General features: G+C 65.3%; 52 protein-coding genes (1 of these 52 only partly in view). 17 read left to right on the top strand and 35 right to left on the bottom strand.

The annotated features are described in order from the left end of the window. Positions 1–80 precede the first annotated feature (80 nt). Positions 81–1,088 carry an NAD(P)H-quinone oxidoreductase gene (locus ACI6S0_RS03285; protein WP_434404929.1) on the bottom strand — a complete coding sequence of 336 codons (1,008 nt, stop codon included), beginning with the start codon at positions 1,086–1,088 and terminating at the stop codon, positions 81–83. 102 nt (positions 1,089–1,190) lie between these two features. On the opposite strand from ACI6S0_RS03285, the gene ACI6S0_RS03280 reads away from it, so the two are divergent. The 8 genes from ACI6S0_RS03280 (at position 1,191) to ACI6S0_RS03245 (ending at position 10,393) form a co-directional block, all read left to right on the top strand. Continuing rightward, positions 1,191–1,388 carry a DUF1192 domain-containing protein gene (locus tag ACI6S0_RS03280; RefSeq protein ID WP_004211362.1) on the top strand — a complete coding sequence of 66 codons (198 nt, stop codon included), beginning with the start codon at positions 1,191–1,193 and terminating at the stop codon, positions 1,386–1,388. Positions 1,389–1,544: 156 nt separating this feature from the next. Next, a complete protein-coding gene (gene clpA / locus ACI6S0_RS03275; RefSeq protein WP_434404928.1) occupies positions 1,545–3,866 on the top strand; it encodes an ATP-dependent Clp protease ATP-binding subunit ClpA in 2,322 nt (773 codons plus the stop codon). 143 nt (positions 3,867–4,009) lie between these two features. Further along, on the top strand, positions 4,010–4,699 hold the full coding sequence (locus ACI6S0_RS03270; protein WP_434404927.1) for an immunity protein Imm33 domain-containing protein: 690 nt from the start codon (positions 4,010–4,012) through the stop codon (positions 4,697–4,699). Further along, positions 4,692–5,342, top strand: a complete 651-nt coding sequence (locus tag ACI6S0_RS03265) for an esterase/lipase family protein (protein WP_434404926.1) — start codon at positions 4,692–4,694, stop codon at positions 5,340–5,342. The genes ACI6S0_RS03270 and ACI6S0_RS03265 overlap by 8 nt, the downstream gene beginning before the upstream one ends. Before the next feature lie 99 nt (positions 5,343–5,441). Beyond that, on the top strand, positions 5,442–6,176 hold the full coding sequence (locus ACI6S0_RS03260) for a hypothetical protein (protein WP_434404925.1): 735 nt from the start codon (positions 5,442–5,444) through the stop codon (positions 6,174–6,176). Between the two features lie 116 nt (positions 6,177–6,292). Beyond that, on the top strand, positions 6,293–7,528 hold the full coding sequence (locus ACI6S0_RS03255) for a hypothetical protein (protein WP_434404924.1): 1,236 nt from the start codon (positions 6,293–6,295) through the stop codon (positions 7,526–7,528). Between the two features lie 109 nt (positions 7,529–7,637). Further along, positions 7,638–9,701, top strand: a complete 2,064-nt coding sequence (locus ACI6S0_RS03250; RefSeq protein WP_434404923.1) for a prolyl oligopeptidase family serine peptidase — start codon at positions 7,638–7,640, stop codon at positions 9,699–9,701. 62 nt (positions 9,702–9,763) lie between these two features. Beyond that, positions 9,764–10,393: a glutathione S-transferase family protein gene (locus ACI6S0_RS03245; RefSeq protein WP_434405896.1), complete on the top strand. Its 630-nt coding sequence runs from the start codon at positions 9,764–9,766 to the stop codon at positions 10,391–10,393. An 84-nt stretch (positions 10,394–10,477) separates the two neighbouring features. On the opposite strand, the gene ACI6S0_RS03240 is transcribed toward ACI6S0_RS03245, so the two are convergent. From ACI6S0_RS03240 to ACI6S0_RS03205, 8 genes are all read right to left on the bottom strand, one after another. Then, entirely contained in the window at positions 10,478–11,212 is a 735-nt protein-coding gene (locus tag ACI6S0_RS03240) for a Bax inhibitor-1/YccA family protein (RefSeq protein WP_434404922.1), read from the bottom strand. A 123-nt stretch (positions 11,213–11,335) separates the two neighbouring features. Further along, positions 11,336–12,007, bottom strand: coding sequence for a cyclase family protein (locus ACI6S0_RS03235; protein ID WP_434404921.1), 672 nt, complete (start codon positions 12,005–12,007; stop codon positions 11,336–11,338). Next, positions 12,004–12,261 carry a CBU_0592 family membrane protein gene (locus ACI6S0_RS03230; protein ID WP_037515777.1) on the bottom strand — a complete coding sequence of 86 codons (258 nt, stop codon included), beginning with the start codon at positions 12,259–12,261 and terminating at the stop codon, positions 12,004–12,006. The genes ACI6S0_RS03235 and ACI6S0_RS03230 overlap by 4 nt, the downstream gene beginning before the upstream one ends. 79 nt (positions 12,262–12,340) lie before the next feature. Next, positions 12,341–15,010 (bottom strand): aconitate hydratase AcnA, encoded by a 2,670-nt coding sequence (acnA, locus tag ACI6S0_RS03225; protein ID WP_004211346.1) that lies wholly within the window; start codon positions 15,008–15,010, stop codon positions 12,341–12,343. Between the two features lie 318 nt (positions 15,011–15,328). Next, a complete protein-coding gene (locus ACI6S0_RS03220; RefSeq protein WP_434404920.1) occupies positions 15,329–17,083 on the bottom strand; it encodes a DUF885 domain-containing protein in 1,755 nt (584 codons plus the stop codon). A gap of 54 nt (positions 17,084–17,137) precedes the next feature. Beyond that, a complete protein-coding gene (locus tag ACI6S0_RS03215; protein ID WP_004211342.1) occupies positions 17,138–17,341 on the bottom strand; it encodes a DUF5818 domain-containing protein in 204 nt (67 codons plus the stop codon). A gap of 3 nt (positions 17,342–17,344) precedes the next feature. After that, the gene (locus ACI6S0_RS03210) at positions 17,345–17,530 is read right to left on the bottom strand and encodes a DUF1328 domain-containing protein (protein ID WP_004211340.1); all 186 of its coding nucleotides are present in this window, start codon (positions 17,528–17,530) and stop codon (positions 17,345–17,347) included. A gap of 71 nt (positions 17,531–17,601) precedes the next feature. Continuing rightward, positions 17,602–18,600, bottom strand: coding sequence for a 2-hydroxyacid dehydrogenase (locus tag ACI6S0_RS03205; RefSeq protein WP_434404919.1), 999 nt, complete (start codon positions 18,598–18,600; stop codon positions 17,602–17,604). Positions 18,601–18,702: 102 nt separating this feature from the next. On the opposite strand from ACI6S0_RS03205, the gene ACI6S0_RS03200 reads away from it, so the two are divergent. After that, positions 18,703–19,200 carry an SH3 domain-containing protein gene (locus ACI6S0_RS03200; protein WP_004211336.1) on the top strand — a complete coding sequence of 166 codons (498 nt, stop codon included), beginning with the start codon at positions 18,703–18,705 and terminating at the stop codon, positions 19,198–19,200. Between the two features lie 580 nt (positions 19,201–19,780). On the opposite strand, the gene ACI6S0_RS03195 is transcribed toward ACI6S0_RS03200, so the two are convergent. From ACI6S0_RS03195 to ACI6S0_RS03180, 4 genes are all read right to left on the bottom strand, one after another. Further along, complete coding sequence (locus ACI6S0_RS03195) at positions 19,781–19,978, bottom strand: hypothetical protein (protein ID WP_004211334.1); 198 nt, start codon at positions 19,976–19,978, stop codon at positions 19,781–19,783. A gap of 127 nt (positions 19,979–20,105) precedes the next feature. Beyond that, positions 20,106–21,419 carry an amidohydrolase family protein gene (locus tag ACI6S0_RS03190; RefSeq protein WP_333701465.1) on the bottom strand — a complete coding sequence of 438 codons (1,314 nt, stop codon included), beginning with the start codon at positions 21,417–21,419 and terminating at the stop codon, positions 20,106–20,108. Then, positions 21,416–22,819 (bottom strand): amidohydrolase, encoded by a 1,404-nt coding sequence (locus ACI6S0_RS03185; RefSeq protein ID WP_099234393.1) that lies wholly within the window; start codon positions 22,817–22,819, stop codon positions 21,416–21,418. The genes ACI6S0_RS03190 and ACI6S0_RS03185 overlap by 4 nt, the downstream gene beginning before the upstream one ends. Then, a complete protein-coding gene (locus ACI6S0_RS03180; RefSeq protein WP_010337382.1) occupies positions 22,816–24,345 on the bottom strand; it encodes a peptide MFS transporter in 1,530 nt (509 codons plus the stop codon). Before ACI6S0_RS03180 ends, ACI6S0_RS03185 begins: the two co-directional genes overlap by 4 nt. 164 nt (positions 24,346–24,509) lie before the next feature. On the opposite strand from ACI6S0_RS03180, the gene ACI6S0_RS03175 reads away from it, so the two are divergent. Then, a complete protein-coding gene (locus ACI6S0_RS03175) occupies positions 24,510–25,088 on the top strand; it encodes a nitroreductase family protein (protein ID WP_037511276.1) in 579 nt (192 codons plus the stop codon). Between the two features lie 73 nt (positions 25,089–25,161). Further along, positions 25,162–25,506 carry a GntR family transcriptional regulator gene (locus ACI6S0_RS03170; RefSeq protein WP_004211328.1) on the top strand — a complete coding sequence of 115 codons (345 nt, stop codon included), beginning with the start codon at positions 25,162–25,164 and terminating at the stop codon, positions 25,504–25,506. A gap of 29 nt (positions 25,507–25,535) precedes the next feature. Here the strand turns inward: ACI6S0_RS03170 and ACI6S0_RS03165 are convergent, their stop codons facing one another. The 8 genes from ACI6S0_RS03165 to ACI6S0_RS03130 form a co-directional block, all read right to left on the bottom strand. Then, positions 25,536–27,551, bottom strand: a complete 2,016-nt coding sequence (locus tag ACI6S0_RS03165; protein ID WP_434404917.1) for a tetratricopeptide repeat protein — start codon at positions 27,549–27,551, stop codon at positions 25,536–25,538. 3 nt (positions 27,552–27,554) lie between these two features. Continuing rightward, positions 27,555–28,919, bottom strand: a complete 1,365-nt coding sequence (prsR, locus tag ACI6S0_RS03160; RefSeq protein WP_004211323.1) for a PEP-CTERM-box response regulator transcription factor — start codon at positions 28,917–28,919, stop codon at positions 27,555–27,557. Next, entirely contained in the window at positions 28,919–31,000 is a 2,082-nt protein-coding gene (prsK, locus tag ACI6S0_RS03155) for an XrtA/PEP-CTERM system histidine kinase PrsK (protein ID WP_434404916.1), read from the bottom strand. The genes prsR and prsK overlap by 1 nt, the downstream gene beginning before the upstream one ends. A gap of 10 nt (positions 31,001–31,010) precedes the next feature. Then, positions 31,011–32,399, bottom strand: a complete 1,389-nt coding sequence (locus tag ACI6S0_RS03150) for a TIGR03013 family XrtA/PEP-CTERM system glycosyltransferase (RefSeq protein WP_434404915.1) — start codon at positions 32,397–32,399, stop codon at positions 31,011–31,013. Between the two features lie 205 nt (positions 32,400–32,604). After that, positions 32,605–32,862, bottom strand: coding sequence for a hypothetical protein (locus ACI6S0_RS03145; RefSeq protein WP_434404914.1), 258 nt, complete (start codon positions 32,860–32,862; stop codon positions 32,605–32,607). An 82-nt stretch (positions 32,863–32,944) separates the two neighbouring features. Further along, positions 32,945–33,694 (bottom strand): sigma-70 family RNA polymerase sigma factor, encoded by a 750-nt coding sequence (locus ACI6S0_RS03140; RefSeq protein ID WP_434404913.1) that lies wholly within the window; start codon positions 33,692–33,694, stop codon positions 32,945–32,947. Positions 33,695–33,776: 82 nt separating this feature from the next. Continuing rightward, positions 33,777–33,908, bottom strand: a complete 132-nt coding sequence (locus tag ACI6S0_RS03135; RefSeq protein ID WP_004211316.1) for a hypothetical protein — start codon at positions 33,906–33,908, stop codon at positions 33,777–33,779. 92 nt (positions 33,909–34,000) lie between these two features. Further along, positions 34,001–34,795, bottom strand: a complete 795-nt coding sequence (locus ACI6S0_RS03130) for a response regulator (protein ID WP_004211315.1) — start codon at positions 34,793–34,795, stop codon at positions 34,001–34,003. A gap of 332 nt (positions 34,796–35,127) precedes the next feature. Here ACI6S0_RS03130 and ACI6S0_RS03125 point away from each other — a divergent pair, with 332 nt between their 5' ends. Beyond that, positions 35,128–35,322 carry a NepR family anti-sigma factor gene (locus tag ACI6S0_RS03125; protein WP_004211312.1) on the top strand — a complete coding sequence of 65 codons (195 nt, stop codon included), beginning with the start codon at positions 35,128–35,130 and terminating at the stop codon, positions 35,320–35,322. 59 nt (positions 35,323–35,381) lie between these two features. After that, positions 35,382–36,935 (top strand): sensor histidine kinase, encoded by a 1,554-nt coding sequence (locus tag ACI6S0_RS03120; RefSeq protein ID WP_434404912.1) that lies wholly within the window; start codon positions 35,382–35,384, stop codon positions 36,933–36,935. 7 nt (positions 36,936–36,942) lie between these two features. Here the strand turns inward: ACI6S0_RS03120 and tgt are convergent, their stop codons facing one another. Together tgt and ACI6S0_RS03110 are read right to left on the bottom strand one after the other, a co-directional pair. Further along, the gene (gene tgt / locus ACI6S0_RS03115) at positions 36,943–38,073 is read right to left on the bottom strand and encodes a tRNA guanosine(34) transglycosylase Tgt (RefSeq protein ID WP_434404911.1); all 1,131 of its coding nucleotides are present in this window, start codon (positions 38,071–38,073) and stop codon (positions 36,943–36,945) included. 59 nt (positions 38,074–38,132) lie between these two features. Further along, the gene (locus ACI6S0_RS03110; RefSeq protein WP_004211308.1) at positions 38,133–38,315 is read right to left on the bottom strand and encodes a hypothetical protein; all 183 of its coding nucleotides are present in this window, start codon (positions 38,313–38,315) and stop codon (positions 38,133–38,135) included. A 235-nt stretch (positions 38,316–38,550) separates the two neighbouring features. Between ACI6S0_RS03110 and ACI6S0_RS03105 the strand changes: the two genes are divergently transcribed. After that, positions 38,551–39,486 (top strand): crotonase/enoyl-CoA hydratase family protein, encoded by a 936-nt coding sequence (locus tag ACI6S0_RS03105; protein WP_004211306.1) that lies wholly within the window; start codon positions 38,551–38,553, stop codon positions 39,484–39,486. A gap of 3 nt (positions 39,487–39,489) precedes the next feature. On the opposite strand, the gene ACI6S0_RS03100 is transcribed toward ACI6S0_RS03105, so the two are convergent. From ACI6S0_RS03100 to groES, 3 genes are all read right to left on the bottom strand, one after another. Continuing rightward, entirely contained in the window at positions 39,490–41,481 is a 1,992-nt protein-coding gene (locus ACI6S0_RS03100) for a putative bifunctional diguanylate cyclase/phosphodiesterase (protein ID WP_434404910.1), read from the bottom strand. 277 nt (positions 41,482–41,758) lie between these two features. Then, positions 41,759–43,402: a chaperonin GroEL gene (groL, locus tag ACI6S0_RS03095; protein WP_004211302.1), complete on the bottom strand. Its 1,644-nt coding sequence runs from the start codon at positions 43,400–43,402 to the stop codon at positions 41,759–41,761. A 55-nt stretch (positions 43,403–43,457) separates the two neighbouring features. After that, a complete protein-coding gene (groES, locus tag ACI6S0_RS03090; protein ID WP_004211301.1) occupies positions 43,458–43,745 on the bottom strand; it encodes a co-chaperone GroES in 288 nt (95 codons plus the stop codon). Positions 43,746–44,927: 1,182 nt separating this feature from the next. Here groES and ACI6S0_RS03085 point away from each other — a divergent pair. Beyond that, positions 44,928–45,365 carry a universal stress protein gene (locus ACI6S0_RS03085; RefSeq protein WP_434404909.1) on the top strand — a complete coding sequence of 146 codons (438 nt, stop codon included), beginning with the start codon at positions 44,928–44,930 and terminating at the stop codon, positions 45,363–45,365. A 97-nt stretch (positions 45,366–45,462) separates the two neighbouring features. Next, entirely contained in the window at positions 45,463–46,332 is an 870-nt protein-coding gene (gene yghU, locus ACI6S0_RS03080; protein ID WP_434404908.1) for a glutathione-dependent disulfide-bond oxidoreductase, read from the top strand. Positions 46,333–46,477: 145 nt separating this feature from the next. On the opposite strand, the gene ACI6S0_RS03075 is transcribed toward yghU, so the two are convergent. Next, on the bottom strand, positions 46,478–47,089 hold the full coding sequence (locus tag ACI6S0_RS03075) for an NAD(P)-dependent oxidoreductase (RefSeq protein WP_434404907.1): 612 nt from the start codon (positions 47,087–47,089) through the stop codon (positions 46,478–46,480). 110 nt (positions 47,090–47,199) lie between these two features. On the opposite strand from ACI6S0_RS03075, the gene ACI6S0_RS03070 reads away from it, so the two are divergent. Beyond that, the gene (locus ACI6S0_RS03070; protein WP_434404906.1) at positions 47,200–47,592 is read left to right on the top strand and encodes a winged helix-turn-helix transcriptional regulator; all 393 of its coding nucleotides are present in this window, start codon (positions 47,200–47,202) and stop codon (positions 47,590–47,592) included. Here ACI6S0_RS03070 and ACI6S0_RS03065 read toward each other — a convergent pair. The 8 genes from ACI6S0_RS03065 to pnp form a co-directional block, all read right to left on the bottom strand. Next, positions 47,589–48,617, bottom strand: coding sequence for an acyltransferase family protein (locus ACI6S0_RS03065; protein ID WP_159365610.1), 1,029 nt, complete (start codon positions 48,615–48,617; stop codon positions 47,589–47,591). The two genes, ACI6S0_RS03070 and ACI6S0_RS03065, sit on opposite strands and share 4 nt — an antisense overlap. Before the next feature lie 77 nt (positions 48,618–48,694). After that, the gene (locus ACI6S0_RS03060) at positions 48,695–49,012 is read right to left on the bottom strand and encodes a hypothetical protein (RefSeq protein ID WP_004211293.1); all 318 of its coding nucleotides are present in this window, start codon (positions 49,010–49,012) and stop codon (positions 48,695–48,697) included. Positions 49,013–49,126: 114 nt separating this feature from the next. After that, positions 49,127–51,238 carry an NAD-dependent DNA ligase LigA gene (gene ligA / locus ACI6S0_RS03055; RefSeq protein WP_434404904.1) on the bottom strand — a complete coding sequence of 704 codons (2,112 nt, stop codon included), beginning with the start codon at positions 51,236–51,238 and terminating at the stop codon, positions 49,127–49,129. 243 nt (positions 51,239–51,481) lie between these two features. Further along, complete coding sequence (locus tag ACI6S0_RS03050; protein ID WP_434404903.1) at positions 51,482–51,856, bottom strand: putative quinol monooxygenase; 375 nt, start codon at positions 51,854–51,856, stop codon at positions 51,482–51,484. A gap of 53 nt (positions 51,857–51,909) precedes the next feature. Then, the gene (recN, locus tag ACI6S0_RS03045; protein WP_434404902.1) at positions 51,910–53,574 is read right to left on the bottom strand and encodes a DNA repair protein RecN; all 1,665 of its coding nucleotides are present in this window, start codon (positions 53,572–53,574) and stop codon (positions 51,910–51,912) included. 52 nt (positions 53,575–53,626) lie between these two features. After that, positions 53,627–54,415 (bottom strand): outer membrane protein assembly factor BamD, encoded by a 789-nt coding sequence (locus ACI6S0_RS03040; RefSeq protein WP_037492082.1) that lies wholly within the window; start codon positions 54,413–54,415, stop codon positions 53,627–53,629. A gap of 67 nt (positions 54,416–54,482) precedes the next feature. After that, a complete protein-coding gene (locus ACI6S0_RS03035) occupies positions 54,483–55,502 on the bottom strand; it encodes a sensor histidine kinase (protein WP_434404901.1) in 1,020 nt (339 codons plus the stop codon). A gap of 146 nt (positions 55,503–55,648) precedes the next feature. After that, positions 55,649–55,915, bottom strand: the 3' portion of a protein-coding gene (gene pnp / locus ACI6S0_RS03030) for a polyribonucleotide nucleotidyltransferase (protein ID WP_434404899.1). The gene runs 2,049 nt beyond the window's last position; only the last 267 of its 2,316 coding nucleotides appear in the window; the start codon falls outside the window, past its right edge; it ends in the stop codon at positions 55,649–55,651.

The following is a 55,915-nucleotide window of genomic DNA, read 5'->3' as shown; positions in this document are numbered from 1 at the left end:
AATCCCTAGCGCCGCTCTGTTACAACTCCGCACCGAATATGACGGAAATGCTACGGTTTGGCGGGTTTCTCCGCCGCCCCTCACACCGTCAGCACGATCTTCCCGAAATGTTCGCCGGCATCCATGCGGGCATGGGCCTTGGCCGCGTCGGCGAGGGCAAAGCGCTGGTCCATCGCCGGGCGCAGCCTGCCCTGTTCGACGAAGGGCCAGACGGTGCGCATGATCTCGTCCGCGACCAGGCTCTTGAAGCCCGAGGAGCGCGGCCGCAGGGTCGATCCGGTCAGGGTCAGGCGCCTGGACATCACCGTCGGCAGGAAGATGCTGGTCTTGGCCCCGCCCAGCACCGCGATCGACACATGGCGGCCATCTTCCGCCATGCATTCGATGTTGCGCGGGACATAGTCGCCGCCGACCATGTCGAGCACCGCCTGCACCCCCTGCCCGCCGGTGATGCGCTTCACCTCGGCGACATAGTCCTGGTTCTTGTAATTGATCGCATGGGAAGCGCCCCATTCGAGCGCCTGCGCGCATTTGTCGTCACTGCCGCAGGTGACGATGATCTCTATGTCGAACAGGCGGCAGAGCGAGATCGCCATCGTGCCGATGCCGCTGGTGCCGCCATGGACCAGCACCCGGTCGCCGCCGACCACATAGGCGCGCTCGAACAGGTTGGTCCACACGGTGAACAGGGTTTCGGGCAGCGCCGCTGCCTCGACCAGGTCATAATCCGCCGGCACCGGCAGGCACTGGCCGGCCGGGGCAATCGCATATTCGGCATAGCCCCCGCCCGGCAGCAGCGCGCAGACGCGCTGGCCGACCAGCATGTCGGCGGACCGGCCGGCGGCGACGATCGTGCCCGCCACTTCGAGTCCGGGAATGTCGGATGCGCCGGGCGGCGGCGGATATTTGCCCTGCCGCTGCAGCACGTCGGGCCGGTTGACGCCGGCGGCGGCGACGCGGATCAGCACCTCATCCTCGCCGGGCACCGGCACCGGCCGCTGTTCGGGCACCAGGGCGTCGGGACCGCCCGGCACCGGGATGCCGATGGCCGTCATCTGCGATGGAATCGTGAAACTGTCGAGGATCATATGTGCCCCCCCGGGCCAGAGATATTGCGCCGCACCCAAAATCGACGGACGGAGCTTCGCTTCTTATTGACAGACTAGCCTACAGGGTCAACATTACCCTTTATGGACATGGACAATGATCTGCCGAGAAAGGCCGATGATCCGCTGGCCCAACTGCTCCGACAGGATCTGGGTCCCCTGTCCGTTGCGGAACTGGAAGCGCGCATCAGGGCGCTGGAAACCGAAATCACCCGCACTCGAACAAAAATTGAAAGCGCCGTTAACCATAAGGCAACTGCCGAGGCGTTATTCAAGCGATGAACCCGCGCCTCGCCCCTGACGGCCCGACCAAGGGCTCCACCGGGCATGGGCAGTCTGGCAATTCCGGCGGTCAGGGCCTCTCCCTTGAACCGTCGTCGAGCAATGCCGACATAAGGTTCAAGTCAGCCCCGGGTCGGGGCCAGGAGTAGAAAAGACATGCCATCTTTCGCAGCCGCCCTTGAAACCACCCTGCACAACGCGCTGACCCATGCGTCGGAGCGCAAGCATGAATATGCGACGCTCGAGCATCTGCTGCTCGCGCTGATCGACGACGAACATGCGTCGAAGGTGATGCAGGCGTGCGGCGTGGAACTGGGCGAACTGGCTGATGCCGTCACCCAGTATCTCGACACCGAACTCGACAGCCTGAAGGTGGAGGGCGCCAGCGACCCCTCGCCCACCAGCGGCTTCCAGCGCGTCGTCCAGCGCGCCATCCTCCATGTCCAGTCGTCCGGCAAGGATGAGGTGACGGGCGCCAATGTCCTCGTCGCGCTCTTCTCCGAACGCGAATCCTATGCCGTCTATTTCCTGCAGCAGCAGGACATGAGCCGCCTCGATGCCGTCAGCTATATCAGCCACGGCGTCGGCAAGGGCACGCCCGCGCCCGAGCGTCAGGAGACCAAGGGCGCGCCGGAAGAGGAGAAGAAGGTGCAGGACGGCAAGGGCAAGAAGGACAGTGCCTTGGAGCAGTTCACCGTCAACCTCAACGAGAAGGCGGAACGCGGCAAGGTCGATCCGCTGATCGGCCGGTCGTCGGAAGTCGACCGCACCATCCAGATCCTGTGCCGCCGTTCGAAGAACAACCCGCTCTATGTCGGTGATCCGGGCGTCGGCAAGACCGCGATCGCGGAAGGCCTGGCGCGCAAGATCGTCGAGGGCGAAGTGCCCGACGTGCTCAAGGAAGCGGTCATCTATTCGCTCGACATGGGCGCGCTGCTGGCCGGCACCCGCTATCGCGGCGACTTCGAGGAACGGCTGAAGGCGGTCGTCACCGAACTGGAGAAGATGCCGCACGCCGTCCTCTTCATCGACGAGATCCACACCGTGATCGGTGCCGGCGCGACCTCAGGTGGCGCGATGGACGCCTCGAACCTGTTGAAGCCGGCCCTGTCGGGCGGGACGATCCGCTGCATCGGGTCGACCACCTACAAGGAATTCCGCAATCATTTCGAGAAGGACCGCGCGCTGCTGCGGCGCTTCCAGAAGATCGACGTGAACGAGCCTTCGGTCGAGGATACGATCAAGATCCTGACCGGCCTGCGCACCGCGTTCGAGGAACATCATCACGTCAAATATACGCCGGACGCGATCAAGGCGGCGGTCGAACTGTCGGCGCGCTACATCAACGACCGCAAGCTGCCCGACAAGGCGATCGACGTGATCGACGAAGTGGGCGCGATGCAGATGCTGGTAGTGCCGTCCAAGCGCAAGAAGACGATCACCCCCAAGGAGATCGAGGCGGTCATCGCCACCATGGCGCGCATCCCGCCCAAGACCGTGTCGTCGGACGACAAGAGCGTGCTGGAATCGCTGACCACCGATTTGAAGCGCGTCGTCTTCGGCCAGGATCAGGCGATCGAGGTGCTGTCGTCCGCGATCAAGCTGTCGCGCGCCGGCTTGCGCGATCCCGACAAGCCGATCGGCAACTATCTCTTCTCCGGCCCGACCGGCGTCGGCAAGACGGAGGTGGCGCGCCAGCTTGCGACCCTGCTCGGCATCCCGCTGCAGCGGTTCGACATGTCGGAATATATGGAACGCCATTCGGTCAGCCGCCTGATCGGCGCCCCTCCGGGCTATGTCGGCTATGACCAGGGTGGCCTCTTGACCGACGCCGTCGACCAGCAGCCGCACAGCGTGCTGCTGCTCGACGAGATCGAGAAGGCGCATCCCGACCTGTTCAACATCCTGCTGCAGGTGATGGACAATGGCCGCCTGACCGATCACCACGGCAAGACCGTCGATTTCCGCAACACCATCCTCATCATGACCACCAATGCCGGTGCGTCGGACATGGCGAAGGAGTCGATCGGCTTTGGCGAGCTGACCCGCGAGGATGTGCAGGAAGACGCGGTGAAGAAGCTCTTCACCCCCGAATTCCGCAACCGCCTCGATGCGATCGTGCCGTTCGGCTATCTGCCGCCGGAAATCGTCGCCCGCGTCATCGACAAGTTCGTGCTGCAACTGGAACTGCAACTGGCCGACCGCGACGTCCACATCACCCTGGACGAGGATGCCAAGGCCTGGCTCACCAAGAAGGGCTATGACAAGCTCTATGGTGCCCGCCCGATGGGCCGCCTGATGCAGGAAAAGATCAAGCAGCCGCTGGCCGAGGAACTGCTGTTCGGCAAGCTGGTCCATGGCGGCGAGGTCCATGTCCATATGAAGGACGAGGCGCTCGCCTTCCAGATCACCCCCGCCGCGCCCAAGAAGGGCGGCAAGAAGGGCGGCAAGGCCAAGACGCCGGAAGGCACGAAATAAGCGGCTTTGGAGCTTAAAACAAAAAGGGCGACCCGCTTGGGTCGCCCTTTTTGTTTGCGGGCGCCCCTCCTGTTCCCCCCTCCCTTTCAGGGAGGGGCCGGGGGTGGGTAGGCGCGCGCCGCGCGCCTCGCTATCAATCGATCATGCGCCTCAATGATCGTCTCCATAACCTCCGTCGTCGTCTCTTCGGCTCCTGGTCGATTGACGATCCACGCCCGATCCAGGCCGGCGCGCCCTACACCTATTTCCTGCCCTCGGCCGAACGGATCGACGCCTTGCGACCCGATGATCTGGTCAAGCTGGTGATCCGCAGCCATCCGCCCGGTCGCGAATGGGATGCCGAACGCATGTGGGTGGAAGTGAAAAACATCGCGCCGGACGGCTGGACCGGCATATTGGCGAATACGCCGTCCGACATGCCACAACTGCGCGAAGGTAGCATGCTCGCATTCCAGTCCTTCCACATCATCGACCTCATCTACGACGGCGACAGGCAAGGTCCGGCAGAACCGCCAAGGCGTGCCTATTGGGACCGCTGCATGGTCGACCGCTGCGTGCTCGATGATAATGTGCCGGTCTATTACCTCTATCGCGAACAACCCGACATGACGGAGGAAGGCGATTCCGATCCCGACAGCGGATGGCGGATCAGGGGTGATTATCGCGACCTCAGCGATGAACAGCTAGACGCCCGCAAGGCCGATTACATCGCGATCGGCAAGGTGCTGAACGCGGACGATAGCTGGCTGCACCTGATCGACAGCCCGATCGGGTCGGCATGGCTGCGCAACTTCGAGACCGGGGAATATGAGCCACTCGAAGAAAATGAATGAATCCATCCTCCTCCTCCACGGCTTTGGCGGCCATCAGGTGCAGACCGCGCTGCTTGCCCGGCGGCTGCGCGGGGCGGGGTATGACGTCGCCAATATCGGCTATCCCAGCTGGCGCTGGCCGCTGCCCCGCGTCATCGATCATCTCCACGCCCGCATCATCGCCAGCCCGGCCTACGCCGCCCAGACCGTCCACTGCGTCGGTCATTCGATGGGCGGCCTCATGCTGCGCGCCTGGCTCGCGCGCCATCGCCCCGATCATCTGGGCCGCGTGGTCATGCTCGGCACGCCCAATGGCGGCAGCGAGATTGCCGACCTTCTCTACCGCCTGCGCCTCCATCCGCTGATCCTGAACCAGGCCGGCGCGCTGCTGCGCACCCGCCGCGATGCGGCCACGCTGGCGGCGCTGGGCGCGGTCGACTATCCGCTTGGCATCATCGCGGGCGACCGGCCGATGAACGGCCTGCTTCCCAGCCGCATCTTCCGCGCGCCCAATGACGGCAAGGTCAGCGTCGCCGCCACCCATTGTCCGGGCGAAGGCGACCATATCACCCTGCCCGTCGCCCATACCGCAATGATCTACACCCGCCCCGTCGCCGATCAGGTCGCGCATTTTCTGCGCCATGGGCAGTTCGCGCGGACCTGATTCCCCCGCCCCACATGCGCGCGGCGGCCGTTGCGCAATTATTAGGGAATTGCGGTCAGATCGACAGGACGGATTGGGTCCGCAGGGATTGGGGAAAACATGGTCATGATCGGAAAATGGGCGGCAGCGGTCGGTGCAATGGTCGCGTTGGGCGGCGCTATGTTGCCGCATGTCGCCAACGCCAAGGCGCCCGGCCAGATCATCCTCACACCCCAATCCGAAGAGGCGCTGGTCATCATCAAGACCGACTGGTGGCAACCGGCGCCGTCGATGCACTCGGCGTTCAAGCTGCTGCTCTCCACCTATGTCGATGCGGAAGCCCGGCTTTCCAGTGGGCCTTTCAGCGGCACCGCGCTGTTCGAAGCCAAGCAGAAGAATTTCCTCGACGGCTATCTGATGGTTCCCGTCAAGCCGGGACGCTGGGTCGTGCGCAGCTATTCGCAGCAGGATAGCTGGGCGCTCTGTTTCAACGCCGCCTCGCTCCAGTTCGAGGCGAAGCCGGGCCAGGTCGTCTATCTCGGCCGGTTCGACGCGCTCACCCATCGGCAGCAATTGACCAGACAGGCGATCGCATCGGGCAACACCAGCATTCGCGGCGGCGGCTTCGTCGACTATTTCGACCTGCCGCAGGGACCGATCTTCGCGCCGGTGGACGCGCCCCAGATCGCCGCCGTGCAGACCATGCTGGCGCGCCGCGTGCCCGGCGTCAGCGTGCCGGTGCAGGCGGTCGCCTTCGCTCCCGCGACATTCGGCACCGGTTCCACTTTGTATGGCACACGGCGCTGCGGCGGCTATTTCCCGGCCAGCGGCAAGGGCAAAGCCGACAAAAGCTAAAAACGGGAAGGCAGTTCGCCTGCCATCGCGCCCCTCTCCCCGCCCCCCGCAAATTCTGCTAAGCCGACTCCAGAACAGAAAGGTCGCATGTCTTCCACGCTTTCATAGGGGAATGCATGTCCACTTCGCTTCATCTGCGGTCCGCCGCGCCACGCGCCGCGCTGCTCAGCTTCAGCTTCGTCCTTCTCGCCACGCCTGGCGCCAGCCAGCAGGCCGGCGGACCGATCGCCCGCTATTCGATGGATGCCGGCACCATGTCCGGCATGGCCGCAATGGCGGGCGGCGGTGGCATGGGCGGGGCCATGTCGATGATGATGGGCGGCGGCAACCAGCCGATCCATGAACTGGTGCTGCGCCTGGGATCGACCCAGGCCGCGAGCGGCTCGCCGGCGGCCGAACATTATATGCCCGCCGGCGCCCGGCTGGGCGCCTCCGTCCCGCTGGTCACGCCCAAGGTCACGCCGAGCGACGAGCCGGCGCTGCCCGGAGAGAAGCCCAAGGGGCGGCTGCTCATCTATTGGGGATGCGGCGCGACCGCAGGGCCGAACCAGCCGGTGGTGATCGATTTCGCCAAGGTCGCGCGCGGCCAGTTCCCGCCCGGCCTCTACATGACCGGCGCGGCGATCCCGCAGGAATGGCAGGTCCGCTTCACCAACAGCAAGACCTATGGCGAATGGCCCAATGGCCAGACGCGCAAGACGCTGTCGGGCAATTCCTCGCTGATCGGCGACCATCGCATCGCCGGCAATTATGCGCCGGAGATCAAGTTCGCGCTGAACCAGGACTTCATGCCGCCGATCACGGGCCGCGCCAGCCCGGCCGCGGGCGGCGCCACCCAGTTGAGCTGGAACGCGGTGCCCAATGCGACCGGCTATTATGCCTGGGTGTTCGCGGCCAAGCAGGGCGGCGACATGGTGTGGTGGGCCTCCTCGGCCAGTCAGGCCTTTGGCGGGCCGGTGTGGGACTGGCTATCCCCCGCCGCCGTGCGCAAGCTGATCGGCGACAAGATCGTGATGCCGCCCAGCCAGACCAGTTGCACCGTGCCGTCGCAGGTGGTGCAATCGGGCGGCGAGATGCTGATGGGCAGCCTCTATGCCTATGGCCCGGAAGCCAATTTCGCCTATCCGCCGCGCCCAGCCGATCCCAAGATCGCCTGGAAACCGGAATGGATCGCCCGCGTGCGCTATCGTTCCAACACCATGTGGATGCTCAATGGCCCGGACATGGGATCGATGATTAGCCATGGCGACGACAGCGCCGACGCCTCCGGCGACAATCCGCCGCCCAAGAAGAAGAAATGCAAGGGCGGCCTGGGCGGCATGCTGGCCGGCGCGATGGGCGCGGGCTGCTGAAGCTCCAGTCGGGGCGCGGCATCACCCGTCGCGCCCCGGCCACGAGTTGCACTTGAAACGAAAGGAAAATCCGGCAAGTCTCGCGCCATTCTTCCGTTTCGAGGTTTTCATGCGACACAAGCTACTGGCCGCGCTGCTGCTCGGCGCCGCCCTCTCCCCCCTGCCGCTCGCCGCCCAGTCGGCCGCCCCGTCGTCCAGGTTCGAGGGCCGCGACATCTTCGCGCTGCAGGTCGCGACCGATCCGCAGATCAGCCCCGACGGAAATAGCGTCGCCTATGTCCGCCGCCAGGGCGACATCATGACCGACCGGCAGAAGGGCGCGATCTGGCTGGTCGACACCGCCACCGGCGCGCAGCGCCCGCTGGTCGCCGACGCCAGCCAGCCGCGCTGGTCGCCCGATGGCAAGCGCATCGCCTATATCGCCGCCGATGCGGGCAAGCCGCAATTGTTCGTGCGCTGGCTGGACACCGGCGCCACCGTGCGCGTCACCACCCTGCCCGACGGCCCGCAGTCGGTCACCTGGTCGCCCGACGGCAAGAGCCTTGCCTATATCATGCGCGTACCCGCCGACCCGATGAAGCTGGGCAGGGCGCCCGACAAGCCGGAGGGAGCCGAATGGGCCAAGCCGCTGGAGGTGATCGACCGGGTTGATTATCGCAATGATGGCGGCGGCTATGTCCAGGCCGGCTATGACCATATCTTCCTGGTGTCGGCCGATGGCGGTCCGGCGCGGCAGCTGAGCTTTGGCGACTATCAGGATGGCGGCCCATTGAGCTGGACACCCGATGGCCGCGCCATATTGTTCAGCGCGGTGCGCAAGCCCGACTGGCAGCAGAAGGTGTTTGACCCGGAAATCTATACGCTCGACATCGCCTCGGGCGCGATCAGCCCACTGACCAGCCGCGAAGGCCCCGATGTGGCGCCGGTCGTCTCGCCCGACGGCAGCAAGGTCGCCTATCTCGGCTATGACGACAAGCGCCTCTCCTACCAGAACACCTATCTCTACGTCATGAACCGCGACGGCAGCGGCGCCCATGCGATCACCGCCAGTTTCGACCGCAGCATCGACCGCGCCTATTGGGCGGCCGACGGCAAGTCGCTCTACGCCCAATATGACGAGCGCGGCGTCAACCGCCTTGCCCGCATCAGCCTCGACGGCCATGTCACCGAACTGGCGAGCGGCCTTACCGGCACGGCGTTCGACCGGCCCTATAGCGGCGGCGATTTCAGCGTCGCGGCCAATGGCACTTTGGCCTTCACCAGCGGCTCGGCGCTGCGCCCGGCCGACCTGTCGGTCAGCAGCGGCGGAAAGAGCCGGCAGCTCACACGCCTCAACGAGGATTTCCTGGGCCACAAGGCGCTGGGACAGGTGAAGGAACTGGCCGTCACCGCGCCTGACGGCCGGACCGTGCCGGCCTGGCTCGTCACCCCGCCCGGCTATCAGCCCGGCACCCGCGTGCCGCTGCTGCTGGAAATCCATGGCGGCCCGCACACCGCCTATGGCCCGCATTTCTCGACCGACGACCAGCTTTATGCCGCCGCCGGCTATGCCGTGCTCTACACCAACCCGCGCGGCTCCACCTCCTATGGCGAGGAATTCGCCCAGCTGATCCATCATAAATATCCCGGTGACGACTATGGCGACCTGATGGCCGCGGTCGATGCCGCGATCGCCGCGGGCGTGGCCGATCCCGACAATCTGTTCGTCACCGGCGGCTCGGGCGGCGGCGTGCTGACCAGCTGGATCATCGGCAAGACCGACCGGTTCAAGGGCGCCGCTACGCAGAAGCCGGTGATCAACTGGATCAGCGAAGCGCTGACCATGGACAATACGCTCTTCACCTCGCGCTACTGGTTCCCGGCCAAGCCCTGGGAAGATCCGATGGGCTATTGGAACCGCTCGCCGCTCAGCCTGGTTGGCAACGTCAAGACGCCGACCCTGGTGGTCGTGGGCAGCGAGGATTATCGCACCCCGGTCAGCGAGGCGGAGCAATATTATGGCGCGCTGCAGATACGGGGCGTGCCGACCGCGCTGGTGAAGGTGCCGGGCGCGAGCCATGGCGGCATCGCCGCCCGCCCGTCGCAATCGGCGGCCAAGGCGGCGGCGATCATCGCCTGGTTCGATCGCTATCGCGACAAGCCTGCGGCGGCGGCCACCGCACCGGCTCAATGATCCGGCTGGCCGGAGCATATCGTTCATGATATGTTCCGGCCACTTTTCCAGGAGAATGCATGATGGCGGACCCGGTTCTTCTCTACACCAATCCCATGTCGCGCGGGCAGATTGCCCGATGGATGCTGGAGGAGGTCGGCGCGCCCTATGAGGCGGTGATCCTGGATTATGCCGGCGGCATGAAGACCGCCGACTATCGCGCGATCAACCCGATGGGCAAGGTGCCGGCGATCGTCCATGGCGGCAAGGTGGTGACCGAATGCGCCGCCATCTGCGCCTATCTGGCCGACGCCTTTCCGGCGGCCGGCCTGGCGCCGGCGACCGATGAGCGGGCCGATTATTATCGCTGGCTCTTCTTCGCCGCCGGTCCGGTGGAGGCCGCCGTCACCAACAAGGCGATGGGCTTCGTCCTGCCCGAGGGGCGCGAGCGCAGCGCGGGCTATGGCTCGCTCGACGACACGCTCGACACGCTGGAAACGGCGGTCACCGGCCGCAGCTGGATCTGCGGCGGCACCTTCACCGCGGCGGACGTCTATGTCGGCGCGCAGATCGACTGGGGGCTCGCCTTCGGCACCATCCCCACCCGCCCGGCGTTCGAGGCCTACGCCGCCCGATTGCGCGAACGCCCGGCCTATAAGAGGCAGAAGGAGATCGACAACGCCCTGATCGCCGAGATGCAGAAACAGGGCTGAGCCGGCCCCTTCCCCACAAAGCAAAAGGCCCGGCGGAGATGTCCGCCGGGCCTTTTTTTCTGTCTTCGTTCCGGTCGCTGGATATCAGCGGCGATCGCCCATGAAGCGCAGCAGGAACATGAACATGTTGATGAAGTCGAGATAGAGGTTCAGCGCCCCCATCACCACCGACTTGCCCATCATCTCGGTGCCGGCGACATAGCTGTAGATGCTCTTGATCTTCTGCGTGTCATAGGCGGTGAGGCCCGCGAACAGCAGCACGCCGACGAAGCTGATCACCAGGTCCATCATGCTGGAACGCAGGAAGAGGTTGATCAGGCTGGCGACCAGCAGGCCGACGACACCCATGATCAGGAAGGTGCCGAAGCCCGACAGATCCTTCTTGGTGGTGTAGCCGAACAGGCTAAGGCCGGCGAAGGCCGCGGCGGTCGCGAAGAAGGTCTGCGCGATCGACGTGCCGGTATAAACCAGGAAGATCGACGACAGCGACAGGCCCATCACGGCGGCATAGGCCCAGAACAGGCTCTGCATCGCGACGGTCGACAGCTTGTTGATGCCAAAGCTCATCACCATGACGAAAGCCAGCGGTGCGAACATGATGACATATTTCAGAATGCCGGGGCCGGCGAGGATCTGCAGCGCCAGACCGCTCGACGCGAACAGCATCGCGACGACGCCGGTCAGCAGCACGCCGCTCGCCATATAATTATAGACCGACAGCATATATTTGCGCAGCCCGGCATCGAACGCCTCGCTGCGCGCGGCGCTGGCATTGCCAAAGCCTGCGATATCGGAACGGGGGTCGGACCAATTGGCCATGGGTAAAATCTCCTTGGACGGCCTTTCTCGGCCGATCGTCATAGTATCGGCGCTAACGCCTCTCAGTTCAAGTGAAAGCCGAAGCCTAACAGCGATGTCATGCTTCAGCGCGACATCACAAGATCATGCCGGATCGACTTGCGCGAAGGCCCGCACCGGGAATGTGCCCATGCCGACGATCTTGGGCGGCATGGCAGTGAAGGCGAAGCCCGCATCCGGCAGCGCGCCCAGATTGGTCATATGTTCGCAGATCAGCACGCCGGCACCCAGCAACTCGCGATGGACCGGGCGACCGGTGCCGGGGCGGGTATCGTCGATATTATGGCTGTCGATGCCGACCAGCCGGGCGCCGCGCGCCACCAGCAGCTGCGCCGCCGCTTCGGTCAGGAAGGGATGATCCTCATAATAGGCCGGCGTGCGCCAGTGCCGGTCCCAGCCGGTATGGACGAGCACCGCGCGGCCGGCGACGTCGATGCCGTCGAGATCGGCGGCGTCGGTCGCCAGGCCAATAGCGTCGAACGGCCTGCGCACCACAATCGCCGGCAGGCTGGCCAGCCGGTCGAGATCGAGCATCGAGAGATCATCGCCCTCCTCGAAGCGGTGGAACGGCGCATCGAGATAGGTGCCGGTGTTCGACACCATGTCGATCCGCCCCATCTGAAACGCGCTGCCATCGGCATAGTTGGCGCGCGACTGTTCGCGGGTCCAGTAATCGCAGATATGCGGCGCGGCGACGCCCTTATAGGTGGTCATGCCATGTTCGATGGCGTGGCTGAGATCGATGAAGCGGGTCATGACGGGGACATTCTCCGACGGAAGATGCGCCACAGGGTGGAAAAGCCGACGACTGCCCAGATGATGTTGAGCACCATCGACGGGAAGGCGCCATGCCACCAGGTGTTGAGGATGAAGAAGGCGGCGCCGACGGCGTTGAGCCACTGAAAGGTCGCCGACCCACCCGACAGCCGCCCGGTCGAGACCCCGACATAGGCGATCAGCACCAATATCGCGCCGGCCCAGCCGACGATCTCCACGAACAGCGCCACCATCCACCCCCAAATGAAAAGGGCTCCCTCCTCACGGAGAGAGCCCTCATTCCTTAGCTCAGCGCGTCAATCGATCAAGCGCTCAGGCCGCCAGCTTGCGCAGCACATATTGCAGGATGCCGCCATTGAGGAAATATTCCAGCTCGTTGACGGTATCGATGCGGCAGAGCGCGGTGAAGCTGAAGGTCGAACCGTCGGCGCGGGTGACCTGCACTTCGACATCCTGGCGCGGCTTGAGGTCGGCGACACCGGTGATGGTGAAGCTGTCATCGCCCTTGAGGCCCAGCGTGTCGCGGGTCTGGCCGTCCTTGAACACCAGGGGCAGCACGCCCATGCCGACCAGGTTCGAGCGGTGGATACGCTCGAAGCTCTCGACGATCACGGCGCGCACGCCGAGCAGGTTGGTGCCCTTGGCCGCCCAGTCGCGCGACGATCCGGTGCCATATTCCTTGCCGCCGATGACGACCAGCGGCGTGCCGTCGGCCTTGTGCTTCATCGCCGCGTCATAGATCGGCATGACTTCGCCCTGATAGCTGGTCATGCCGCCTTCGACGCCGTCGAGCATCAGATTCTTGATGCGGATATTGGCGAAGGTGCCGCGCATCATCACCTCATGATGGCCACGACGCGAGCCATAGCTGTTATAGTCGGCCTGGGCGACCTGATGCTCGCTCAGCCACTTGCCCGCAGGCGAGGTCGCCTTGATCGAACCGGCCGGCGAGATGTGGTCGGTGGTGATCGAGTCGCCGAAGATCGCCAGCGGCATGGCGCCGATGATGTCGGTGACCGGCGCCGGGGTCATGGTCAGCCCCTCGAAATAGGGCGGGTTGGCGACATAGGTCGACCCGGCACGCCACTTGTAGGTGTCCGACCCGGTGACCTCGATCGCCTGCCAATGGGCGTCGCCCTTGTAGACATTGGCATAGCGGGCGCGGAACATCTCCCGGTCGACCGCCCCCGCCAGGGTGGTCGCGACCTCGTCATTGGTCGGCCAGATGTCCTTGAGGTAGACCGCTTCGCCATCCTTGCTCGTGCCGATCGGGGTGGTGATGAAATCCTCGATCACCGTGCCCTTGAGCGCATAGGCGACGACCAGCGGCGGCGAAGCGAGGAAGTTGGCGCGCACGTCGGGCGAGACGCGACCTTCGAAGTTGCGGTTGCCCGAAATGACGGCGGCAGCGACCAGGCCATTTTCATTGATCGCCTTGCTGATCGGCTCGGCCAGCGGGCCGGAATTGCCGATGCAGGTGGTGCAGCCATAGCCGACGAGGTTAAAGCCGATCGCGTCGAGATGTGCCTGAAGGCCCGCCTTTTCCAGATAGTCGGTGACGACCTGGCTACCGGGCGCCAGCGACGTCTTGACCCAGGGCTTGGGCTTCAGGCCCAACTCGTTCGCCTTCTTGGCGACCAGACCGGCGGCGATCAGCACATTGGGGTTGGAGGTGTTGGTGCAGCTGGTGATCGCGGCAATGGTGACGTCGCCGTCGCCAATGTCATAATCCTTGCCCTCGACCGGAACACGGGTCTGCGCCTTCTTGTAGGTGTTGACCATGTCGGCGTTGAACACATCATCCACTTCGGGCAGCGCGACACGGTCCTGCGGGCGCTTGGGACCGGCGAGGCTGGGCACCACGGTGGACAGGTCCAGTTCCAGCGTGTCGGTGAAGATCGGCTCGACCGACGGATCGATCCAGAAGCCCTGCTGCTTGGCATAGGCCTCGACCAGCGCGATATTCTCGTCGCTGCGGCCAGTGAGGCGCATATAGTCCAGCGTCTTGTCATCGATGCCGAAGAAGCCGCAGGTCGCGCCATATTCGGGCGCCATATTGGCCAGCGTCGCCCGATCAGCGAGGCTGAGGGTGGCAAGGCCGGGGCCGAAATATTCGACAAAGCGGCCGACCACGCCGCGCGCGCGCAACATCTGGGTGCAGGTCAGCACCAGGTCGGTGGCGGTCACGCCTTCCTTGAGGTTGCCGGTGAACTTGAAGCCGACCACTTCGGGGATCAGCATCGATACCGGCTGGCCCAGCATCGCGGCCTCCGCCTCGATCCCGCCGACGCCCCAGCCCAGCACGCCCAGGCCATTGACCATGGTGGTGTGGCTGTCGGTGCCGACGCAGGTGTCGGGATAGGCGATGGTCGCGCCGTCGGCGCCCTCGCTCGACCAGACGCCCTGGGCGATATTTTCCAGATTCACCTGATGGCAGATGCCGGTGCCCGGCGGCACGGCGTAGAAATTGGCCAGGCTCTTGCTGCCCCATTTCAAGAAGTCGTAGCGCTCCATGTTGCGCTGATATTCGATCTCCATATTGTCCTGGAACGCGCGGGGCGTGCCGAACTCGTCGACCATGACTGAATGGTCGATGACGAGGTGGACGGGCACCTGCGGGTTGATCTTGCTGGCGTCGGCGCCCAGCGCATTCATCGCGTCGCGCATGGCGGCCAGATCGACGACGCAGGGCACGCCGGTAAAATCCTGCAGCAGCACGCGCGCCGGGCGATACTGGATCTCGCGCTCGGCCTTGCCCTTGTCATTCTGCCAGTCGACGATCGCCTTGATGTCGTCGGTGGTGACGGTCACGCCGTCCTCGAAGCGCAGCAGATTTTCCAGCAGCACCTTCATCGAGAAAGGCAGGCGCGAAACGTCTCCAAGCTTCGCAGCGGCCTTTTCCAACGAATAATAGGCGATGTCCTTGCCGCCGACATTGAGCGTGTCGCGCGTGCCGAGAGTATCCTGTCCGGTGGCGGTCATAAGATATGCGTCTCCTCGCATAGGCCCGGCCATGCGGAAGGAAGCGTCGCGTTCCCACCAGAAGCCACGAAGACGCGGCAAGGTGGAGGGAGGCGCCCCAACCTATGGTCGAAGCAAGTGTGTCCCGATGAGCGGTGGCATACAGATTGCCACCGCCAAGTCAAAGGGACAAAATGGTCGAAACCGCCTTTATTTCCGCCATTTTTGCTTACTGAAAATCATTCGCAGCGACGCGCACAAGGGCCGCACTTTTATTGTGCGCGGGGCGTGGAAATCACGCCCGCCCCGCCCCACATCTTGCCTTTATCGGCGCTCTTTTCAGCGTGCCTTTTCCGCGGCGATCCAGCCGTCGATCTGGCTTTCCAGCACGGTGAGCGGCACCGCCCCCTGTGACAGCACCGCGTCATGGAAACGGCGCAGGTCGAATTTGGGCCCGAGCTGCTGTTCCGCCCGCGCCCGCAGCTCGCGGATCTTGATCTCGCCCAGCTTGTAGCCCAGCGCCTGCCCCGGCCAGCTGATGTAGCGATTGACCTCCGCATCGATATTGGCGTCGCTCAGGGCGCTGTTCGCCTTCATGAAGGCGACGGCCTTTGCCTTGTCCCAGCCCTTGGCATGGATGCCGGTGTCGACCACCAGCCGGCAGGCGCGCCACATCTCGTAGGACAGGCGGCCCATCATCTTCTCGGGCGTGTCATAGAGGCCCATCTCCTCGCCCAGATATTCGGTGTAGAGCGCCCAGCCCTCGACATAGGCGGTGAAGCCGGCGAGATATTTGCGGAAGGGCGGCAGCGGCAATTCCTGCTGCAACGCGATTTGGTTGTGATGGCCCGGCACCGCCTCATGCGCGGTCAGCGCCGGCAATTCCCAGAAGGGCCGCTGGTCCAGCTTCGAGGTGTTGACCCAATAGGTGCCGGAAATCCCGGCCTCGGGCGCGCCGGGGCCATAATAGGCCGTGGTTGTTCCTTCCGCTTCGGCCGCCGGGATCGGCTTGATGCCATAGGGCAGGCGCGGCAGCGTCGCGAAATAGCGCGGCAGCAGGCCATCGATCGTCTTGGCCTGGCGGGCGGCGACGCGCAGCAGTTCCTCGGGCGTCTTGGCGTAATAGCTTGGATCAGTGCGCAGATGCTGGATGAAGGCGGCGCGGCTGGGATAGCCGGCCGTGGCCGCGATCGCATCCATCCGCTTGCCGATACGCGCGACCTCATCCAGCCCGATCTGGTGGATCTGATCGGGGGTCAGGTCGGTGGTGGTGTGAGTGCGCACCCGGCTGGCATACCAGGCCGCCCCGCCCGGCAGGGTCGATGCGCTGTCGCTCTTGCGGCATTTGGGCAGATAGTCCGCCACGAAAAGGTCGTGCCATTTGCCATATTCGGGCGTGATGACATCGCGGATCAGCGCTACCGCGCGGGCCTGCAGCGCCGTCCAGTCGGCATCGCTGATGTCGCGCGGCTTGGCGCGAGTGAAGGGTTCGTAGAAGCGCGTTCCTTCCGGCGGCCCGGCAACGATGCCGCTGATCCCCTTGGCAAAGCCGCCCAGTACCGAACAGGGCAGCACATAACCGCCCCTGATCGCCTGGCGGGTGATCGCCATGCCATCGCCATTCTGCCTCGGGTAGAGCGCCAGGCGCTTCAGATAGCTGTCATAGTCGGCGCGGGTGTAGAAAGGCAGGCCGTCGGCCATGCCGGAAAAGCCCTGATGCCAGCTATAATAGGTGGTGAAGAGCATCAGCCGTTCGGCCTGATGCTTGTCGCTGGCGATATCGTCGCGCAGCATCCACAACAGCACGGCACGGTTCACCCTGTCGGCGGCATCCAGCCCAGCGTCCGGCACCGCATCCAGCCGGGTGACGAAGCCCTGTTCCGCCTTGATCTGGGCATCGCGGGCGCCAAGCGACAGGTCGGAAATCTGGTCGTCATAGTCGCGCACGCCGCGTGCGGTAGCCTCCACCGGATGGACCGACAGATACCATTTCCAGTGATCGTCGATCACCTGGGTCAGTTGGTCATGGGGAGTCTGGGCGTAAGCCAGAGCGGGCGCCGCAACGGCGAGCATCAGGGAAATGATCTTGCGCATGGGCGCAACTGATCGCGCGGCGCAACGATTCTGGCAAGATGGCCCGATGCCTGTTCAGGCGGCGGCTACGCCATCCGCTTCGACAATGTCGTCGCCGGCATAATAGCCGCGCACCCGGACCCGCTTTTCGACATGGTCGACCGGCACGCGCAGCAACACCAGCCGCCAGGTGCCGCCCAGATCGCGCTGGAGCAGGAAGCCGGCCTCATCGCGCAGCAACCGCCCGGTTTCATCCACTCCAGCGCCAATCTCGATCATGGCTTAGTCTATCGCGTCCTTAATGCCCTTGCCAGCCAGAAGGCCAAGAACGAGGAAAATCAGGAACAGGGCGATGGCGATGCCGAACAGCAATTTGGCGATGCCGACAAAGGTGCCGGCGGCGCCGCCGAAGCCGAGGACGGCGAGCACGGCCGCGATCACAAGGGCAATGATGGCAAGACGAATCATGGTGGGATTCCTTCCGTTTCTCTGATGTTTCCAAACGGAGGAAGGCGCGCATTGTTCCGCGCGCGCAGCGATCAGACCCAGCCTTCGAGCACCTGATTGGGCGGGCGATGGCCATCGGCCCAGCTGCGGATATTGGCGATGACGCGGGCGCCGGTGGCGTCGCGCCCCTCGAAGGTCGCCGAGCCGACATGGGGCAGCAAGGTGACGTTGGCGAGCGCCAGCAGCCGCGGATCGACCGCTGGCTCATGGGCATAGACGTCGAGCCCGGCACCGGCGATCCGTGCTTCGGCGAGCGCCGCGATCAGCGCCGGCTCGTCGGTGATTTCCGCGCGGGAGGTGTTGATGAGATAGGCGTCGGGCCGCATCAGGCCGATCCGGCGCGCATCGATCAGGCCACGGCTGTCGGCGTTGAGCGGGCAATGGATCGAGACGATGTCGCATTCGCGCAGCAGTGTGTCGATATCGTCGTACCAATGCGCCTCCAGTTCCTGCTCCACCTCGAACGGCAGGCGATGGCGGTTATGATAGGCGATGGTGAGGCCGAACGCCTTGGCCCGGCGGGCGACGGCGCGACCGATGCGGCCCATGCCGATGATGCCCAGCTTCTTGCCGCCAATGCGATGGCCCAGCATGCCCGACGGGCTCCAGCCATGCCACTGGCCCGAGCGCACCAGTTTCTCTCCCTCCGCCAGGCGGCGGGGCACGGAGAGGATCAGCGCCATGGTCATGTCGGCCGTGTCTTCGGTCAGCACGCCGGGCGTGTTGGTGACGATCACGCCCCTGGTCCGCGCGGCGGCGAGGTCGATATGGTCGACGCCGCTGCCGAAGCTGGCGATCAGTTGCAGCCGGTCGGGCGCGCCGGCGATCAGTTCCGCGTCGATCTGGTCGCTGATGCAGGGCACCAGCACGTCGCACTGCGCCATGGCGGCGGCGAGTTCGCCCCGGTTCATGGGGATGTCGCCGGTGTTGAAGCTGGCGTCGAACAGTTCGGCCATGCGCGCCTCCACATTGGGCGGCAGGCGGCGCGTCACGATGACGCGCGGCGTTGCGGGGCGCGGTTTCCTGGCCATAGCAAGGCCGCTATTCCCGCCTGCCCCGCCGGTCAAGCGGATATGCGGCTGCCTGCGATTGAAAGCTTGTCGCGACCGGCCGGACAAGCGTATGGAAAGACCATGGGTGATATGGGCAAAGGGTCGGGCATGAAGCGCCTGCTGCTGGGCGCGGGCATGATCGCGGCACTGACCAACATGAGCGGCGCGGCGGCGGCCCCGGCCAAGCCGGTGCCCTATTGGGCGTCGCTGTCGCATGACGAGGCGCGGATGCGCGTCGGCCCGAGCCTCGATTATCCGTCCAACTGGGTCTATCAGCGCCGCGACCTGCCGGTGAAGGTGGTGCAGGTGCTGGGCCTGTGGCGCAAGGTGGAAGACCCCGACGGTGCCCAGGGCTGGATGCATGTTCGCCTGCTGAGCGATACCGCCACGGCGATCGTCACCGCGGCGCAAGCACCGATGCACGAGGGCGCGAGCGAAACCAGCCGCACCCTGTTCCGCGCCGAAAAGGGCGTGGTCGGCCGGATCGGTTCCTGCTCAAGCGGCTGGTGCGCGTTCGACGTGAAGGGCCAGAAGGGCTTCGTGAAGGCGAGCGACGTGTGGGGTGCCACCAGCGGTTGAGCCCGGCGCGGCAAAATAGGAAATGCCGCGCTTAACTTCGCATATTTCCCGCACATCCTGACATTTTCGTTCCAATGACGGAAATTATCGTGCGAAGCCGTGGATGCGCGCAGACGATGGGAAAGAGCCAGCGACGGTATAGCCGAAAGGCGGCACTGTAGGACAGGTTTGGGTGGAAACAAGACATAGCCCCTCCCTTCCAGGGAGGGGGTGGGGTGGGTTGCGAGCGCAGCGAGCTTCTGCCCTATCGACCGTAGACCGCCGCTACGCGGCGCACCCACCCCCGGCCCCTCCCTGGAAGGGAGGGGAGCAGGAAACGTCCGCTTCTGGTCGCTTCGAGACCATCCCCCCTGGAAGGGGAGTTCAAGGGAGCCCCGTGTCTCCCTTGAACTGGCCGAAGGCCAGACGGAGGCGGCTTCCCCTCTCGATCGGGCGACACCCCTCCAACACTTCGTGGTCCCCCTCCCCTTGCAGGGGAGGATTTTGCCGACGCTTATGGTCGTTAGCCGCCAAAGCCCGACATCATCATTGCTTTGTTACGTTCGCAATGATGCCAGACTGTCCTGGCCTTTCGCGCTACCTAGAACAGGCTGCCGTCTATATCCGGCTCGGGGCTGTCCTGCATGCCTCTGGTCTGGATCGCCATTTCGACTTCGCCGGCCAGCAGAGCGGCGTCGTTGCCGGTGAAGCCGCTTTCGGCATCGATCAGATCATCCAGTTTGAAGCGGGCGGCAAACATCTGGAACCGCTCGAGGGCTTCATTCAGTTCATCGGGCATGGGGCCTCTCCTATCGCGGTTGCGTCCTGCCCCAACGAGGCAGGGTTGCCTTTGGTGCCATGGCCCCCACATTTTGCCGGCAGATGTGCGCGGCATGAAAAAGGGGGCCGTGGCCCCCTTCCCCATCTTACCATTCATAGGCCTTGGGCAGGCTACCCTCGGCCGGGGTGGCGTAGCGGTCGCGCAGCTTGGTCTGGCGATTGTCGATCGGCTGCTGGATGCCGTCGATCCAAACCGCGACCGGCGCCGATTCCATTTCCAGCGGGTCGCCGTCCCAGATCACCACATCGCCCGCCTTGCCGGCCTTGAGCGAGCCGATCCGGTCGCCCAGCCCCATCGCCTCGGCCGGGGCGGAGGTGATGCTGCGCAGCGCCTGGCCCCAGCTGAGGCCAGTGGCGCCCGGCACCTTGTTCAGGGCGACCATATTGCCCGCCTGCTGGGTGGCGAGGCGCAGTTGCAGCGCTTCGTCCCGGTCCATCAGGCCCATGGCGACGGGCACGCCCGCCTTCACCATGCGGCCGACATTGCTCTGGGTTGCGGCCAGCTTCTCGAAGCTGGAAGGCAGGTCGTCGAGCCCGCCGGCGATCACCGGCACCTTGGCGGCGGCGATCTGGCTGGCAACCATCCAGCCCTCGGTCGCGCCGGCGAGGATCAGCTTCAGCGCCGGGAAGTCCTTCCGGAGCGCCAGCACGCCGAGGATGTCGCGCGCGCTTTCGACATGGATCATCAGCGGCATGGCGCCGGTGACGACCGGGACCAGCGCCTCGGCATCGACGCGGTTGAGCAGCGCGTCCTTCGACCGGCCATCATAGCTGGCCGGGGCCTTGGCATAATCCTGCGCCTCGCGCAGCATCATCTTGAAGGTGAGGTAAGCGGCCGGACGGCTGCCGCCGGCATCCTCCGCACCCTCTTCGCCCATCTCGACATATTGGAAGGCGCGCGCCTTGGTGATCGGGTCCATGTCGGCACCCAGATCGACCACCGCGCCCTGCCCGGCAAAGATGCCGTTGCCGGTTGCGGGCACGACCACCGCGCGGGTCACGCCGGCGGTGCGGCTGATCGCGATCGGATTGGCCAGCGGGTTGATCGCCGGCGCAACGTCGATCGCGGCCGAGAAAGGCGTGCGGGCGTTGATGTCGTTGGTTTCCTTGACGCCGGGCACTTCGGCCAGGCCCACGCGCGAGAAGCCAGAGACGATGCCGGGCGTCACCCATTTGCCGCTGGCGTCGATGGTCCTGGCGCCGGCCGGCACGGCAACGCCGGCCCCGGCGGCCACCACCTTGCCGGCGGAAATGACCACGGTGCCATTCTGGATCGGTTCCGACCCGTCACCGATCGCCAGCGTGGCGCCGGTGATGGCGATGGTCTGGGCCAGCGCCATGGGCGAGGCGGCAACGGCGAGCAGCGCGGCGGCGGCGCGGATTGCGGTCTTCATCGTCATTTCACGTCTCCCGCGCCGATCTGGCCGAGTTCGAAGTCGGTTACCGGGCGCCGCTTGGGATCATTGGCGTCATAGAGCAAGGCGCCGTCGACCCAGACCTTTTCCGGCCGGGTATAGGTGCTGAACGGATTGCCGTTCCACAGCACGACGTCGGCCATCTTGCCGACCTTCAGGCTGCCGGTCTGGTCGGCGATGCCCATCGCCTTGGCCGGATTGATGGCGAGCCAGGTCCAGGCGATCTCGTCAGGGATATTGATGCCCATGCGACGGCCAGCGCCCAATGCCTTGGCCGCTTCCTGGTTCAGGCGCTGAATGCCATTCTCGTCATCGGAATGGACGATGGCGCAGGCGCCGGCCTGGTGGACGAGCGGGACATTTTCCTTGATCCCGTCATAGGCTTCCATCTTGAAGCCATACCAGTCGCCCCACATCGCGGCGCAGATGCCGTTCTCGCGCAGCAGGTCGGCGATCTTGTAGGCCTCGACCGCGTGGTGGAAAGCGGTGACCTTGTAGCCGAACTCCTTCGACATATCGATCACATTGGCCATCTCGTCGGCGCGGTAGCAATGGTTCTGGACCAGGATCTTGCCTTCCAGCGCGTCGGCCAGCGTCTCCATGCCCAGGTCACGGGTCTGGTCCTTACCGGCGGCGCGCTTCTTCTGATATTCGCGTGCCTTGATCCAGGTCTGGCGATCGACCGCCATATTGCCCATGCGGGTGCTGGGTTCGCGCCCCTTGGCGCCATAGACGCGCTTGGGATTTTCGCCACAGGCCATCTTCAGGCCATAGGGCGCGCCGGGGAACTTCATCCCCTGCATGGTGCGGGCCTGGACATTCTTCAGGATCACGCTGCGGCCGCCGAACAGATTACCCGAACCGGGCAGGATCTGCAGCGTGGTGACGCCGCCATTGGCGAGTGCGCGACCGAACCCCGGATCCTGCGGCCAGACCGAATGTTCGGCCCAGACATGGGGCGTGACCGGCGAGGTCATTTCATTGCCGTCGGAATGCGCGTCCACAGCAGGCGAGGGATAGACGCCCAGATGGCTGTGAATGTCGATGACGCCGGGCGTCACGAACTTGCCGGTGCCGTCGAACACCGCGATGTCGGCCGGGATCGGCGTGTCGGGGCCGCCGATCGAGGTGATCTTGCCACCCGACAGGAAGACGACGCCCTTGTCGATCCGTCCGCCCTCACCGTCAAAGATGGTCGCGCCGCGGATCGCGGTCGCCACGCCCGGATAGGGCTTGTAGGTCGAAGGATAGGGATTGTCCGGCTCGGCCGAACTGCCCTGAGACGCCGGTGCCGGCTGATCCTTTTCCTTCTTGGCGACCGCCGGCGCGGTCATGCCGGTCGCGACCAGCGCCAGCCCCAGCAGCAGCTTGCTGCGTGCGTTCATGCCTGTTTCCCCTTTTCAGCGGCAATGAGATCGAGATGCATCATGCGTTTCACATAGGGCGAGACGAGCAGCACCAGGCCGCCGACCACCACGGAAAACCAGCCGATGCGGCTGTAGACGTCCAGCACCTGGGTCACGTCGCCCGCCTCGCCGCTGCCGGTGGCGCGCGCGATCAGGCCGGCGATGAAATTGCCCGCGGCCATCGCCAGGAACCAGGTGCCCATTACCAGCCCGACCATGTTCGACACCGACAGGCGCGTCATCGCCGACAGGCCGACCGGCGAGAAGCAGAGTTCCGCCATGGTGTGGAGCAGGTAGATGAGGAAGACGAAGATCACCGGCGTCAGCGACTGACCGGCCATCGCCGCGCCCGCGACCAGCACCAGGAATCCGGCGCCGCACAGGATGAGGCCGATGCCGAACTTGGCGGGCGAGGATGGTTCCAGCCGGCGCTTGTCGAGGAAGGTCCACAGCACCGCGAACAGCGGCGCGAGCAGGATGATGTAGATGGAATTGACCGACTGGAACAACGAGGCCGGCACATCCCAGCCCAGGATGACGCGATCGACATTGCGGTCGGTGAAGATGTTGAGCGAGGAGCCGGTCTGTTCGAACAGGCCCCAGAAGAGCGGATTGAGCGCGATCAGGAAGAGCGCGGCGAACATCCGGTCGCGCTCCACCTTGGTCAGCACCGTGACCGAGCGCCAAAGGATGTAGGCGACGGTCAGGGCCGAGAAAATCAGCAGCGTATAGCCCAGCAGTTCGGCATAGCGGATGACCATCCAGATCGCCGCCACGCCCAGCGCGGCGCTGGCATAGATGGTCCATTCCTGCGAGATCGTGCCGATCGCCGGCGCGCGCAGCTTTTCCGGCGCGGGCGGCTCGCCCTTGCCCAGCAGCCAGGGCCGCAACCAGACGAACATGACGAGGCCGAGCAGCATGCCGACGCCGGCCGCGCCGAAGCCCCAGCTCCAGCCCCACAGTTCGCCCAGCAGGCCGCAGACGATCGGTCCGCTGGCGCCGCCCAGGTTGATGCCCATGTAGAAGATGGAGAAGGCCGGGTCGCGGCGATGATCGTCACGGGCATAAAGTTCGCCCACCAGCACCGAGATATTGGCCTTCAGGAAGCCGGTGCCGACGATGATGCTGGCCAGCGCCAGATAGAAGCCGTTGAGATAGAAGGCATCCTGCCCCCCCGGCCCTTCGGTGATGGCGATCAGGAAATGGCCGATGGCGATGAATACGCCGCCCACCAGCACCGCCTTGCGCGGGCCCAGGAACCGGTCGGCCAGATAGCCGCCTATCACCGGGGTGATATAGACCAGCGAGGTATAGGCGCCGTAGAGGATATAGGCCTTGTCCTCGCCGAACAGGAAATGTTTGGTGAGGTAGAAAATCAGGATGGCACGCATGCCATAATAGGAAAAACGTTCCCACATTTCCGCGAAGAACAGCAGGAACAGGCCGCGCGGATGGCCGAGCCAGGTCTTGCCTGCCTCCGCCGGTACGGTGATTGCGGTCGCCATCGGACCCCCTTGAAATTGTCTTTTTGTGCCGGCCGGCGAAAGCGGCGGCGTTATGGCGCGGACCCTAGAGGGGAAAGGTGGGCAGAGTCAAAGCGGCGCTGAAGCGATAGGAAGTGTGCCTTTCGCCCTTGCGTCCGGCGGCAAAGCGTCCCATTTGGCAACCGATGTTCAACGACCTTTCCAGCCCCCTCACCCTGCTGCAGACCCGCCGTTCCGGCAAGCCGCGCGACCTGATCGCGCCCGGCCCGGACGATGCGCAGCTGCGCCAGATTCTCGAAGTCGCGCTGCGCACGCCCGATCATGGCAAGCTGGCGCCCTGGCGCTTCGTGATCGTGCCGCAGGACAAGCGGGAAAAGCTGGCCGCGCTGCTGGAGGCCGCCTATCGCGCCGAGAAGCCGGAGGCCGGGCGGCTGGAGATCGAGGCGATGCACCAGTTCGCGCATCAGGCGCCGACCCTGGTGGTGGCGCTGTCAAAGCCGGTCGCGGGCAGCAAGATCCCGGTCTGGGAGCAGGAATTGTCAGCCGGCGCCGCGATCATGAACCTGCTGCACGCCACCCATGCTCTGGGCTTTGCCGGCGGCTGGCTGACCGGATGGCCGAGCTTCAATGACGATGTGCGCGACGCCTTTGGCAGCGCGGACGAGCGGCTCGCCGGATTCGTCTTCATCGGCACGCCCTCACGCGCGCTGGAAGAACGGCCCCGGCCAGATTATAACGATATCGTATCGACATGGGACAGATAATTGCCGAAAATACGGGGTTCCACGTAACAAGGTCCATTGACCTGCACGGCTGTATTATGGCACTGATGCACTTATGAGCGACGAATCCAAACCCGTCTATCTCCGCCTCCGCGAGATCATTGCCGCCTCCATCCTGGATGGGGACTATCGCGATGGCGACCTCCTCCCCTCGGTCCGCGCCTTTGCCGCGCAGCAGGGCGCCAATCCGCTGACCGTGGCCAAGGCCTATCAGAGCTTCCAGGATGACGGGCTGGTCGTCGTGAAGCGCGGCGTGGGCATGTTCGTCGCCGATGGTGCGACCCGCAAGCTGCGAGAGGCGGAACGCAGCCGCTTCCTGGAAAGCGTGTGGCCGCCGGTCGCGGCGCAGATCCGGCGGCTGGGCATCCGGCTCGACGAACTGGACAGCCAGAAGGTCTGAAGAAGAGCGCCCCGCGGGGCGCTTTTTTTTTACAAGGAAGCGAGCGCCTTCATCGCCAACTGGCGATCGGGGAAATTGGAGGCTGCCGCGCGCGACAAGGCGCGCTTCGCCTCCGCCTTGCGCCCGGCAGCGGCATAGGCCTGCCCCAGATGAAGCTGGAAGGGCGGGTTTTGCGGCGCAAGGGCAACCGCCTTTTCGAGCAGGTCGATCGCCGCCGGCCCCTTCGCATCGGTGCGCAGCAGCACCAGGCCATAGATGTCGGCGGTGACCGGATTGGCCGGCATCAGGCGATAGGCCTGGGCGGCATAGAGGCGCGCCTTGCCGGGCGATCCCGTTTCCAGGCTCGCGCGGGCGAGGTCGGCCATCAGCAGCGCATCATGGCCGCCCGTCTGCGCCTCCACCGCCTGCAACAGGCGCAGCGCGCCGCGCCAGTCATGCGCCTGCATCGCCGCCCCGGCCGCCAGTCGCTGCATCTCCACATCCATCGGGTTCTGCGCCAGGAACAGGCGGATGAGTTGCAGCGCGCGAGCGGGATCGCCCGCCGCGCTCCAGGCCGCGACCAGCCGCAGCGCGGCATTGCGATCGAACCGGATATTGGCCGCCGCCTCGAAACTGCGGGCGGCATCGGCCGGCCGACCGGCGGCGACCAGCGCATCGCCCAGCACAACATGGGCGGCCGGCGCGCCGGGATTGGCGCGCGCCAACAGCGCGGCGCGGTCGACCGCCTCGCCCGTGCGCCCCTGCATCAGCAGCGCGCGGATATAGGGGATATTGTCAGCCGCGGTGGCGACATCGGCCGGCGGCGTCATGACGGCGTTCGTACCGCCCAGCAGGTCCGACGAGGGACGCACCGGCCAGGAGGCGCGGGCCAGCAACGCATCGGCCTGCGCGCGATCTCCCAGTTGCTCCTGCGCGCGGGCCGCCAGCGTCAGCACATAGGGATCGGCATCATGGCGATCGACAAGGGGCGCGAGCGTCGCCGCCGTGCCGGCATAGTCGCCGGTCAGATAGGATGCGCGGGCCAGCAGCGTGCGCGCCACGCGATTGTCGGGCTGCATCGCCACCAGCGGCCCCAGCGCATCGGCCGCCAGCACGGCATTGCCATCCGACAGATGCAGCACGCCGCGCAGCAGACGGGTCGCCGGTTCGCCATCCAGCCGGCCGTCGGTGCGGGCCAGCAGGGTGCGGGCAAGATCGATCTGGCCGGCGCGGGCGGCGATCACCGCCTGCAGGAACCAGGCGCGCGGATTGCCGGGATCGAGCGCCAGGATGCGCCGGCTGACGCTGAGCGCGCGGCTCGCGCGGCCGGCATCGGCCAGCGTCGCGGCATATTCGGTGAGCGGGGCAAGCGCATTGGGATGATCGTCCAGCGCCCGTTCGAACCAGGGCAACGCCGCCACCAGCCCATATTGATCGCGGATCAGCATGCCGCGCAGGGTCAGCGCATCCGGATCGCCCGGTGCCAGCGTCAGAGCCCTGTCCGCCGCCGCAATCGCCCCGGCCTGGTCGCCCAGCATCAGGCGGAACCGGCCGAGATCGATCCAGGTCCGGGCCGCACGCGGGGCGAGATGCAGCGCATCGTCAAAGGCGCGCTGCGCGGCGTCATTGTCGCCCTTCGCCTGCCAGGCGCGGGCGGCGACACGGGCTGCCTCGGCCGACTTGCCTTCGCCCGCCTGCACGGCGCGCAGGGCGCCATCGGCATCGCCCTGCAACAGCAGCGCCTGCGCCAGCAGTCCATTCGTGTCGCCGACGCTGGCGCCCAGCTTGCGCGCGCGCAGCAGATCGGCCTGCGCCCCGGCGCCATCACCCAACTGCACCAGCGCGCGGGCATGGCCCAGCCGCGCCGGCAGCGACGCCGGATTGCCACGAATGGCGTTCATCAGCTCGATCCGGGCGGTGCGCGCATCGCCGGCATCCAGCGCGGCCAGCCCACGCGCGAGCGCCGCACTGCCGTCCGCCTCATGCACGCGCCACTGCCACAGGCCGGCCAGCGCCAGCAGCAGCAGGGCGAGGCCCGCCAGCAGGATCAGGCGTGAGCGCCGCATCGATCAGCCCTGCATCTTATATTGTTTGAGCAGGTCGTAGAGAGTCGGCCGGCTGATCCCCAATATCTTGGCGGCGCTGGAAATATTGCCGTCGGTGCGGGCGATCGCCCGGCGAATGGCGCGCCGATCGGCCATTTCGCGCGCGGCCTTGAGATTGACGACCTCGCTGCCTTCGGCTCGATCACCGTCGAGATCGAGATCGGCCGCCGTCACATGCTTGCCATCGGCCATGATGACCGCGCGCTTCACGCGATTTTCCAGCTCGCGCACATTGCCCGGCCAGCCCCAGGCATCGAGTGCGGCGAGCGCATCGGGGGCGAAGCCCTTGACCTGCGGGTTCATGTCCTGCGCAAAGCGGGTGAGGAAATGGCGCGCGAGCAGCGCCGGATCGCCCGGCCGGTCGCGCAGCGCGGGGATGCGGATGACGATCTCGGCCAGGCGATAATAGAGATCCTCACGGAAGCTGGCGGCGGCGATCATCGCGTCGAGATCCTGATGGGTGGCGCACACGATGCGCGTGTCCACCGCGATCGGCTGGCGCCCGCCGATCCGTTCGATCACCCTTTCCTGCAGGAAGCGCAGCAGCTTTACCTGCAGGGGCAGCGGAATGTCGCCGACCTCGTCCAGGAACAGGGTGCCGCCCTGCGCCTGCTCGATCTTGCCAGGCGTGGTCTTGACCGCGCCGGTGAAGGCGCCCTTTTCATGCCCGAACAGTTCTGATTCCAGCAGGGTTTCGGGGATGGCCGCGCAATTGATCGCGACGAAGGCACCGCCGCGACGCGGGCTGGCATCATGCAGACCCTGCGCCAGCAATTCCTTGCCAGTGCCGCTGGCGCCCAGCAGCATGACCGAGACATCGGCGCTGGCCACCCGCTCGATCGTGCGGGCGACCCGCATCATCTCCGGCGCGCCGGTGATCATCCGGCCGAGCACCCTGCCCCCCTCCGGCGCGGCTTCGGCGAGGCGAGCATTTTCCTGTTCCAGCGCGTGGACATGGAAGGCGCGACGGACGATCAGGCCCAGTTCGTCAATGTCGACCGGCTTCTGGTAGAAATCATAGGCGCCGCCGGAAATGGCATTGAGCGCGCTTTCCCGTGCGCCATGGCCCGACGCCACGATCACCTTGGTATCGGGCTTGATGCGCAATATCTCCTCCAGCGTGGCAAAGCCCTCGCTGGTGCCGTCCGGGTCCGGCGGCAGGCCCAGGTCGAGCGTCACCACATCGGGCGCCTCCATCCGCAGCATCTCGATCGCTTCGAGCCGGTCGCCGGCAATGAAGAGCTGATAATCCTCATAGGCCCAGCGCAACTGCCGCTGCAGGCCGGGATCATCCTCGACGATCAGCAATTTGGGGCGGGTGTCGCTCATCAGGCGGCCTTTCCTTGAACATCATCGCGCGCCGGCGCGGGCGCCAGCGGCAGGCGCAGGGTGAAACGGCTCCCCACGCCGGGTTTGCTTTCCACGTCGATCCGCCCGCCCATCGCCTCGGCCAAGCTGCGCGCCTCGAAGGCGCCGAGGCCAAAGCCGCCCGCCTTGCTGGACGAAAAGGGCTTGAACAGATCGCGGCGAATGAATTCGGCGGTCATGCCACAGCCCTGATCGACCACGGCCAGCGTCGCCTGGCCATGCGCGCTGCCCAGATGCAGTTCGACCGGGCGATCGGCATCGCTGGCATCGATCGCATTTTGCAGCAGATGGACCAATATCTGCTCGACCCGCGCCGGATCGGCGAGCGCGACCGGCACGTCACCGCTGACGGTGATGGCGCGCTGGCGGGCGCGGCTGCGCACGACCTGATCGACCAGCGGCCCCAGCGCCACCGGGCGCGGTTCTTCGGGCCGGCCCTTGTTATGCTGGGACAGGCGGGCGAGCATGTCGTTCATCTTGCCCACCGACTCCTTGAGCGTCAGCAGCATGTCAGCGCGGAAATCGGGATTGTCGGCGTGCCGCTCCGCATTGCGCGAGAGCAGGGACAATTGGCTGACCAGATTCTTGATGTCATGCGCGATGAAGGCGAAGCGGCGGTTGAACTCGTCGAAGCGCTGGGCGTCGTCGAGCGCCTGCTGCCCCTGCGCCTCGCTGATATGGGTCGCGGCCTGGCGCCCGGCGGCGCGCAGCATGTCGAAATCCTCCCAGTCGAGGCGCCGGTCGATCGGCGGCGGCGCAAGCAGGATCGCGCCGATCAGACGGCCATAATGGAGCAGCGGCACCAGCGCCCAGACATGGGCATCCTCGATCAGCCAAGGCGGCAGGTCGAAGGTGGCGTCGCCATCGCGGATGCGACCGACATCGACGATCCAGCCGCTCCCTTCCCAGCTTTCCAGCTGATCGAGCGGCAGGGACAGGCCGGCGATCGGCTCCTGCGGCCAGTTCCATTGCGCCTCGAACGCCAGCCGGCCGTCATCGGTGCGCAGCAGCAACAGCGCGGCAGGGGAATCGGTGATGTCGGCGACCGCCTTGGCCACCCGCTCGCCCAGCGGCGGGGCATTTTCGCCCGGACGGCCGATGGTTTCGCCAAAGCGCATCCATTCGGTGCGATAGTCGTAGCGATGCTGGAAGAAATGCTTGGCGACCTGCACCTTCCACAGCGCCCGCATCTGTGGCGAGGGCAGCAGGACGAGCGCGGTCACCGCCACGAAGAAGACCGCGCCAATCTCCACCACCCGCGCATAGGGGCCGGCGATCATCTCGATCAACACCGCCGCCGCGGTCAGCACCACGACATAGAGGCCGACCGCCACCAGCGAAAGCGACTGGAAGGCGATGGTGCGCGACAATTGCAGCCGTCCGGCCATTTCCTTGCGCATGCCGATCGCGATCACCGGCGCCAGCAGCGCCATCAGCGGCCCGCGCAGCGCATAGAGTTCGTTGACCCGGTCCATCGCGAAATAGCCGATGACATAGAGATTGAGGTCATAGGTCCACATCGCCGCCAGCGCGCCGAGCAGCAGCGACACCCGCCCGCGATCGCGCGAGGGCCAGGCGGTGTAGAGATGATGGACCAGCAGCAGGCAGCCGATCGCCGTCATCATCCGCAGCACCAGCGACACGGCCACCAGCATCTGGTGCAGCTCGCTGCGGACGGGCAATTGCCGCCAGGTGAGATCGGTCGAGGTCTGGAGGAAGATGAGGCCGGCAACAGCGAGATAGACGAGGCCGACGGCGACCAGTGCGCCGCTGCGCGAGGCCGGGCCGCGCCGCAGCATGACGAACAGCAGCATCAACCAGGCGGCGTTGCGGACGCTTTCGGCAATCCCCGAAAGCGGTTTATCGACGCCGCCGAACGAGACATAGAGCGCCCAGCAGGAGGTCAGCAGCAGCGCGCTGGCCAGCATGCGCGGCTCGGCCGCATCGTCCCGGCGCCGCAGGATGAAGATGCCAAGCGCGGCGAACAGGACCGCGGCCAGTGCATGGCCCCAGTCGCCGATGAATTGCAGCAGCGCGCTCATCGCCTGCCGCTCAGCGTGCGCCGTCAGGCCAGAGGATCACCCGCACCGTCTGGATCAGGATCAAAAGGTCCAGGAAGGGCGTGTAATTCTTGGCATAATAAAGATCATATTCGAGCTTGTGGCGGGCATCCTCGATCGACGCGCCATAGGGATAGTTGATCTGCGCCCAGCCGGTGATGCCCGGCTTCACCATGTGCCGTTCGGCATAATAGCGCAGATGCTGTTCCAGATCCTCGACGAACTGGCGCCGTTCCGGGCGCGGGCCGACGAAGCTCATCTCGCCCTTGAGCACGGTCCAGCTCTGCGGCAGTTCGTCGATGCGCAGCTTGCGCAGCCAATAGCCCAGGCGCGTGATGCGCGGATCATCCTTCTCCGCCCAGACCGCCTGGCCCTTGACCTCCGCATCCTGGCGCATGGTGCGCAGCTTCACGATCCAGAATTCCTGGCCATAGAGGCCGACCCGCTGTTGCCGGTAGAAAGCCGGGCCACGGCTGTCGAGCTTCACCAACAAGGCGGCGAACAGGATGATCGGGCCGGTCAGCAGCAGCAGGATCGAACTGGCGATGATGTCGAAGATGCGCTTGGCGATGCTGGACAGGCGACGACCGGCGGAAAAACCGTCGGAAAAGATCAGCCAGCTGGGGTTGACGCTGTCGAGATCGACGCGCCCGGTCTCGCGCTCCAGGAAGGTCGACAGGTCGTTGACATGGACGCCGGTGGTCTTGATCCGCAGCAGGTCGGACATGGGGATGGCGTTGCGCCGCTCCTCCAGCGCCAGCACGACCTCGCTGGCGTTCAGCCGCACCACATAATCGGACATGTTGTAGATGGCGGTGCGGTTGATCGCTTCCTCCACCACCTGGTCGCCATCATTCATGGCGATATAGCCGACCACCAGGAAACCGGCGCCGCGCTTCTGTTCCAGGTCGCGGATGCGGTTGGCGCGCCGGCCGGCACCCAGCACGACAAGGCGGCGCTTGAACGCCTCGCCGCCGAGCAGCGACCCCAGCAGCATGCGGGCCAGCAGCAACAGCGCCATCGCCAGCCCCATCGCGTAGAGCGAATTGGAGCGCCACAGGGTGATGCCGGGCAGCAGGAAATACATGACCGAGAGGAAGATGACGCCGAGCGAGATGGCGACCAGCAGGCGGGCGAAGGCGAAACGGATCGATTGCAGCGCCTCGGGGCTGTAGACGCCGACCGCGATCATACCGGTCTGGATGGCGAAGGCGAAGCTCAGCAGCGGGCCGATGCGGGTCGCGATCGGCTCGACATCCATGCCGATCTGATGCGCGCGCAGGATCCAGCCCGCTTCCCCCGCGCCGATCAGCAGCAGGAAATCGAGCAGGCCGAGCAGCAGCACCGCATGAGGGACATAATGTTTGAACAGCCTGATCATCGTATCGCGCTTCTTCCCGCAGCACCGCCCCTCCGGTCGGGAAGGGCCGCCAACTGGAGTCGGCCCAGCCTTACAACAAGCTGTAAGGAAATCCGACAGGGCTCAGACCCTGCCTGAAAATGGCAAAGAAAATCTGAAGATGGCGCCAATGACTGTAAATCAAGGCGACACCGGATCGCCTTGCCCCGCCCGATCGCAAGGAGGTTCAGTTGTTGTTGCGCAGCTTGTCCGCCGCATTGCGCGCGGCTTCGCCCACGATCCGGGCACCATTGTCGACCGAATCCGCCGCCTGGGTAATGGCGTCGGCGCGCCGATCCTCGCGGCTTTCATTGGTGAGATAGAAGAAGCCGATCGCCAGGATCAGGGCCAGCGCCACCAGCGCAAAGACGATGCCGCCGCTGCCTTGCGGACGATCCGAGCGTCGCCCGATCCGATCCTGTCGATGTTGCGGGTCGCTGCCCATGGCTTCCGTCCTTCCCATGGCATTTCAACCGACAAGCCGGGCGGATCGTTCCCGATCACGCCAGGGCAATGGCATCCCGCCTTCAATCCTCGGCGGTCTTGCCACCCATCTCGTCATCGCCATCGTCGTCGACGGCACCATGGTCGACCAGATTGTCGGAAATGCGGCCACGGCTCAGGCGATCGACATCGTCCATGATCTCGTCCAGCACCGCCGTATCGGTCGTTTCCTGCGTCCGGCGCGAGGGCAGCGCGCCCTCCTCCAATATCTGTTCGAGCGCGGCACGACCGCGGGCCACCCGGCTCTTGATCGTGCCGACCGCGACGCCGCAGATTTCCGCCGCTTCCTCATAGGCAAAGCCCCCCGCGCCGACGAGGATCAGCGCCTCGCGCTGGGGCTGGGGCAATTGCAGCAGGGCGCGCTGCATGTCGCTGAGTTCGACATGCTTGTCCTGCCCCGCGGGCGCGGCGAGCAGCCGGTCGGCGGTCAGGTCGTCCCAGTCGCCGCGGAAACGCGAGCGGCGCATCTGCGAGAGATAATGGTTGCGCAGGATGATGAAGGTCCAGGCGCGCATGTTGGTGCCGGCCTGGAAGCGGGCACGGGCGGCCCAGGCCTTGAGCAGGGTTTCCTGGACAAGATCGTCGGCGGTGTCGCGATTGCCCGACAGGGAGCGCCCGAAGGCGCGCAGATGCGGAATGACCGCGGCCAGTTCCCGCTTGAACTCGCCGTCCGACAGTGCCTCGCGCGGCGCCTGGTTCAGCCCTTCATCCACGGCAGCAACCCCCGTTTCGACTGTCGCCCTCGCTGCATGAACCGAAGTCGTCAAAGCCATATATGCATCCGCACCCTAGTTCGATTACCGCCAAAGGCCAATTCCCAAGATACCCCTAGAAACGCCCATTTTTTCCACTGCCTTACCGCCAGAGAACCAGCAGCATCACGATCACGGCCAGTGCGAGCGAAATGCCCAGCACATAGCGAACGACGTGCGGCGTGGCGCCGCCCCGTGCGTCCTGCGTCGAGATATGCTGCTCCTCGTCGGCCATCGGCCCTCTCCGAATCGTTACGCATATTTAACGCGTTAAAGCCGGGAGGGTTCCGCCGACCGTCACAAAGGATCGGCCGGCGGGAAGACAGGTCAGGCCGGAGCGGTCGCTTCGTCGAAGAAAAGCGCCTGCGAGATCGCGGCCTTGACCGTCGAGCGCTGGAACGGCTTGGTGATGAGGAAGGTCGGCTCGGGCCGTTCGCCGGTCAGCAGCCGTTCGGGGAAGGCAGTGATGAAGATCACCGGCACCGAGAATTCGGCGAGAATGTCCTTCACCGCGTCGATGCCACTCGAATCGTCGGCCAACTGGATATCGGCCAGCACCAGGCCGGGCCGTTCCGCCAACGCCTCGCGCACCGCATCCTCGCGGGTGACGGCAATGGCGGTCACGTCGTGACCAAGGTCGCGCACGATCGTCTCGATATCCATCGCGATGATCGGCTCATCCTCGATGATGAGGACCTTGGCACGGGTCTGCGCCTCGATCTCCTCCAGCGCTTCCTCGACCAGGGCTTCGACATCGGCGGTGTCGAGGCCGATCAGATAGCCGGCATCTTCCGTCGTGAAGCCTTCGAGCGCGGTCAACAGCAGCGCCTGGCGCGGCAGCGGGGTCAGCCGGGCCAGTCGGGCATGAGCGATCGCCTCCTGCCCGATCGATCCCGAGAAGCCGGGCTCGTCATCCAGGTGCGAGGACGACCAGATCGCATGGAAGGTCTTGTAGAGGCCGAGGCGAGGATCGACACCGCTGGGAAACTCCTCCGGCGCGGCGACGATCGCTTCGAGCGTGGCGCGCACATAGGCATCGCCATGAGTCTGGCTGCCCGTCAGCGCGCGCGCATAGCGCCGCAAGAAAGGAAGATGGGGGTGCAGTTGCTGTCCAAGCGACATCGGTAAGTCTTCTCCCTGCCCTGTCGGGCCTGTTGTCCGAAACATCGGCTCCGCCGGAGGATGGGATGACGATGCCGCGCTGGCAAGCCCCTCTCCCCCTGCCGCCGAATGACCGACGGTGCAAAAAATGCTTCGAATGCCGGAACCATCGACACCAAGATTTGTTTCACTCTCGTTCGGTTTTTTCGACGGTAACGGCTTTTTGGTGAAATTTGCCCAGCTTGGTGAATTGACGCCGCTATGCGTTGCGGCGAAATAGCGGACAGGCTGGCGTCACGGATTTAGCTTCAAAGGGGCTGATTTTGGTTTCTTCAACAACGGAACGGGACAGGATGGGAGGGGATATTGACGTCGGCACGACCATCCGCGACCGCGACATGAAGACTGCGCCCGAACCACGCAAGCGCCGCACGGCCGCGAAAAAGGACGAGGCCCAGGTGTCCCAGGTGCTCAAGTCCGTCTATCAGCGCACGGTCGACGAAGATATTCCCGCCGAAATGCTGGACCTGCTCAGCAAACTGGACTGATCAACGCTGGTCGGGGCGGCATTTCCCTGCCGCCCATGCAAGGACCCTCTCGATCCCCCATGACCATGTTCGGCGTCTACCTCCGGTCCACCGGCGTCAAGATGTTCCTCATCCTGACACTCGCGCTGCTGCCGCTGGGGCTGATCGCGCTGGTGGCGTCGCTGCAGGCGATCCGCACCGCCGACCTGGAGAAGGAAGCGCTGCTGCGTGTCGCCGTGACCCAGAGCGCGCGCAAGCTGACCGCCGATCTCAACGCCGATCGCACCGCGCTGGGCCTGACCGTCAACGCGCTGGCCGATGGCAAGGCGGACGGCGAAATCTGCAACCGCCTCTCCTTCTTCCTCACCGCGCAGGACCGGAACGGCATCCGATTCTATATCTACGACCGATCGGGCAAGAAGCTGTGCGGATCGGCCACGCCGGAGCCGGCCGGCATTCCGCCCACGCGCCGCTTCATCGGCCCGCGTGTCGAACTGCTGTCGTCCGGCGACTTCCTGCTGTCGCGCACCCACAGCCATGACAATCGCGTCGCGGCGCTGGCCTATTATTCGCGGCCGCATCTCGAAAGCGTCGCCGATCCCGCGACCGCGCTGCAGAACCGGCAACTGAGCCTGCGCCAGGGCGAGCGGCAGATGATCGTCAGCCGCCCCGGCAGCCGGATCGACGGCCATAGCAGCAGCCTGTCCGCCCGGCTCGACCCGCCCGACATATTGCTGACCATGACGGTGCGCGAGCCGCCGGCGACGATCGCCCGGCTGCTGTCGCTGTTCCTGCCGCTGGTGATGTGGTTCGCGGCCGCCGCGATCGGCTGGTTCGTGGTCAATCGGCTGCTGATCCGCCCGCTGGTGCTGCTGCGGCGCCAGGTCGCCGCCTATCAGCCCGGCGAAGTGCTGGAGCCGTTGCGGCGCATCCGCACCCCCGCGCACGAGATCAGCGACCTGGGCGACACATTCCGCGAGATCAGCGAGGATGTCGCGACCCATGAGGCCGAAATGGCCGCCGCGCTCGACACCCAGCGCAAGCTAACGCGCGAGGTGCATCATCGGGTCAAGAACAACCTGCAGATCATCGCCAGCCTGATCAGCCTGCATGCCCGGTCGGCGCATGAGCCCGAAGCGGTGTCGGCCTATGGATCGATCCAGCGCCGGGTCGACGCCCTGTCGGTCGTCCATCGCAACCATTTTGCCGAGCTGGAGGAAAATCGCGGCGTCGGCGTGCGTCCGCTGATCAGCGAATTGTCCGCCAGCCTGCGCGGCACCGCCCCGCATGAGGCGCGCCGTTTCGGCATCCAGATCGACAGCGACGATGATCTGCACATCAGCCAGGATGTCGCCGTTCCGGTCGCCTTCCTGGTGACCGAACTGGTCGAGCTGGCGATGCTGTCCGATCCGCGCGCGACGATGCGGATTTCGGTGCATCTGGAGGCCGATCGGAACGACCGCGCCCTGTTGCAGATGGCGTCGCCCGCGCTGCGCGCCGGGCCGGAAATGAGTTTATTGCTGAACGAACGCTATGGCCGGGTGCTGACCGGCCTGTCGCGCCAGCTCCGCTCCCCGCTCGATCATGATGCCGACGCGGGCCGCTACAGCATCGCGATCAGCGTCATTCCCTGAAAAACCGTCAGACCCGCTGATAGTCGCGGCGGAAATCGGCCGTGAAGGCCGACAATGTGCCGGCCGCAATATTGTCGCGCAGGCCCTGCATCAGTTCCTGATAGAAATGGATGTTATGCTGGGTCATCAGCATCGCGCCCAGCATCTCGCCCGACTTCACCAGATGATGGAGATAGGCGCGGCTCCAGGTCGCGCAAACCGGGCAGCCGCAGCGCGGATCGAGCGGGCCCAGATCCTCGTTGAACTTGGCATTGCGGATGTTGAGCGGGCCGGCCCAGGTGAAGGCCTGGCCATTGCGGCCCGACCGGGTCGGCAGCACGCAATCGAACATGTCGATACCGCGCTCCACGGCGCCGACGATGTCGTCGGGCTTGCCCACGCCCATCAGGTAGCGCGGCTTGTCCTGCGGCAGCATGTCGGGCGCGAAGCCGAGCGTGGCGAACATCGCCTCCTGCCCCTCGCCCACCGCCAGGCCGCCCACGGCATAGCCGTCAAAGCCGATCTCGATCAGCTTTTCCGCCGAAATCCTGCGCAGCCCTTCGTTGAGCGAGCCCTGCTGGATGCCGAACAGCGCCGCACGCTCGGCATGGTCGCCGCCCGCATCGAAGCCGTCGCGCGAGCGCTTGGCCCAGCGCATCGATCGCTCCATCGACCTGGCGGCCTCGTCATGGGTGCAGCCATTCTTGGTGCATTCGTCAAAGGCCATGACGATGTCGCTGTCGAGCAGCCGTTGGATCTCCATCGAGCGCTCGGGGCTGAGCATATGCTTGGAGCCGTCGAGATGGCTGGAGAAGGCGACCCCCTCCTCGCTCATCTTGGTAAGGGCGCTGAGGCTCATCACCTGATAGCCGCCGCTGTCGGTCAGGATCGGCCGGTCCCAGCCCATGAAGCCGTGCAGCCCGCCCAGCCGCGCCATGCGTTCGGCGCCGGGGCGCAGCATCAGATGATAGGTATTGCCCAGGATGATGTCGGCACCGGTGGCGCGCACTTCGGCCGGGCGCATCGCCTTGACGGTGGCGGCGGTGCCGACCGGCATGAAGGCGGGCGTGCGGATCTCGCCGCGGCGCATCTGGATCGTGCCGGTGCGGGCCTTGCCGTCGGTGGCGGCGATCGAGAAGGAAAAGCGGGGCTTGGTCATCGCCGCGCTCTAGGAGCGAACGCCCGCGCGCACAAGAGCAGCGCGGTCGGAGCGCCGTTTCAGCCGGCCCGGCGGACGCCGTCGAACAGGGTCATCGCGTCGATATCGAACCCCTCGACCCGGCGATAGCGGCCGATGAAGCGCAGACAATCGGTGGACAGGCGCAAGGTCCAGGGCTGGCCCTGCGCATCCTGTAGCGTGAGTGTCACATTCTTGCGGGCCGGAAGGCGATGCATGTCCATGCGACCGCCCTAATTAACAATGGTTAACAAAGGGCTGAGCCGAGGGGCTGAAAAGCGGAAACGAAAATTTCTGTTGCGATATCGCAACAACAATCTCCATTTCGGCGCATTTACCGCGCTTTCCGGGCAACAGTTGCGGATAAAAATGGTTAATGATCTGTCAACTATTTGTCCCGCACTGCATCATGAGCGCCGACCGTCGAAGGTTCAGATTCAAGAGAAAAATGGGGCGCACATGATTGATTCAGGACGCTTTAGTGCAGCTGACGAGCGCGCGACCGAGGTCGAAGCGGCATTCGAGATCGAAAGCTTTGGCGAGGATGCCGTAACGTCATCCCCCGCCCCTTCCCAACTATTCGACCTGGGCCAGATCGACGTGCAGTGGGAGGCCGAATCCGAAACACTCTGGGCATTCATGACGCCGGCCAATCGACCCAATTTCAGCATGACCATGCTGCGCGACGTCCGCTACTGGTATGCCGAGACCAAGCGGCTGTTCGATGCCGGCCAATTGCCGGTCAAATATATGGTGGCCGGCTCCCGCTTCCCCGGCGTGTTCAACCTGGGCGGCGACCTGGAACTGTTCGCCGGCTGCATCGAGCGCGGCGACCTGCCCGGCCTGGTCCAATATGGCCATGCCTGCATCGACGTGGTCCATCGCACCTGGCGCAATGGCGACATGCCGGTGGTATCGATCGCGCTGGCGCAGGGCGATGCGCTGGGCGGCGGGTTCGAGGCGCTGCTCTGTTTCGACGTGGTGATCGCCGAGCGCAGCGCCCGTTTCGGCCTGCCCGAAATGCTGTTCGGCCTGTTCCCCGGCATGGGCGCCTATTCGATCCTGTCGCGCAAGCTGGGCCGGCTGGCGGCCGAGCGTATGATCCTGTCGGGCAAGGTCTTCACCGCGGAAGAGATGTTCGACATGGGCATCGTCCATACGCTGGTGGAGGATGGCGAGGGTGAAGCGGCTGTACGCGATTTCGTCGCCCGCAATCGACCGCATCATGCCGGCCATGTCGGCGTCTATGAAGCCGGGCGCCGGGTCGATCCCCTGCACCATGACGAACTGAAGGATATTGTCGAGAATTGGGCCGCTTCGGCGCTCAAGACCGACCTCAAGGATATCCGCATGATGCGGCGGCTGGCGTCGGCCCAGACGCGCCTCACCAAATAAGGATCAGGCCAGGCGGCGCTGGCGGATCAGCGCCGCCATGTCATGGACATCGGCCCTGTTGCGGTTGAGCAGGGCCTGCAACTCGCCGATCGGGACTGGCCGGCTGAGGACGAAGCCCTGGACGTTGGTGAAGCCGGTTTCGCGGGCGTAGCGCAACTGTTCCTCGGTCTCGATCCCCTCGGCCACCGTCTCCACCTCCAGCGCGCGGGCCAGATAGGCGACGGACTGGGCGATCGCCCGGTCGCGGGGATTTTCACCGACGCCGCGCATGAAGCTCTGATCGACCTTGATCGTGTCGAACTCATGGGTGCGCAGGGCGCCCAGCGAGGAATAGCCGGTGCCGAAATCGTCGAGCGCGAGGCGCAGGCCGATGCGGCGCAATTCGCTCAGGATCAGATGGGTGCGGCGGTCATCTTCCAGGAAGATGGATTCGGTGACTTCCAGCTCCAGCCGGCGCGCCTTGAGCCCCGACTGGAGCAGCGCGGAAATGACCGCGCGCGGCAGGCCGTCGGTCTTGATGAGCGCGGGCGAGATATTGACCGCGACCCGAATATCCTCGTCCCAGCCCATCGCGTCGCGGCACGCCTGGGCCAGTGCCCAGTTGGTCATCGGCTCGATCAGGGCCGAACTTTCGGCGATCGGGATGAACTCGGCCGGGGAAATCCAGCCCAGTTCGGGATGCTGCCAGCGCATCAGCGCCTCGCAGATGGTGATCCGCCCAGTCTCGGTATCGAAGATCGGCTGATAATGAAGTTGCAGTTCGCCATTGGCGAGCGCGCTGCGCAGCCCGGTCTCGAGCTCATAGGTGCGGTTCTGCCGCTCCTTCATGGTCCAGTCGAACTGGGCATGGCGGTTCCGCCCGGCATGCTTGGCCTTGTAGAGGGCCAGATCGGCATGCTGCAGCAGTTCGTCGCCATCGGCGCCATCTTCCGGTGCGACGGCAATGCCCATCGAGGCGGAGATGGTCAGGTGATGGCCGCCAACCTCGAAATCGCCGGCCAGAATGCGGGTGATGTCGCCTGCGATCACTTCGGCCTGGATGCGGCTGACGCCGGGGCAGATCAACACGAACTCGTCGCCGCCGAAGCGCGCGACATGACCGCGCCGGTCGAGCGCGCGGGTCAGCCGTTCGGCCACCTGGCACAGAAGCTGGTCGCCGACGATATGGCCCAGCGTGTCGTTGATTTCCTTGAACCGATCGAGGTCCATCCACAGGACGGCGGTCTGATCCGCATCGGAAATGCGATTGTCGAACAGGTCGCGCAGCCGCATCTGCATCGCCATGCGGTTTTCCACGCCGGTCAGGCTGTCATAACGGGCCAGCCGCTCGAACTTGATCGCGAGGTTGCTCTTCTCCTGCTTGCCCTGCATCGCTTCCAGCACGATGCGATGGGTGGTCTTTGTGATTTCCGCCATGGCGAAGATCATCAGGAAGCAGAGCACGCCAAGCACGACATAGCCGACGCCACCGGCGATCAGCAGGCCGATGGAGGTCGGCAACATGGTGAAGCAGGTCTGGCCGACCGCGACATGGACCCGGCCGGCATTGCGGCCGGAAATGCCGCCCGCATAGGAGGCGACCATGCCGACGGCCAGCACATGCAACGTCGCATCCTGGCTGATCGTCAGGGTCGCGAGCGACTGAAGCCCGAGCAGCGCGGCATAGATCCAGGCGCCCATTTCATAGGCGACCCCCCAGATCGGACGCGCTGGACCATCCTGATGCGCCAGCGCGCGCTGGAAATAGACGGCCGAAATGGAGCGACTGATTCCCACGATCAGGACCAGCGCGGCGATGATGTGCATGGTCAGGACATGGGCCTGCCAGGCGATCACGATACTGAGCGAACCTCCTGAAATCGCGCCGGAAAGCAGCGATGCCGGGGAGGCGTAAAGCGCCTTGACGAGACTGTCCTGCACCTCAGCATTCTGCTGGGTACGGGGCGCAAAGCGCGCGCGCAGGACTGCGCACAGATGGCGGACGAGGCGTGACACGTGCCAGCATAGTGGCGGATCAGCCTTGAGATTTGGTAAACCGGATGCCCACCAAAGCAGATCAATTCCGCTGCCCGATCAACAATATCCCCCTGCCCCTTCCCGGCCAAGGCAGCGTCATATGGGGCCGGAAACGGGCTGTAGGACAGCGGAAAGGACGGGCACGAAAAAGGCCGGCGGATCGCTCCACCGGCCCTTTTCTTGTCGCGTGAGCGAGAACTTCTTTGAAGTCGCGATCGAACCGCGGGCGGGCGTTGCCCACCCGCTACGATCGCTTTTAGAAGTCCATGCCGCCCATGCCGCCCATGCCACCCGGCATGGCGGGCATGGCGGGCTTGTCTTCGGGCAGTTCCGAAACCGCGGCTTCGGTGGTGATCAGCAGACCAGCAACCGAGGCAGCGTTCTGGAGCGCGGTGCGCACGACCTTGGTCGGGTCGATGACGCCAGCGGCAACCAGGTTTTCATAGGTGTCGGTCGACGCGTTGAAGCCGAACGAGGTGTCGGTCTGGTCGAGCAGCTTGCCCGAGACGACAGCACCGTCATGGCCGGCGTTGGCGGCGATCTGGCGAACCAGGGCCGTCAGCGACTTGCGAACGATGTCGATACCGCGGGTCTGGTCGTCATTGGCGCCAGCGACGCCTTCGAGAACCTTGGTCGCGTAGAGCAGCGCGGTGCCACCACCGGGAACGATGCCTTCTTCGACGGCAGCGCGGGTCGCGTGCAGGGCGTCGTCGACGCGATCCTTGCGCTCCTTCACTTCGACTTCGGTCGCACCGCCAACCTTGATGACGGCAACGCCGCCAGCCAGCTTGGCCAGGCGTTCCTGCAGCTTTTCACGGTCATAGTCCGAAGTGGTGACTTCGATCTGCGCACGGATCTGCTCGGTACGGCCCTTGATCGAGTCGGCATCACCGGCGCCATCGACGATGGTGGTGTTGTCCTTGTCGATGGTGACGCGCTTGGCGGTGCCCAGCATGCCCAGGGTGACGTTTTCGAGCTTGATGCCCAGGTCTTCCGAGATCACTTCGCCCTTGGTCAGGACGGCGATGTCTTCCAGCATGGCCTTGCGGCGATCGCCGAAGCCCGGTGCCTTGACCGCAGCAACCTTCAGGCCGCCGCGCAGCTTGTTGACGACCAGGGTCGCCAGCGCTTCGCCTTCAATGTCCTCGGCGATGATGAGGAGCGGACGGCCCGACTGCACCACGGCTTCCAGGATCGGCAGGATCGACTGCAGATTCGAGAGCTTCTTCTCGTGGATCAGGATGTACGGATCAGCCAGCTCGACGGCCATCTTTTCCGGGTTGGTGATGAAGTAGGGCGACAGGTAGCCGCGGTCGAACTGCATGCCTTCGACAACGTCCAGCTCGAAGTCGAGACCCTTGGCCTCTTCCACGGTGATGACGCCTTCCTTGCCGACCTTTTCCATGGCTTCGGCGATCTTCTCGCCGACTTCCTTGTCGCCATTGGCCGAGATGATGCCGACCTGGGCCACTTCGGCCGAACCGGCAACCGGCTTCGAACGCGACTGGATGTCCTCGACAACCTTGGCGACGGCGAGATCGATGCCGCGCTTCAGGTCCATCGGGTTCATGCCGGCGGCAACCGACTTCATGCCTTCGCGCACGATGGCCTGGGCCAGGACGGTCGCGGTGGTGGTGCCGTCACCGGCGATGTCGTTGGTCTTCGAAGCGACTTCGCGGACCATCTGGGCACCCATATTCTCGAACTTGTCCTTCAGTTCGATTTCCTTGGCGACGCTGACGCCGTCCTTGGTGATGCGGGGCGCGCCGAAGCTCTTGTCGATGACGACGTTGCGGCCCTTCGGGCCCAGGGTCACCTTGACCGCGTCGGCCAGGATGTCGACGCCGCGCAGGATGCGCTCACGAGCGTCACGCGAAAACTTTACGTCCTTCGCTGCCATGATCTAATTCCTTTGAAAATAGGGAAAAATGGAAAACCGAAATTCAGGGAGTCGGTTAGGCGACAATACCCAGAATGTCCGATTCCTTCATGATGAGCAGGTCTTCACCGTCGACCTTGACTTCGGTGCCCGACCACTTGCCGAACAGCACGCGATCGCCGGCCTTGACGTCCAGCGGAGTGACCTTGCCGTCTTCGGCCTTCGAACCCGAACCGACGGAGACGATTTCGCCTTCCTGCGGCTTTTCCTTGGCGGTGTCGGGGATGATGATGCCACCGGCCGTCTTCGCTTCCGCTTCAATGCGGCGAACGAGAACGCGGTCATGCAACGGACGGAATGCCATGATGATTGCCTTTCCCTTTGTGCTGGGATGGGTCCGGCGCGGCCCGCAAGAGGAATGCCCCCGTGCGATATTGTGCCCCGCCTTGTCCTTCTCCCGATGAACTCTCTCACTTGTTAGCACTCGCGGATGGAGAGTGCTAGCGGCATGCATATGGAAAAGTCGTTTCGCCGGTCAAGGGCGGGACGGGATAAAAATTTTCGCCGTCCCGATGGATCGGGGATCGATCGGACCGGCGTGTGGGCCATAGCGCAATCACCCCGCCCCGTCATGCCGGGCGCGACGGACCGCACGACGATTGCGACGCGACAGACGGCAGGACGGGTAACAGCACAGGGCCACGCGCCTGTCGAAGTTCACAGTGTAAACGGGGTTTCCGGGCCTTTTGCACCGCCAACGCGCCGGGAACGCGTCGACTGCGCGCCTGCCGCGCGTCGGGGGTGTGGGGGCGTGGGTCAGCGGCGCGCGCCCGTCATGCGCCGGCGAGGCGACGGCGACGCGCCACCTATGCGCCTGCCGCGCGTCGATCAGGCTACAGGCGAGGCAGAGGCGGCGATGCGGAGAAAGGCGCTGGTCCATCGCGCAGGGTAGATCAGAAATCGGGCATGTAGGATAGGGTGGCGCGAAGCGAGCATCTCCCGTCATTGCGAGTGGAGCGAAGCAATCCATCTCGCGCCAGTGGATTGCTTCGCTCCGCTCGCAATGACGATATCCGGCTTTGACGGCTGACGACCAGAAGCGGACGTTTCCTACTCCCCTCCCTTCCAGGGAGGGGCCGGGGGTGGGTGCGCCGCGTAGCGGCGGTCTACGGTCGATAGGGCAGAAGCTCGCTACGCTCGCAACCCACCCCAACCCCTCCCTGGAAGGGAGGGGCTATGTCTTGTTCCCACCCTATTCGTCATTCCCGCGCAGGCGGGAATCCATCTCCTGACCTCGCATCTGGTCCGAAGCTGGTGAGATGGATCCCCGCCTGCGCGGGGATGACGCTGTGAAACAGGTGGTCAGCTTCCCACCCCACTCCGCCATCTCAGCGACGGGTGGGAATGGCCCGGCTTGCCCCCTGCCCCATTGCCCGGCGATTGCGGCATATCCTTATTCATGTCGGGTCGGGAATCTTTGATGGCTGGAGCATCCCGCGCGCGCGTCGGTGGTTGGATTGCGTATAAGCGATAAGAGGAGAGCGCCATGTCCTACGCCACGATCGTCGCCGCCGTCGATGTCAACGCCCCCAATCTCGCCCGTGCCGCCATTGCCGGCGCGGCCGATGTGGCGGGGAACCAGGGCGTCGTCCATCTGCTCTATGTCCGCTATTATCTGCCGACCCGCTATTCCGAGCTGCTGGACGGCAGTTTCGACGAGAATGAGGAGCGCGATGCGCTGGCGGCGATGAAGACATGGGCGAGCGAGGCCGGGCTGGCGCCCGATCGCACCCATTTCCTGACCCGGCGCGGGCGGGTGCGCGACGAGGTGCTGAGCGAGGCGGCGCGGCTGAAGGCCGACCTGGTGGTGATCGGATCGCACCAGCCCTCGCTCACGTCCAAGCTGTTGGGGTCCAATGCGTCGGCGATCATCCACCAGTCGCCGGTCAGCGTGCTGGTGGTGCGGACGCAGGCAGCGGAATAGCAGAAATAATCAACAGCGGTTGAGCGGCGCTCGGTTGCGGCGGGCGAACGCCGTTCCTACCTGCCGGGCATCAGAGATTTATCGGAGCGATGCCCGCATGACCGACAGCTATACCCCGCCCGCCGTCTGGATTTGGGACAAGGACAAGGGCGGTGCCTTTGCTAATATCAATCGGCCGATCGCCGGCGCTACCCATGACAAGCCGTTGCCGGTCGGCCCGCATCCGCTGCAGCTCTATTCGCTGGGCACGCCCAATGGGCAGAAGGTGACGATCCTGCTGGAGGAGTTGCTGGAGGCGGGCGTCACGCAGGCCGAATATGATGCCTGGCTGATCCGCATCGGCGATGGCGACCAGTTCGGCAGCGGCTTTGTCGAGGTCAATCCCAACAGCAAGATCCCCGCGCTGATGGACCATAGCGTGTCGCCGCCGCAGCGCGTGTTCGAATCCGGCGCGATCCTGCTCTATCTGGCCGAGAAGTTCGGCAAGTTCCTGCCGACCGATCCGGCCAAGCGCACCGCGGCACTGAGCTGGCTGTTCTGGCAGATGGGCAGCGCGCCGATCCTGGGCGGCGGCTTTGGCCATTTCTTCGCCTATGCGCCGGAAAAATACGAATATCCGATCAACCGCTACACGATGGAAGTGAAGCGGCAGCTGGACGTGCTGGACCGGCATCTGGCGGACAACGAATATCTGGCCGGCGACGAATATTCGATCGCCGATATTGCGATATGGCCCTGGTATGCGGGCGTGCTGCTGAACCGGGTCTATGGCGCAGCGGAATTTCTGGACGCGGGCAGCTATACCCATGTGCTGCGCTGGGCGAACCAGATCGATGCGCGCCCGGCGGTGAAGCGCGGGCGGATCGTCAACAAGACCAACGGGCCGCTGGAGGATCAGCTGCACGAGCGGCATGACGCCGGCGACTTTGCCACCAGGACGCAGGTCAAGCTGGAGGGGGTGGCCTGACACCCATTCCATAGCTTCCGTTCGTTTCGAGCCTGTCGAGAAACGGGAAGCACGGACGGAGGGGCGAAGATGCGCGGTCATGCACCGGCCCCTCCACCGCCTGCGGCGGTCCCCCTCCCCAAGCCAAGCTTGGGGAGGAATTTCGTCAATAGCCCACGGTGAAGCGCTGGCGGCTATGTTTCGGCGTTTCGATCTCGTCGGCGAGCGCGATGGCATAGTCGGCATAGGAGATGCTGCTATTGCCCTCGCCATCGACCAGCAACTGATCGGTGCCGAGACGGAATGTCCCCTTGCGATCACCGACGAAGAACAGGGCGGAGGGCGAGAGGAAGGTCCAGTCGAGATCCGCCACGCCGCGCAGATAGGTGAGGAAATCGCCACCCCGGCCGGCTTCCGCCTTATAGGCTTCGGGGAATTCCGGCGTATCGATCAGCTTGACGCCCGGCGCGACCTCCAGGCTGCCGGCGCCGCCGACCACCAGATAGCGCGCCACGCCCGACGCACGGACCGCGCCGACCAGCGCGGCCGGATCGGTGTCGGCGAACATGACGGCGCTGACCACTGCATCATGGCCGGCGAGCAGCGCACTGAGCGCGGCGGCATCATTGATGTCGCCGGCGACGGCAGTGACGCCGGCATCCTGCACCGCATTTTCGGGATGACGCGAGATCGCCGTCACCTGATGGCCGCGGCGGGCCAGTTCCGCGCTGATTTCCCGCCCTGCCCGGCCGCTGCCGCCGATGATCGCGATCTTCATGTTCCATTCTCCATGGGTAGTTACCGATGGAAACCAGATAGCGATTGGGATATCATGATCGCAAGAAGGCACTTTGCCATCACCTGGTTACGCCGAGGAAACCGCCTGCCATGACTGCGCCCACGCCCCTGCCCCGCACTGGCGACGCCTATGATCCCGATTGCCCGACCCGCCATGTGCTGGACCGGATCGGCGACAAATGGGCGGTGCTGGTGATGCTGACGTTGAAGGACGGGCCAGTGCGGTTCAACGATCTGCGCCGGCGGATCGGCGCGATCTCGCAGAAGATGCTGTCGCAGACATTGAAAAGCCTGGAGCGCGACGGGCTGGTGAGCCGCGCCGCCTATGCCACGGTGCCGGTGACGGTGGAATATCGGCTGACAGAGATGGCGCAGGGGCTGATCGGCATATTGGACCAGATCACCCGCTGGGCCGAGGGCCATGTCGGCGCGATCATGGATGCCCGCCGGGCGCATGACGCGCGCGAGGCAGAGGCCGCCTAACCGGCCTGGGTGGCGCGCTGGCCCTGTGACGCGGTGCGGTCGCGCCACCAGCGGTTGATGCGGCGGGCGGCGGGACGCTCGACGCCATAGGTGAGCGCGCTTGCCAGCAGCAGCGAGGCTGCGGTCGCCAGCAGGAAGCCGATCCAGGTCGACAGGCCGGCGCGGTCGACCAGGTTCATGATCGCCAGCCCGGCATTATGATGGATGAGGTAGAGCGCGTAGCTGATCGCGCCCAGCCAGAGCAGCAGCCGATGGCGCAGGAAGGGCAGCCAGCCGCGCAGCATCGCGGCGAAGATCGCCATCACCAGCAGCGCGGCGACCAGATATTCGCGCGGGTCGGCCCAGGCGATCGTCGCCAGCGCCGCGACGAAGAAGGGCGCCTGCTGGCCCCAGCGGCGATGGCCCGACCAGATGCGGTAGAAGAGCATGCCGATGATGAAGAAGGGGATATAGTCGAGCACCAGCAGCATGACGAGGCGGCTGGGCATCGCGTGCCAGCCGGCGATCGCGGCCTTGATCGCGAGCCAGCCGAGCAGCAGCCATTCGAGCCGGGCAAAGCCGCGCCCCATCCAGATCGCCAGCATGCAGCAATAGAAGGCGAGTTCGACACCCAGCGTCCAGTAGACGCCGTCAACCGCGGGCAGGTAGAAATAGCCCTGCAGCATCGTCATGTTGACCGGGATCACCCAGGCGGGCGGCAGCAACTGGCCAGCGCCGAGCAGCAGGACGATGCCGATCGAAAGCGCCATCGCGGCCCAATAGACCGGGAAAAGCCGAGCGAAGCGCTTGACCGCGAAATCGGCGGCGCTGCGCGTCCCTTCCAGCGAGAAGGCGATGACGAAGCCGGAAATGGCGAAGAAGAGCAGCACGCCATAGCCGCCATGTTCGAACAAAGGCGGCAGGCGATGACCGTGCGGGAAGAGCTTGGGGTAGATGTTGAAATAATGGAAGAGCAGCACGGAAAAGGCCGCGATGCCACGCAGCGCGTCCAGTTCCTGCAATCGCGTCCTGCCCTGCCCCATCATCCCCCTGCCCTACGCCCCCACGCGATAAGATTGGGTAAATTTGCGTGAACGATAGCGCCCGCGCCGGGGCGCCGGCTTCAATTGCCGTCGGCGTCGACCATGAACTGCATCGGCTTGCCGCGCGATTCCGGTTCCCAGCCGGCCGCCAGCGCCGCCCGCACGCCGCGCGCGACGATGGCATCGTTGATCTGGAGCCGGCCGCGCGCCAGTCCTTTGAGCAGGCGCTTGGGCGGCGGAAATTCCAGCACGGCGCCGCGCTGCGTCCCCTGCTGCTGCAGGGCGACGGTCATGCCGCGCCAGCCATCGGCATCGCTCCATTGCGGTTCGCGCCGCACTTCCCAATCATAATGCGCGCCGTCGACCAGGACGGTGCCGCTGTTGTTGCTGTTTGACATGATGATCGCCCTATAGAGCATAATCCATTCATTCTGAATGGATTATGCTCTACTTTCCTTTTATTTTCCGCATTTTCCGAGCCAGCAGATGATACCATCTGCTTCGAAAATGCTCTAGCCTGCCGCCCTAACAATGTCAGCCCAGGCTTCTTCGCTAATCACCTCGATGCCGAGCGCCGTCGCCTGTTTGAGCTTCGATCCCGCGCCGGGGCCAGCGACGACCAGATCGGTCTTGGCGCTAACCGATCCCGCCGCCTTGGCGCCCAGCCGCTCTGCCTGTGCCTTGGCCTCGTCGCGGCTCATCGTCTCCAGCTTGCCGGTGAAGACGATGATCTTGCCGGTGACGGCGCTGGCGGTGGTCTCTACGACATAATCGGGCGGCGACACTTCGGAGAGGAGATCGTCCCACGCCTCGACATTATGGGGTTCATGGAAGAAATCGGCGAGCGCATGGCCCACGGCGGCGCCGACATTCTCGACCCCGATATGCTCGGCGATGGCCTTGTCCTTCTTGGCCTGGGTCTCATGCTCCTGATCGCGCAGGGCAATGATCTCGTCCGCCAGGGTGCGCAGCGCAGGAAGCGTGGTGTAGCGCTTGAGCAGATCGCGCGCGGTGACGGCGCCGATATGGCGGATGCCGAGGCCGAACAGCAGCTTGGCGGCATCAGGCGCGCGCTTCGCCTCGATCGCGGCGAGCAGATTGTCGACCGACTTTTCCTTCCAGCCCTCACGCCCGAGCAGTTCGCCGGCATGGGTGCGCAGGCGGAAAATGTCGGCCGGCTCCTTGATCCAGCCAAGGTCGAGAAATTCCTCGATCGTCTTTTCGCCCAGCCCCTCGATATCGAGCGCCGCGCGGCTGACGAAATGGCGCAGCCGCTCGAACCGCTGGGCGGCGCAGATCAGGCCGCCGGTGCAGCGATAATCGACTTCCTCCTCCTCGCGCACCGCTTCCGATCCGCAAACCGGGCAATGGGTGGGGAAGGGAAAGGGTTCACGCGCTTCGTCCCGCGTCAGATTGTCGACCACCTGCGGGATGACGTCGCCGGCGCGCTGGACGACGATGCGGTCGCCCGGCCGCACGCCCAGCCGTTCGATCTCGTCGGCATTGTGCAGCGTGACGTTGGAGACGACGACGCCGCCGACCGTCACCGGGGTCAGGCGCCCGACCGGGGTCAGCTTGCCGGTGCGGCCGACCTGGATGTCGATCACCTCCAGCGTGGTCTGGGCGCGTTCGGCCGGGAATTTATGGGCGATCGCCCAGCGCGGCGCCTTGGCCACGAAGCCGAGCCGCTGCTGCCAGTCGAGCCGGTCGACCTTGTAGACGACGCCGTCGATATCGAAGGGCAGGTCGGCGCGCGCGCGCTCGATCGCGCGATAATGGGCCAGGATCGCGTCGATGCTGTCGACGCAGACCAGCATGTCGGACACGGGCAGGCCCCAGCCCGCGATGGCCTGCATCACGCCCAACTGGGTGTCGGCGGGCAGCGCGCTATGGGCACCCCAGCCATGGGCCAGGAAGCGTAAGGGACGGCTGGCGGTGACGCTGGCATCCTTCTGGCGCAGCGACCCGGCGGCGGCGTTGCGCGGGTTGGCGAACTGACGCGCCTTGTCGGCATCCTCCGCCTCGTCCAGCAGCCGCTGGTTGAGGGCGACGAAATCCGCCTTGGCCATATAGACCTCGCCCCGCACCTCGAACAGGTCGGGGATGGCTTCGCCGGTCAGGCGCTGCGGGATGTCGGCGATGGTGCGGACATTGGCGGTCACATCCTCGCCCGTGGTGCCGTCGCCGCGGGTCGCGGCCAGCACCAGTTCGCCCTGCTCATAGCGCAGCGAACAGGACAGGCCATCGATCTTCGGTTCGGCGGTCATCGCCACCGGCGCATCCTCGGCCAGCGCCAGGAAGCGGCGGACGCGGGCGGCGAACTCTGCGATATCCTCGTCGGCAAAGCCATTGTCGAGGCTCATCATGCGGACCGCGTGCGGCACTTTCTTCAGCGTCGAGGTGGCGGCGGCGCCGACTTGGCGGTTGGGCGAGTCGGCGCGGGTCAGATGCGGGAAGGCCGCTTCGAGTGCGTTGTTCTCGCGGATCAGCGCGTCATAGTCCGCGTCGCTGATCTCCGGCTCATCCTGATCATGATAAAGGCGGTTATGCTTCGCCACCTCCCTGGCAAGGCGCATCAGGCGGTTGGCGGCTTCGGCTTCGGTCATTTGCGTAGGGTCAGTCATTTATTCAGATGCTCAAACAAGGCCAGGATAGAGAAAAGAGCCACCAATAGCGCGCTGACGATCACATAAGCTATCAAAAGTGGCTTCAAAGAACGGTTCTTAAGCAGTCCTCCAACGAGAAACGGCAGAAACAAAACGCCTAACGTAACGGGAATCGAAAATAGCAATTGAACCAACGTAAGTGGCATGCGCTAGGCCCTCGTCGAGAGCGCCCTGCAAAGGCGGGCACTATGATATCAGGATTCAGATTCCCGCCACCGGCACGGTTTCAAAATGCTGGGGGAAGCCGGCGATGATCGGGCGCGCCCTGGCGATGGCGGCGCGGACAGCGGGGAGTTTCAGCGAAGCGGCATGGCTTTCGCGGCTGTCCCAGACTTCGGTGATCCAGAGCGCGTCGGGATTGGCGGTGTCGAGCGCCACGACATAGGAGAGGCAGCCGGGCATCGCGCCGATCGCGTCTTTCAGATATCCGACCAGTTCGTCGCGCTTGCCCGGCGTGCTGAGCATCTGGCCGATCAGGCCGTAGCGCGGCTTTGCCTCCTGCGCGGCGGCGGGCATGGCGGTTGCGGCCAGCGTCGCGGCGGTCAGGCCGAGCATGTCTCTGCGATTATGGGTCATGCGGCTATCCTATCCTCGTCATTGCGAGCGTAGCGAAGCAATGACGAAATGTCTTAGGCTCGTTCCAGCAGCCGTTCCGCCTGCGCCCGTGCTTCGGCGGTGATTTCCGCGCCGGAGAGCATGCGGGCGATTTCCTCGCGACGTTCGCCATCGCTCAGCGCGTGGACGCCGGTGCGCGTCACCGTGCCGTCGCTCGACTTGGCGATCAGCATATGGCCGGCACCGCGCGCCGCGACCTGGGGGCTGTGGGTCACGACGAGAATCTGGTTGCTCTGCGCCAGGCGCGACAGGCGCTCGCCGATCGCATCGGCCACCGCGCCGCCGACGCCCCGGTCGATCTCGTCGAAGATCAGCGTGTCGGCCCCGCCCCGCTCCGCCAGCGCGACCTTGAGAGCGAGGATGAAGCGGGACAGTTCGCCGCCCGAGGCGATCTTGGCGAGCGGCGCGAAGGGGGCGCCGGGATTGGTCGAAATCTCGAACTCAACCCGGTCCATGCCGGCGCCGCTCCATTGCCCTTCGTCGAGCGGGGCTACGACAGTGCGGAAGCGGGCGGCGTCCAGCTTCAGCGGCGCCAGTTCGCCCGCGACCGCCGCGTCGAGCCGGCCGGCGGCCAGCTGACGCTCGGCCGAGAGCGCCTGGGCGGCTGCGCGATAGGTTGCGGCCTTGCGCGCGACATCGGCTTCGAGCGCGGCAATATGCTCCTCCCCGCCCTCGATCGCGGCGAGGCGCGCGCCCATCTCGTCGCGCAGCGCGGCGAGATCGTCGGGCGCGACCTGATGCTTGCGGGCCAGGCCGCGCAGGTCGAACAGCCGGGTCTCGATCGTATCCAGCCGGGCGGGGTCGAAGCTCAGCGCCTCGGCCGCCTCGGCCAGCTTGTCCTCCGCCTCGCCCGCTTCAATCACGGCGCGGTCCAGCGCTTCCAGCACGGCGGAGAGCGGTTCATATTCGCCCGCGATCCGGTCGAGCCGGCGGGCGGCCTGGCGCAACTGGGCAAGGCCACCGTCCGAGCCGGTCAGGCAATCGGTGACGGCGGACAGGTCATCGGACAGGCGCGCGCCCTTCTGCATGGTCGCGCGCTCCTCCGCCAGAGTGGCTTCCTCGCCGGCTTCGGGCGCGAATTTCGACAGTTCGGCGACGGCATGGTCGAGATAGTCGCGGTCGCGCGCAGCATTGGCCACGGTATCGCGCGCCTGCGCCAGATCGGCGGCGGCGGCGCGCCAGGCGGTGTAAGCGGTGGCGACCGCCTCCGCCTCGCACCGGCCATAGGTGTCAAGCAGCGCGCGGTGGCCGCGGGCGTTGAGCAGGCCGCGATCGTCATGCTGGCCGTGGATTTCGACCAGCGCCCCGCCCAGGTCGCGCAGCAACGCGGCGGAACAGGCCTGGTCGTTGATGAAGGCGCGGCTGCCGCCATCGGCCTTGACCGTGCGGCGGATCAGCAGCGGTTCGCCGGCTTCGATCTCGATGCCATTGTCGGCCAGCAGCAGCGCGGCACGATGGCCGGCGGGCGGCGGATCGAAGCTGGCGGTGACGCTGGCCTGCGCCTCCCCAGCGCGGACGAGGCCGCTGTCGGCGCGGGCGCCGAGCGCCAGCCCCAGCGAATCGAGCAGGATCGACTTGCCCGCGCCGGTTTCACCGGTGAGGACGGACAGGCCGGCGCCGAACTCCAGGTCCAGCGCCTCGATCAGCACGACATTGCGGATGGCAAGCGAGGTCAGCATGGCGCCTGTCTACCTGCCATCGCACAAAAGGGGAACAAATAAAGCGTGCGCCTCAGCTCTTGACCGGATGCTGCTGCATCAGCTTGTAGCTGCGCTCATACCATTTGGTGCCGGGATAGTTACGCCCCAGCACGGCGGCGGCCTTCTGCGCTTCGGCCGGGATGCCGAGCGAGAGATAGGATTCGACCAGACGCTCCAGCGCTTCGGGCGTGTGGGTGGTGGTCTGGAACTTGTCGATCACGGTGCGGAAGCGCAACGTGGCGGCGAGCCACTGGCCCCGGCGCTGGTAGAAGCGGCCCAGCTCCATTTCCTTGCCGGCGAGGTGGTCATTCACCAGGTCGACCTTCAGACGGGCGTCGGCGGCATAGCGGGTGTCGGGATAGCGGCGGATCAGTTCGCCCAGCGCATCCATCGCCTGCTGCGTGATCTTCTGGTCGCGGGTGACGTCGGCAATCTGCTCATAATAGCACAGCGCGATCAGATAATAAGCGTAGGGCGCGTCCTTGTTGCCGGTGTGGATCGACAGGAAGCGCTGCGAGGCCGCGATCGATTCCGGATAGTCGCGGTTCATATAATAGCTGAACGCCGACATGAGCTGCGCGCGGCGCGCCCAGGGCGAATAGGGATGCTGGCGCTCGACCTCATCGAACAACGCGGCGGCGAGCTTGTACTGGCCGCGATCGAGGCGGGCCTTGCCGCTGTTGTAGAGGGTCGACACGTCGCGGGCGACGTAGAGGGTGTCGGCCTTGTTCTTCGATGTGGAGCAGCCGGTCAGCACAGGCGAGGCGATCAGGACCAGAGTGGTGGCCGCGCCGATGCGCGTCAGGGTTTTCGTCAGCATGCGCCGGGTCATAGCCGAGCGGATCGCCGTCGCCAAGCGCCAGAATGTTGCAGAACGTTAAGCCGTGTCAGCGCGTCTGTTGCGGCAGGTCGAGGCAGGCCATGGCGCCGCCATCCGGCGCGGGTTCCAGCCGGAAACGGCCGCCAAGCTGCTGCGCCAGCGCGACGGCGATGCGCAGGCCGATGCTGGTCGGTCCGTCGGGCATGGTCCCGTCGGGCAGGCCGCGCCCGTCGTCGACGATGCGCAGGTGGAGCGCGCCGTCCGCCTGCTGCTCCAGCGTCACCGCGACGCGGCCGGCGCGATCGGGCAGGCCATGTTCGATCGCGTTGCTGACCGATTCCGCCACGATCAGCGCCAGCGGCACGATGACATCGGGTTCCAGCGACAGGCCATCGGGCGCGCAGATGGTGCAATCGATATCGGTGCGGCCGGACGCATCGACGATATCGGCGCAGAGCATGACCATGAAGGCGCGCAGTTCCTGCCCCTGCCCAGAGGGGTCATAGAGGGCGCGACTGATCTTGCCGATCAGGGCGAGGCGGGCGGCGGCATCGTCCAGCGCGCGACGGGCGACATCATTGTCGATCTGGCGCCGCTGAAGCGAGAGCATGGCGGCCACCACCTGAAGATTGTTCGACACGCGGTGCTGGAGTTCGCGGAACAATAATTCGCGATTCTCGGCCAGGGCGCGGCTGCGCTCTCGCTCCACCGCCAGGTTGAAATTGGCGCGCTGCATGAAGTGGATGAGCAATATGTCGACGGCCACGACCATCGTGTAGAAGATCAGCGCCATGGCGACGCCGGGGTTGAAGGCCAGCGCATAGAATGGCGGGATGAAGCAATACCAGGACAGCAGGCCGCCGACGATGGCGGCAAAGATGCCCGGACGCACCCCGAACAGGAAGGAGGAGAGGATGACCGCCGGGAAGAAGGTGACGAAAGGATAGCCGACCGGCAGCAGCGTTTCCGCCGCGACACGCGCCAGCCAGGCGAGCATGCAGAGCAGCAGGCTCAGCGCATAGCCATAGACCGGTCTTGGAAGCACGAGCGGCAGGCGCTCGACAAACCGCTCATTCCTGCGTTGCATGGACATTCCCCCGGAACCGTGACGCGAGCGTATCAGATGTCATCCCCCGCGCCTTGATCGAAATCAGGCCTGACGGGATTCGTCACGAAAAAGGGCGCCCGGTCGAACCGGACGCCCCATTTTCCTGTCAGCGATGATGCTGCCGATCAGTCCTGGGTCAGGAAGTCGGGCAGGCCGGCGTTGGAGCCGTCATCGTCGCCCTTGCCTTCGCTGCGCGGGCCACGGTCGCGGCGCGGGCCACGATCGCCACCACGACCGCCACGGTCGCCGCCGTCACGGCGCGGGCCGCGACCACGATCGCCGCGATCACCACGGTCGCCGCGCGGTTCACGCGGTTCGCGAGCCGGACGGGTGTCTTCCAGTTCCTCGCCGGTTTCCTGATCGACGACGCGCATCGACAGGCGAACCTTGCC

The sequence above is a fragment of the Sphingobium sp. DN12 genome, from assembly GCF_051058005.1.
Lineage (GTDB): Bacteria > Pseudomonadota > Alphaproteobacteria > Sphingomonadales > Sphingomonadaceae > Sphingobium > Sphingobium yanoikuyae.
Note: the sequence above shows the minus strand (reverse complement) of the source record. Positions and strands in the feature narration are given on the sequence as shown.

Excerpts from the sequence above, each read along its gene's own strand:
- ACI6S0_RS03270 (WP_434404927.1), top strand. The coding sequence starts at position 4,010 with ATGCGCCTCAATGATCGTCTCCATAACCTCCGTCGTCGTCTCTTCGGC.
- ACI6S0_RS03040 (WP_037492082.1), bottom strand. The coding sequence starts at position 54,415 with ATGCTGACGAAAACCCTGACGCGCATCGGCGCGGCCACCACTCTGGTC.
- ACI6S0_RS03125 (WP_004211312.1), top strand. The coding sequence starts at position 35,128 with ATGGGAGGGGATATTGACGTCGGCACGACCATCCGCGACCGCGACATG.
- tgt (WP_434404911.1), bottom strand. The coding sequence starts at position 38,073 with ATGACCAAGCCCCGCTTTTCCTTCTCGATCGCCGCCACCGACGGCAAG.
- ACI6S0_RS03220 (WP_434404920.1), bottom strand. The coding sequence starts at position 17,083 with ATGCGCAAGATCATTTCCCTGATGCTCGCCGTTGCGGCGCCCGCTCTG.
- ACI6S0_RS03265 (WP_434404926.1), top strand. The coding sequence starts at position 4,692 with ATGAATGAATCCATCCTCCTCCTCCACGGCTTTGGCGGCCATCAGGTG.
- ACI6S0_RS03285 (WP_434404929.1), bottom strand. The coding sequence starts at position 1,088 with ATGATCCTCGACAGTTTCACGATTCCATCGCAGATGACGGCCATCGGC.
- ACI6S0_RS03280 (WP_004211362.1), top strand. The coding sequence starts at position 1,191 with ATGGACATGGACAATGATCTGCCGAGAAAGGCCGATGATCCGCTGGCC.
- ACI6S0_RS03175 (WP_037511276.1), top strand. The coding sequence starts at position 24,510 with ATGTTCAACGACCTTTCCAGCCCCCTCACCCTGCTGCAGACCCGCCGT.
- acnA (WP_004211346.1), bottom strand. The coding sequence starts at position 15,010 with ATGACCGCCACCGGACAGGATACTCTCGGCACGCGCGACACGCTCAAT.
- ACI6S0_RS03190 (WP_333701465.1), bottom strand. The coding sequence starts at position 21,419 with ATGACGATGAAGACCGCAATCCGCGCCGCCGCCGCGCTGCTCGCCGTT.
- ACI6S0_RS03035 (WP_434404901.1), bottom strand. The coding sequence starts at position 55,502 with ATGCAACGCAGGAATGAGCGGTTTGTCGAGCGCCTGCCGCTCGTGCTT.
- ACI6S0_RS03145 (WP_434404914.1), bottom strand. The coding sequence starts at position 32,862 with ATGGGCAGCGACCCGCAACATCGACAGGATCGGATCGGGCGACGCTCG.
- ACI6S0_RS03130 (WP_004211315.1), bottom strand. The coding sequence starts at position 34,795 with ATGTCGCTTGGACAGCAACTGCACCCCCATCTTCCTTTCTTGCGGCGC.
- ACI6S0_RS03240 (WP_434404922.1), bottom strand. The coding sequence starts at position 11,212 with ATGGCCAATTGGTCCGACCCCCGTTCCGATATCGCAGGCTTTGGCAAT.
- ACI6S0_RS03070 (WP_434404906.1), top strand. The coding sequence starts at position 47,200 with ATGACTGCGCCCACGCCCCTGCCCCGCACTGGCGACGCCTATGATCCC.
- ACI6S0_RS03200 (WP_004211336.1), top strand. The coding sequence starts at position 18,703 with ATGGGTGATATGGGCAAAGGGTCGGGCATGAAGCGCCTGCTGCTGGGC.
- groL (WP_004211302.1), bottom strand. The coding sequence starts at position 43,402 with ATGGCAGCGAAGGACGTAAAGTTTTCGCGTGACGCTCGTGAGCGCATC.
- clpA (WP_434404928.1), top strand. The coding sequence starts at position 1,545 with ATGCCATCTTTCGCAGCCGCCCTTGAAACCACCCTGCACAACGCGCTG.
- ACI6S0_RS03170 (WP_004211328.1), top strand. The coding sequence starts at position 25,162 with ATGAGCGACGAATCCAAACCCGTCTATCTCCGCCTCCGCGAGATCATT.
- ACI6S0_RS03205 (WP_434404919.1), bottom strand. The coding sequence starts at position 18,600 with ATGGCCAGGAAACCGCGCCCCGCAACGCCGCGCGTCATCGTGACGCGC.
- ligA (WP_434404904.1), bottom strand. The coding sequence starts at position 51,238 with ATGACTGACCCTACGCAAATGACCGAAGCCGAAGCCGCCAACCGCCTG.
- prsK (WP_434404916.1), bottom strand. The coding sequence starts at position 31,000 with ATGAGCGCGCTGCTGCAATTCATCGGCGACTGGGGCCATGCACTGGCC.
- ACI6S0_RS03245 (WP_434405896.1), top strand. The coding sequence starts at position 9,764 with ATGGCGGACCCGGTTCTTCTCTACACCAATCCCATGTCGCGCGGGCAG.
- ACI6S0_RS03135 (WP_004211316.1), bottom strand. The coding sequence starts at position 33,908 with ATGGCCGACGAGGAGCAGCATATCTCGACGCAGGACGCACGGGGCGGC.
- ACI6S0_RS03235 (WP_434404921.1), bottom strand. The coding sequence starts at position 12,007 with ATGACCCGCTTCATCGATCTCAGCCACGCCATCGAACATGGCATGACC.
- ACI6S0_RS03255 (WP_434404924.1), top strand. The coding sequence starts at position 6,293 with ATGTCCACTTCGCTTCATCTGCGGTCCGCCGCGCCACGCGCCGCGCTG.
- ACI6S0_RS03110 (WP_004211308.1), bottom strand. The coding sequence starts at position 38,315 with ATGGACATGCATCGCCTTCCGGCCCGCAAGAATGTGACACTCACGCTA.
- ACI6S0_RS03065 (WP_159365610.1), bottom strand. The coding sequence starts at position 48,617 with ATGATGGGGCAGGGCAGGACGCGATTGCAGGAACTGGACGCGCTGCGT.
- ACI6S0_RS03150 (WP_434404915.1), bottom strand. The coding sequence starts at position 32,399 with ATGATCAGGCTGTTCAAACATTATGTCCCTCATGCGGTGCTGCTGCTC.
- ACI6S0_RS03260 (WP_434404925.1), top strand. The coding sequence starts at position 5,442 with ATGGTCATGATCGGAAAATGGGCGGCAGCGGTCGGTGCAATGGTCGCG.
- recN (WP_434404902.1), bottom strand. The coding sequence starts at position 53,574 with ATGCTGACCTCGCTTGCCATCCGCAATGTCGTGCTGATCGAGGCGCTG.
- prsR (WP_004211323.1), bottom strand. The coding sequence starts at position 28,919 with ATGAGCGACACCCGCCCCAAATTGCTGATCGTCGAGGATGATCCCGGC.
- ACI6S0_RS03185 (WP_099234393.1), bottom strand. The coding sequence starts at position 22,819 with ATGAACGCACGCAGCAAGCTGCTGCTGGGGCTGGCGCTGGTCGCGACC.
- yghU (WP_434404908.1), top strand. The coding sequence starts at position 45,463 with ATGACCGACAGCTATACCCCGCCCGCCGTCTGGATTTGGGACAAGGAC.
- ACI6S0_RS03165 (WP_434404917.1), bottom strand. The coding sequence starts at position 27,551 with ATGCGGCGCTCACGCCTGATCCTGCTGGCGGGCCTCGCCCTGCTGCTG.
- ACI6S0_RS03050 (WP_434404903.1), bottom strand. The coding sequence starts at position 51,856 with ATGACCCATAATCGCAGAGACATGCTCGGCCTGACCGCCGCGACGCTG.
- ACI6S0_RS03195 (WP_004211334.1), bottom strand. The coding sequence starts at position 19,978 with ATGCCCGATGAACTGAATGAAGCCCTCGAGCGGTTCCAGATGTTTGCC.
- ACI6S0_RS03105 (WP_004211306.1), top strand. The coding sequence starts at position 38,551 with ATGATTGATTCAGGACGCTTTAGTGCAGCTGACGAGCGCGCGACCGAG.
- ACI6S0_RS03215 (WP_004211342.1), bottom strand. The coding sequence starts at position 17,341 with ATGATCGAGATTGGCGCTGGAGTGGATGAAACCGGGCGGTTGCTGCGC.
- ACI6S0_RS03075 (WP_434404907.1), bottom strand. The coding sequence starts at position 47,089 with ATGAAGATCGCGATCATCGGCGGCAGCGGCCGGGCAGGGCGGGAAATC.
- ACI6S0_RS03250 (WP_434404923.1), top strand. The coding sequence starts at position 7,638 with ATGCGACACAAGCTACTGGCCGCGCTGCTGCTCGGCGCCGCCCTCTCC.
- ACI6S0_RS03140 (WP_434404913.1), bottom strand. The coding sequence starts at position 33,694 with ATGGCTTTGACGACTTCGGTTCATGCAGCGAGGGCGACAGTCGAAACG.
- ACI6S0_RS03180 (WP_010337382.1), bottom strand. The coding sequence starts at position 24,345 with ATGGCGACCGCAATCACCGTACCGGCGGAGGCAGGCAAGACCTGGCTC.
- groES (WP_004211301.1), bottom strand. The coding sequence starts at position 43,745 with ATGGCATTCCGTCCGTTGCATGACCGCGTTCTCGTTCGCCGCATTGAA.
- ACI6S0_RS03060 (WP_004211293.1), bottom strand. The coding sequence starts at position 49,012 with ATGTCAAACAGCAACAACAGCGGCACCGTCCTGGTCGACGGCGCGCAT.
- ACI6S0_RS03210 (WP_004211340.1), bottom strand. The coding sequence starts at position 17,530 with ATGATTCGTCTTGCCATCATTGCCCTTGTGATCGCGGCCGTGCTCGCC.
- ACI6S0_RS03085 (WP_434404909.1), top strand. The coding sequence starts at position 44,928 with ATGTCCTACGCCACGATCGTCGCCGCCGTCGATGTCAACGCCCCCAAT.
- ACI6S0_RS03120 (WP_434404912.1), top strand. The coding sequence starts at position 35,382 with ATGACCATGTTCGGCGTCTACCTCCGGTCCACCGGCGTCAAGATGTTC.
- ACI6S0_RS03230 (WP_037515777.1), bottom strand. The coding sequence starts at position 12,261 with ATGGTGGCGCTGTTCGTGGAGATCGTCGGCTGGGCCGGCGCGATATTG.